This window comes from Undibacterium sp. GW821-FHT07F11 (assembly GCF_059418665.1).
In genome coordinates, this window is the sequence record NZ_JBWKQH010000009.1 from 230,687 (window position 1) to 288,357 (window position 57,671).

General features: G+C 50.2%; 40 protein-coding genes (2 of these 40 running past the window's edge). 11 read left to right on the forward strand and 29 right to left on the reverse strand.

Annotated elements, in window-relative coordinates; genetic code table 11:
* The 4 genes from AC07OI_RS22435 to AC07OI_RS22450 all read left to right on the forward strand — a co-directional run.
* Positions 1-557, forward strand: the 3' portion of a protein-coding gene (locus AC07OI_RS22435) for a quinone oxidoreductase family protein (protein ID WP_495258752.1). The gene continues 436 nt to the left of window position 1, outside the view; the window shows 557 of its 993 coding nt (coding positions 437-993); its start codon lies beyond the left edge, outside the window; its stop codon occupies positions 555-557.
* A 1-nt stretch (position 558) separates the two neighbouring features.
* Positions 559-1,089: a lipocalin-like domain-containing protein gene (locus tag AC07OI_RS22440; RefSeq protein WP_495258753.1), complete on the forward strand. Its 531-nt coding sequence runs from the start codon at positions 559-561 to the stop codon at positions 1,087-1,089.
* 152 nt (positions 1,090-1,241) lie between these two features.
* Positions 1,242-2,324 carry a YjgN family protein gene (locus AC07OI_RS22445; RefSeq protein ID WP_495258754.1) on the forward strand — a complete coding sequence of 361 codons (1,083 nt, stop codon included), beginning with the start codon at positions 1,242-1,244 and terminating at the stop codon, positions 2,322-2,324.
* Positions 2,321-3,328, forward strand: a complete 1,008-nt coding sequence (locus AC07OI_RS22450; RefSeq protein WP_495258755.1) for a M48 family metallopeptidase — start codon at positions 2,321-2,323, stop codon at positions 3,326-3,328. Before AC07OI_RS22445 ends, AC07OI_RS22450 begins: the two co-directional genes overlap by 4 nt.
* Before the next feature lie 104 nt (positions 3,329-3,432).
* Here the strand turns inward: AC07OI_RS22450 and AC07OI_RS22455 are convergent, their stop codons facing one another.
* Together AC07OI_RS22455 and murB are read right to left on the reverse strand one after the other, a co-directional pair.
* Positions 3,433-5,004 (reverse strand): C13 family peptidase, encoded by a 1,572-nt coding sequence (locus AC07OI_RS22455; protein ID WP_495258756.1) that lies wholly within the window; start codon positions 5,002-5,004, stop codon positions 3,433-3,435.
* A 76-nt stretch (positions 5,005-5,080) separates the two neighbouring features.
* Positions 5,081-6,109, reverse strand: a complete 1,029-nt coding sequence (gene murB, locus AC07OI_RS22460) for a UDP-N-acetylmuramate dehydrogenase (RefSeq protein ID WP_495258757.1) — start codon at positions 6,107-6,109, stop codon at positions 5,081-5,083.
* Positions 6,110-6,197: 88 nt separating this feature from the next.
* On the opposite strand from murB, the gene AC07OI_RS22465 reads away from it, so the two are divergent.
* Positions 6,198-6,683: a YajQ family cyclic di-GMP-binding protein gene (locus AC07OI_RS22465; RefSeq protein ID WP_492708221.1), complete on the forward strand. Its 486-nt coding sequence runs from the start codon at positions 6,198-6,200 to the stop codon at positions 6,681-6,683.
* Positions 6,684-6,695: 12 nt separating this feature from the next.
* Positions 6,696-7,340, forward strand: coding sequence for a retropepsin-like aspartic protease family protein (locus AC07OI_RS22470; RefSeq protein WP_495258758.1), 645 nt, complete (start codon positions 6,696-6,698; stop codon positions 7,338-7,340).
* Positions 7,341-7,447: 107 nt separating this feature from the next.
* Here the strand turns inward: AC07OI_RS22470 and aroG are convergent, their stop codons facing one another.
* The 12 genes from aroG to AC07OI_RS22530 form a co-directional block, all read right to left on the reverse strand.
* Positions 7,448-8,509, reverse strand: coding sequence for a 3-deoxy-7-phosphoheptulonate synthase AroG (gene aroG, locus AC07OI_RS22475; protein WP_495258759.1), 1,062 nt, complete (start codon positions 8,507-8,509; stop codon positions 7,448-7,450).
* Between the two features lie 433 nt (positions 8,510-8,942).
* Entirely contained in the window at positions 8,943-9,365 is a 423-nt protein-coding gene (locus tag AC07OI_RS22480) for a tetratricopeptide repeat protein (RefSeq protein WP_495258760.1), read from the reverse strand.
* 47 nt (positions 9,366-9,412) lie between these two features.
* On the reverse strand, positions 9,413-14,158 hold the full coding sequence (locus tag AC07OI_RS22485) for a cellulose synthase subunit BcsC-related outer membrane protein (RefSeq protein WP_495258761.1): 4,746 nt from the start codon (positions 14,156-14,158) through the stop codon (positions 9,413-9,415).
* A 224-nt stretch (positions 14,159-14,382) separates the two neighbouring features.
* The gene (locus tag AC07OI_RS22490) at positions 14,383-18,918 is read right to left on the reverse strand and encodes a cellulose synthase subunit BcsC-related outer membrane protein (protein WP_495258762.1); all 4,536 of its coding nucleotides are present in this window, start codon (positions 18,916-18,918) and stop codon (positions 14,383-14,385) included.
* Positions 18,919-19,075: 157 nt separating this feature from the next.
* Positions 19,076-23,620 (reverse strand): UDP-forming cellulose synthase catalytic subunit, encoded by a 4,545-nt coding sequence (bcsA, locus tag AC07OI_RS22495; RefSeq protein WP_492708797.1) that lies wholly within the window; start codon positions 23,618-23,620, stop codon positions 19,076-19,078.
* Positions 23,620-24,387 (reverse strand): cellulose biosynthesis protein BcsQ, encoded by a 768-nt coding sequence (bcsQ, locus tag AC07OI_RS22500; RefSeq protein ID WP_495258763.1) that lies wholly within the window; start codon positions 24,385-24,387, stop codon positions 23,620-23,622. Before bcsQ (AC07OI_RS22500) ends, bcsA begins: the two co-directional genes overlap by 1 nt.
* Positions 24,384-25,193: a cellulose biosynthesis protein BcsP gene (gene bcsP, locus AC07OI_RS22505; protein ID WP_492708801.1), complete on the reverse strand. Its 810-nt coding sequence runs from the start codon at positions 25,191-25,193 to the stop codon at positions 24,384-24,386. The genes bcsQ (AC07OI_RS22500) and bcsP overlap by 4 nt, the downstream gene beginning before the upstream one ends.
* 41 nt (positions 25,194-25,234) lie before the next feature.
* Complete coding sequence (gene bcsD / locus AC07OI_RS22510; RefSeq protein WP_423012812.1) at positions 25,235-25,726, reverse strand: cellulose biosynthesis protein BcsD; 492 nt, start codon at positions 25,724-25,726, stop codon at positions 25,235-25,237.
* A 336-nt stretch (positions 25,727-26,062) separates the two neighbouring features.
* Positions 26,063-26,830, reverse strand: coding sequence for a cellulose biosynthesis protein BcsQ (bcsQ, locus tag AC07OI_RS22515; RefSeq protein WP_492708804.1), 768 nt, complete (start codon positions 26,828-26,830; stop codon positions 26,063-26,065).
* A gap of 43 nt (positions 26,831-26,873) precedes the next feature.
* Positions 26,874-28,334, reverse strand: a complete 1,461-nt coding sequence (tldD, locus tag AC07OI_RS22520) for a metalloprotease TldD (RefSeq protein ID WP_492708806.1) — start codon at positions 28,332-28,334, stop codon at positions 26,874-26,876.
* Between the two features lie 150 nt (positions 28,335-28,484).
* Positions 28,485-29,279 (reverse strand): carbon-nitrogen hydrolase family protein, encoded by a 795-nt coding sequence (locus AC07OI_RS22525; protein WP_495258764.1) that lies wholly within the window; start codon positions 29,277-29,279, stop codon positions 28,485-28,487.
* Between the two features lie 43 nt (positions 29,280-29,322).
* Positions 29,323-33,504 carry a YhdP family protein gene (locus AC07OI_RS22530; protein WP_495258765.1) on the reverse strand — a complete coding sequence of 1,394 codons (4,182 nt, stop codon included), beginning with the start codon at positions 33,502-33,504 and terminating at the stop codon, positions 29,323-29,325.
* Positions 33,505-33,857: 353 nt separating this feature from the next.
* Here AC07OI_RS22530 and glnE point away from each other — a divergent pair, with 353 nt between their 5' ends.
* The gene (glnE, locus tag AC07OI_RS22535) at positions 33,858-36,587 is read left to right on the forward strand and encodes a bifunctional [glutamate--ammonia ligase]-adenylyl-L-tyrosine phosphorylase/[glutamate--ammonia-ligase] adenylyltransferase (RefSeq protein ID WP_495258766.1); all 2,730 of its coding nucleotides are present in this window, start codon (positions 33,858-33,860) and stop codon (positions 36,585-36,587) included.
* A gap of 94 nt (positions 36,588-36,681) precedes the next feature.
* On the opposite strand, the gene AC07OI_RS22540 is transcribed toward glnE, so the two are convergent.
* From AC07OI_RS22540 to AC07OI_RS22560, 5 genes are all read right to left on the reverse strand, one after another.
* On the reverse strand, positions 36,682-37,824 hold the full coding sequence (locus AC07OI_RS22540; protein WP_495258767.1) for an OmpA family protein: 1,143 nt from the start codon (positions 37,822-37,824) through the stop codon (positions 36,682-36,684).
* 85 nt (positions 37,825-37,909) lie between these two features.
* Positions 37,910-40,681: a beta strand repeat-containing protein gene (locus tag AC07OI_RS22545; protein WP_495258768.1), complete on the reverse strand. Its 2,772-nt coding sequence runs from the start codon at positions 40,679-40,681 to the stop codon at positions 37,910-37,912.
* Positions 40,682-41,370: 689 nt separating this feature from the next.
* Positions 41,371-42,417 carry a D-alanyl-D-alanine endopeptidase gene (gene pbpG, locus AC07OI_RS22550; RefSeq protein WP_492708817.1) on the reverse strand — a complete coding sequence of 349 codons (1,047 nt, stop codon included), beginning with the start codon at positions 42,415-42,417 and terminating at the stop codon, positions 41,371-41,373.
* A 183-nt stretch (positions 42,418-42,600) separates the two neighbouring features.
* Positions 42,601-43,293 (reverse strand): nitroreductase, encoded by a 693-nt coding sequence (locus tag AC07OI_RS22555; protein ID WP_492708819.1) that lies wholly within the window; start codon positions 43,291-43,293, stop codon positions 42,601-42,603.
* Between the two features lie 5 nt (positions 43,294-43,298).
* A complete protein-coding gene (locus tag AC07OI_RS22560) occupies positions 43,299-43,730 on the reverse strand; it encodes an acyl-CoA thioesterase (protein WP_495258769.1) in 432 nt (143 codons plus the stop codon).
* A gap of 358 nt (positions 43,731-44,088) precedes the next feature.
* On the opposite strand from AC07OI_RS22560, the gene AC07OI_RS22565 reads away from it, so the two are divergent.
* A complete protein-coding gene (locus AC07OI_RS22565; RefSeq protein ID WP_492708823.1) occupies positions 44,089-44,646 on the forward strand; it encodes a phasin family protein in 558 nt (185 codons plus the stop codon).
* 88 nt (positions 44,647-44,734) lie between these two features.
* On the opposite strand, the gene AC07OI_RS22570 is transcribed toward AC07OI_RS22565, so the two are convergent.
* The 7 genes from AC07OI_RS22570 to AC07OI_RS22600 all read right to left on the reverse strand — a co-directional run bounded on the left by AC07OI_RS22570 (position 44,735) and on the right by AC07OI_RS22600 (position 51,976).
* Positions 44,735-46,183, reverse strand: a complete 1,449-nt coding sequence (locus AC07OI_RS22570; protein WP_495258770.1) for an alpha/beta hydrolase — start codon at positions 46,181-46,183, stop codon at positions 44,735-44,737.
* A 218-nt stretch (positions 46,184-46,401) separates the two neighbouring features.
* The gene (locus tag AC07OI_RS22575; protein ID WP_492708827.1) at positions 46,402-47,127 is read right to left on the reverse strand and encodes an ABC transporter ATP-binding protein; all 726 of its coding nucleotides are present in this window, start codon (positions 47,125-47,127) and stop codon (positions 46,402-46,404) included.
* Positions 47,127-47,897 carry an ABC transporter ATP-binding protein gene (locus tag AC07OI_RS22580; RefSeq protein ID WP_423011988.1) on the reverse strand — a complete coding sequence of 257 codons (771 nt, stop codon included), beginning with the start codon at positions 47,895-47,897 and terminating at the stop codon, positions 47,127-47,129. The genes AC07OI_RS22575 and AC07OI_RS22580 overlap by 1 nt, the downstream gene beginning before the upstream one ends.
* Positions 47,898-47,908: 11 nt before the next feature.
* On the reverse strand, positions 47,909-49,099 hold the full coding sequence (locus AC07OI_RS22585; protein ID WP_492708829.1) for an ABC transporter permease subunit: 1,191 nt from the start codon (positions 49,097-49,099) through the stop codon (positions 47,909-47,911).
* 11 nt (positions 49,100-49,110) lie between these two features.
* A complete protein-coding gene (locus AC07OI_RS22590) occupies positions 49,111-50,040 on the reverse strand; it encodes a branched-chain amino acid ABC transporter permease (RefSeq protein WP_492708831.1) in 930 nt (309 codons plus the stop codon).
* 532 nt (positions 50,041-50,572) lie between these two features.
* Positions 50,573-51,511: a 4-hydroxy-3-methylbut-2-enyl diphosphate reductase gene (ispH, locus tag AC07OI_RS22595; protein WP_492708833.1), complete on the reverse strand. Its 939-nt coding sequence runs from the start codon at positions 51,509-51,511 to the stop codon at positions 50,573-50,575.
* Between the two features lie 9 nt (positions 51,512-51,520).
* Positions 51,521-51,976: an FKBP-type peptidyl-prolyl cis-trans isomerase gene (locus AC07OI_RS22600; RefSeq protein ID WP_492708835.1), complete on the reverse strand. Its 456-nt coding sequence runs from the start codon at positions 51,974-51,976 to the stop codon at positions 51,521-51,523.
* A 96-nt stretch (positions 51,977-52,072) separates the two neighbouring features.
* On the opposite strand from AC07OI_RS22600, the gene radC reads away from it, so the two are divergent.
* The 3 genes from radC (at position 52,073) to rpmG (ending at position 53,416) form a co-directional block, all read left to right on the forward strand.
* Positions 52,073-52,747, forward strand: coding sequence for a RadC family protein (gene radC / locus AC07OI_RS22605; RefSeq protein WP_495258771.1), 675 nt, complete (start codon positions 52,073-52,075; stop codon positions 52,745-52,747).
* Positions 52,748-52,986: 239 nt separating this feature from the next.
* Positions 52,987-53,223 (forward strand): 50S ribosomal protein L28, encoded by a 237-nt coding sequence (gene rpmB / locus AC07OI_RS22610; protein ID WP_110257749.1) that lies wholly within the window; start codon positions 52,987-52,989, stop codon positions 53,221-53,223.
* A gap of 25 nt (positions 53,224-53,248) precedes the next feature.
* Positions 53,249-53,416, forward strand: coding sequence for a 50S ribosomal protein L33 (gene rpmG, locus AC07OI_RS22615; protein ID WP_110257750.1), 168 nt, complete (start codon positions 53,249-53,251; stop codon positions 53,414-53,416).
* A 356-nt stretch (positions 53,417-53,772) separates the two neighbouring features.
* Here the strand turns inward: rpmG and AC07OI_RS22620 are convergent, their stop codons facing one another.
* From AC07OI_RS22620 to AC07OI_RS22630, 3 genes are all read right to left on the reverse strand, one after another.
* The gene (locus AC07OI_RS22620; RefSeq protein ID WP_492708840.1) at positions 53,773-54,975 is read right to left on the reverse strand and encodes a DesA family fatty acid desaturase; all 1,203 of its coding nucleotides are present in this window, start codon (positions 54,973-54,975) and stop codon (positions 53,773-53,775) included.
* Positions 54,976-55,121: 146 nt separating this feature from the next.
* Complete coding sequence (locus AC07OI_RS22625; protein ID WP_495258772.1) at positions 55,122-56,420, reverse strand: mechanosensitive ion channel family protein; 1,299 nt, start codon at positions 56,418-56,420, stop codon at positions 55,122-55,124.
* 53 nt (positions 56,421-56,473) lie between these two features.
* Positions 56,474-57,671, reverse strand: the 3' portion of a protein-coding gene (locus AC07OI_RS22630; RefSeq protein WP_495258773.1) for an RsmB/NOP family class I SAM-dependent RNA methyltransferase. 110 nt of this gene lie beyond the right edge of the window; only the last 1,198 of its 1,308 coding nucleotides appear in the window; its start codon lies beyond the right edge, outside the window; the stop codon is at positions 56,474-56,476.

Genomic DNA, 57,671 nt, shown 5'->3' on the forward strand with positions numbered 1-57,671 from the left:
GCGTCGGCTTGTTGCTGACCCAGGTCTTGAAACACAAAGGAGCAACTGTCATCAGTACCGTCTCCAATCCAGAAAAAGCAGCCTTGGCGACAGCTGCCGGGGCCGACCATGTGGTTTTGTATACGGAAACGGACTTCGTCACCGCCACCAGGGATTTGACACAGCAAAAAGGCGTGCACGTCGTCTATGACTCCGTCGGCTTGAACACCTATCTTGGCAGCATGGCCGTACTGCGCCCACTGGGCAGCCTGGTCTTGTTTGGGCAGTCCAGCGGTAACGTGCCGCCTGTCGATCCCATGCATTTATGCCGTCAGGGTTCACTGTTTTTTACCCGCCCCACACTCGCCCATCACATCGCAGATGCCGACAGCATCAAATACCGTAGTCAACGCGTTTTGGGCTGGTTACGAGAAGGCATATTGCGTTTGCGCATACATCAGGTCTATGCGCTGGAGCAAGCCGCACAAGCACATGCTGATCTCGAATCGCGTCATACCACAGGCAAATTGCTGCTGGCTGTCAGTGCTACTGCAAAAGCTGGATTAACCGGGAACTAATATGAATAAAATATTCAAGAATACCGCCAGTCTGATTGGCCTTGTTGCCATGAGTTTGCCAGCCTGCGCTTTCACGGAACAAGATATAGACAGAAATGAACAGGCGCAAAAATACCTGACGGGTACCTGGTCATTGATAGCCGCACCTGAAATCCGTGCCGATGGCAGCCGTGGCGAAACCTTTGGCCCAAATCCACAAGGTATGCTTATCATAGACGGCACTGGCCGTTACTCCTTGCAGATATACAAGGCAGAACGCAGCAAGTTTGCCGCAGGTGATAAACGCAAGGGCACAGAGTCAGAATACCGTGCAGCAGCCCTGGATACCAGTTCACACTATGGTCGCTGCTATATCGACACCGAGAGAAATGTACTTGTCTTCAGGATAGAGCATGCCTCCTTCCCGAATTGGGACGGCAGTGAACAGGCAAGGCAATTTGAGTTAAGGGCTGACGTACTTAGCTACCGGGTGCCAGCCAGCGCCAGTGGCAATGGCACTACTGCTATTTCCACCTGGAAAAAGATACATTAGCAAAGTTTTTAAATGCTTAATACTTCAACTGCGGCTTGTGTTGAAACAGCCGCAGCCGGGCTGTCTTCAACGCTAATGCACTTGACTTAATACCAACCCCATGCGATCGTCCATGCTCTAAAAAAATTAAAGTACATGGGGAAAACACTCGCATGGATAGCTTTCAAAGCAATGACTTCTCAACAAGTCAACAGACGCCATCTGGCACATTGCAACTTGAATTCAAGGGGAGCGGCAGCGAATATTTCCGCATCTGGATAGTCAATTTATTGCTGAGTATCATCACCCTGGGCATTTACTCAGCCTGGGCTAAAGTACGCCGCAACCGCTATATGTATTCCAGTACTCATCTTGGCGGCAGCAGTTTTGAATATCATGGCAATGCCATCGCCATACTCAAAGGTCGTATAGTCGCCTTTGTATTTTTCTTTGGCTATCAGCTGGCATTCAAATTCTCTATTGGTCTTGGCTTTGCCATGCTGTTGATGATGATCGTCATCGTGCCCTGGCTGGTCTGGAAAAGTTTGCAGTTCAAGCTGTATAACTCCAGCTACCGTGGCATACGTTTTGGTTTTCGTGGCAGTGCTGAACAGGCGTATACCACTTTTTTGCTTTGGCCCTTCCTGGCTGGTATCACTTTGTATTTGCTGGCACCTTTCTTCCACCAGCGATTGAAAAAATTCCAGCACAATGAAAGTCGTTTCGGTAGCACGCATTTTTCTTTTGATGCAAGAGTTGGTCAGTTTTACTGGGCCTATCTGGTCGGCATAGGCATTATGCTGGCGGGCATCATTGTTATTTGCGTAGGTTTTGGCAGCACTCTGCTTGCACTGAGTACTGGCATGCGTGGAGATAAATTCGATATTGGCATAGCATCTTCATTTGGTCTGTTCATCTCTGCACTGTATTTCTGGATGTTCGCCATCTACCCCATCTTTTTGACTTTACTGCAAAACCTGATCTGGAATCACACCAAGCTGGGCGACCATCAGTTTAAAAATAATCTGAAATGGGGTCGCATGACTTTCATCGCCATTACCAATGTACTTGGCATTGTATGCACGCTTGGTTTGTTTATTCCGTTTGCACAGATTCGTTCCTTGCGCTACCGTGTTGAAAGCCTGGAGCTGGAAGTCAATGGCAGCCTGGACGATTTCATCGCCGAAACACAAGAGCAGGTCAATGCAACTGGTGAAGGCATGGCTGATTTGCTGGATTTTGATTTATCTCTATGAACAAAGTTACCGCCATCTATTTTGATGGCAAAACCTCGCGCCTGCGTCATGTAGAATTTTCGGTGCAGGGCGACGTAGCCCATGTGCGCGAAATCACCAATGATTTGAATGAAGGTGTCACCCGCAGTTGCCCACTGGCAGAACTGCGGGTATCAGAACGTACCCGTCATGCTCCGCGAAAAGTCACGTTCAGCGATGATGCTTATCTGGAAATTACGGATCATGCTACCTTCAATGCGATGCTGGAAAGTACAGGTTATCAGGATTCTGCCGTTGTTCAACTCCAGCAAAGCTGGACAGGTACACTGGCAGCGTTGGCCGCTGTCATCATCACACTGACCCTGGGTTATGTCTATGGTTTGCCCGCCGCGTCACGTGCCGTGGCATTTTCCGTTCCGGTATCGGTAGAACGCAAGCTGGGTGATGGTGTGCTGGAGTTTTTGGACAAGCATATATTCCAGCCGTCAAAACTGCCTGCAGCAAGGCAAGCTGAACTGCGTACTCGTTTCCAGAGCCTGCGGCCACCACGCGATGGCAGCCCCACATATCAACTGGTGTTCCGCAAAAGTGCTATAGGCCCGAATGCCTTTGCCCTGCCATCTGGTGACATCATCATTACCGACGAAATCATTGCGTTGATGAAAGATGATGATGCAGTGATGGGCGTGCTGGCACATGAACTGGGACATTTACACGAACGTCACCTGACACGCCGTATCATACAAAGCTCGGCCGTGGGTGCCATTGCGACCCTGCTGTTTGGTGATGTCTCGGCAGTAATTGCCAATATTCCGACCGTGATGCTGGATATGAAATATTCGCGCGATGCCGAAACTGAGGCGGATGATTACGCCATGCAAATGCTGGATGCCAATGGCATCGCCCGTGAACATCTGGCGGTAGCGTTTGAAAAGCTGGAAGCCCTGGCACCTGGCGTGTCACCCTATATGTCCAGCCACCCTTCAGGCAGCGAGCGTGTCATGCGCATACGCGGCAATAACTGAGCCACGATCAAGTCTGGCATTAATCGCGGATCTTTGTCATTTACCGCAAGCGACATCGCTGACACTAAATAATCAGCACCTGTGACCACGGCGCTGATTATCATTTATGGTGTACTCTTGACGACAGCAATACGATCAGGCTTCACAGGTTTTTGTATCTGCAAACGCTGCTCCAGCAATTTCAAACGCCCGCGAATCTCTTCACCGACAGCAATTTGTGGATTGGAATAACCGTCGCTCTTGCCTGCTTCTTCTTCGCGCTGCTTGATGATGGGCCTTGCCGCTGCATGCGCTGCTTCAAAAGACAGGGTCTTGTTGCGCAATTGCTCGTCATACATCGCACGGCCAAAGAAGGTGAGATCGGATTTGCTACCACAACCGTAAGAAGTATGGTCGGCATCTGACGCCGTCATGACCAGAGAATTCGCATCCGACAAAGGTGCCACCCAGTTACCCGCATAACAGGCTGAAATTGAGATAACGCGGTATTTGATACCTGCCTCATCCAGCCAGCCTTTCAAGTCTTCTGGTGTGACCGATTTAACGCTGAGCGGCCACATCCCGGCAGACAACTCACCGTCACTGGCACCATGCGAAGACATGTGCAGGAACAGGATATCTTCATTGACATCCATACGTTTGGCCACGTGCTGTATGGCACGCTGCAAATTCAGTGGAGTAGCCCATGGCAGGCTGTCTACGGTACCCGGATTATTCGCCAGTTGCAAGCTGCGTCCTTCAGCGTCAAAACGGTTTGCCATCACTTGCGTGACCATGCTGGTTTCATTCAGGAAGACATTCTCTTCGCCATAAGGCGCAAAACTGAGGCTGTACAAGTCTATGATGCCTGGTCTGTGTGGTTCCAGTGCCTCGAGTTTTTGGTTCAGCAAAAGCGCTTGCTCCTCGAATATTTCCTGAGTAATTTCGGGGGACTTGATCTCTGTATCTTCCTCATTTTTTTCTGTCTTTTCCTGGACCGGATACCAGAATTGTGTTGCATTGGTGCTGATACCCAAAGCACCAGCCGCTGCCATGGCGATGATGACAGACAGCATGGCAAGTACGCGCCTGTCACTGGCGCGCCAGAAGAACAAGCACTGAATAAACAAAACTACGACAGGTGGCACAAGATAGACCAGCCATTGCATGCGCACGGATAATTTTGACAGATCATACCAACCCACATGTATGAGTAAGGCGCCGATAGTGCAGATGACAACATTCAATACCAACATTTGAGCAAGTGCCAGCACAAAAAAATGCGCCGCATCCGGTGCCCTGCTGTCAGAAGTTGCAACGTTTCCCTGCGTTTGTATAAGCACTGGCCGCAAGCAGTAACATCCCCAGGCAAGAGCAGCGAATTCCAACCAGCCTGAAGCCAGAACTTGCCAATAAAACCGGGCAGCGCCAACGAACATGAGGCGCTGCAGGCCTATATGGCAGCTCAAGTAAAAGAACATCAATAGCGCGATCAGCCAGGGTGATGCTGGCAGTCCCTGCCACCTCGGTTTTAAGCAAATACTCACGCGCATGGCCTCTACCAGCAAACGACGCAGGGAGGTAGTATGATTGTCGCCAGGGTCCTGCGTGTCTGTTGTGGCTGGTGCCAGGGGCAACACTTTACCCTCTGGTTCAGAGCTGTGTGCCGCACTATTTGCTGTTAAAAATTCCGTCATTCAATTACCTGTTAAAAAATACTCGAAGATGATATTCACAGCCGTGCAGTAAAACCTGTAGCGACGAATAAACGCCTCAGAAAAACACCGGTTCAACTTCCAATAACACGCCAAACTTGCCCATCACATCCGCCTGCACTGCCTGCGCCAACGCTCTTACTTCTGCCCCGCTGGCACCGCCATGATTAACCAGTACCAGTGCCTGTTTTTCATAGACGCCTGCCTTGCCCATCTGCCTGCCCTTCCAGCCGCACTGATCGATCAGCCAGCCAGCTGCCAGCTTGTAGTCACCACTATCTTGCTGATAGCTGACCAGTCCGGGATAGGCAGCCAGCAAGCTGTTGCGCAAACTCGCGGGCACGATAGGGTTTTTGAAAAAACTACCCGCATTGCCTATCCTGGCTGGATCTGGTAATTTTGCCTGGCGTATGGCAACGACAGCCTCACTGATATCTCTGGCGCTGGGATTGGCAATCCGGTGCTGGCTTAAATACTGCGAGACATCGGCATAACCCAACCTTGCCTGCCAGCGCTTGGGCAAGGCAAAGCGCACACTGAGTATGACCATGCGGTCTTTATATTCCTGCTTGAAAATACTGTCGCGATAGGCAAAGCGGCATGCAGCCTTGTCGATTTCCACCAACTGGCCAGTGACAAAATCAAAGGCGCTCAGACTGCTGAAGACTTCCTGGATTTCTATTCCATAGGCACCAATATTCTGTATGGGTGCAGCACCTACGGTGCCAGGTATCAGGGACAGATTTTCCAGCCCGCCCAGCCCTTGTTCCAGTGTCCACAATACAAATTCGTGCCAGTTCTCGCCTGCTGCGGCTTGTACATAAACATAATCCTCATCTTCACCAAGGATTTGCCTGCCTTTCAAGCCCATTTGCAAGACCAGGGCATCCAGTTGATCAGACAAAACAAGATTGCTGCCACCACCCAATATCAGACGTGGCAGGGCTTTGAGCTGTGCATCCGCAAAGATGGCTTGCAGTTGCGCTAGTTGCTCTATACGCAAAAACTGGCGGGCGCGGGCCGCGATGCCAAAGGTATTGAGGTTTTGCAGAGAGTAATCTGCTGAAAATGTGAGTAAATTCGTCATAAGACCCAAATTATAGCCTTTGCTCTCTCATGCCTGTCTGCATTTGCTAAAATGGCGCTTAATTCATTATTTTACGCAAGGAAGCAAGATGCCCTCATTTGATACCGTCTCCGAAGCCAATATGGTTGATGTCAAGAATGCCATTGATCAGACCAATAAAGTAGTCACCAACCGTTTTGACCTGAAAGGCAGCAGCGCCAAAGTCGAACAAAAAGACCGTGAATTGACGATCTATGGTGATTCCGAGTTCCATCTCGACCAGGTTCGTACAGAATTGACTATGACGCTGGCCAAACGCAATGTTGATGTGCGCTTCCTGGACATGGGCAAGATAGAAAAAATTGGTGGTGACAAAGTCAAGCAAGGCATCAAGGTTAAAAACGGTATAGAAACCGAAGATGCCAAGAAAATTGTTAAAGCCATCAAGGATAGCAAACTGAAAGTGCAAGGCAGCATACAAGGTGATGCTGTGCGTGTGACAGGTGCCAAGCGCGATGACCTGCAAGCAGCGATGGCCATGCTGCGTAAGGAAATCAAGGACCTGCCTTTGGAATTCAATAACTTCCGCGACTGAACCGGTATGCGCGTGCCTTTGAAGAATCTGAAATTCCTGAGTATGCTGGGTCTGCTGGGCTGTACTGCACTGACCCACGCTACTGATATAGGTGTGGTCGGTTTATTCCCGGGCAAAGCTATCCTGGTGGTAGATGGTGCGCCACCGAAAACCTATACCGTTGGCAGCAATGTCAGTGGCGACACCAAGCTCATTGATGCCGACCGCGAATCAGCGACGGTCATGATCAATGGCAAGCGCAAAGTGCTAACCATGGGACAAACCGTACATCGGTCTGCACCAAGCAGCGGTAACAGCGTTGTGTTGAAGGCAGGTGAGCGCGGCCATTTTACGGCACCGGCCATGATCAATGGTATCAGTATCAATATGCTGGTGGATACTGGTGCGAGTCTGATCGCTTTGCCAGCTGCAGATGCAATCAGGCTAGGTATTAATTACAGGCAAGGCAGGCCAGGCAGCGCCAGTACCGCAGGCGGCGTAGTCCCCACTTATCTCGTCAAACTGGATACGGTAAAAATCGGTGATGTTGAATTGCATCAGGTCGAAGCCTCTATCATCGAACAAGGTCTCAACGTTCCCTTGCTGGGGATGTCCTTCCTGAACCGCATGGAAATGCGCCGTGAAGGGGATCAGATGACCCTGACGAAGCGGTATTAAAGTAACTACGCGCAAATCCATTACCTTCTGTGGTTGTGGTCCTCCATCAATTTCAAATCATCTCGATATGTTCGCCAGCAGTCACAATAACTGCTGGCTCACCTGCTTTAATAAGCCTGTTTCAAACGCCTTTGTTTGACAGATTCAGCCAGGCCTTCAAGCACCTTGATACTCGACTCCCAATCGATGCAGCCGTCAGTCACTGATTGCCCATAAACCAGTTCTTTGCCGGGCACCAGGTCCTGGCGACCTGCGACCAGATGGGATTCAATCATGACACCAACAATACGGGTGTCACCGTCGGCGATTTGTTTGCCAATATCTGCGCAAACCGGGATTTGGTTGGCAGGATTTTTTGAGCTGTTGGCGTGCGACGCATCTATCATCAGACGTGATGCCAGGCCACTGCTGGCGATGTCCTTGCAGGCAGCACCAACACTGACGGCATCATAGTTAGGCGTTTTACCACCACGCAGGATGATGTGGCAATCTTCATTGCCGTTGGTAGAAACGATGGCAGAATGGCCGCCCTTGGTGACTGATAAAAAATGATGTGGCTGCGATGCAGCCTTGATCGCATCAACGGCAATTTTTACATTGCCGTCTGTCCCATTTTTGAATCCCACCGGGCAAGAAAGGCCGGATGCGAGCTCCCTGTGAACCTGGGACTCCGTAGTGCGGGCACCAATTGCACCCCAGCTGATCAGGTCAGCGATGTATTGCGGGCTGATCACATCAAGATACTCAGTGCCAGCAGGCAGGCCCAGTTCATTGATATTCAGTAACAATTCACGGGCAATGCGCAGACCATCATTGATGCGGAAGCTGTTATCGAGGTAAGGATCATTGATAAGCCCTTTCCAGCCGACTGTGGTGCGTGGTTTTTCAAAGTACACGCGCATGATGATTTCCAGTTCACCGGCAAAACGTGGCCGCTCTGCTGCCAGACGCTGTGCATATTCCATCGCTGCCTTGGTGTCGTGGATGGAGCATGGGCCTATGACTACCATCAATCTGTCGTCCTGACCATGCAGGATGCGATGCAGGGAGGTACGGGCATTGGCTGCGGTTTCCGACGCTTTTTCGGAACAGGCAAACTCACGTATCAAGTGTGAGGGTGGAACCAGTTCCTTCATTTCGCGTATGCGTAAATCATCGGTGCGTTGCATGTTTTCTCCTGAGAATTTCTTAAAAAATAATATATGTAAATGTAGTCAAAATTCTGATTGGTAAAGCTAATTACTATTCAATTTCTATTCTGGCCTGATTGCAATTTACTGGTAATAAGTGCAAGGGCAAAAAAAAACCGCCTGATCGGGCGGTTTTTTAGAATTTTGGTTTAACTCTTTTTCTTCGAGTGCTTACCGTCTTTCCACCGCCCTTGGCTTGGAATAGCTAAAATAAAAGAAGAAAAAGAAAGCAATGTGTTTCATATCAATATTTGCGTATGTATTCGGCTCAATGATTATTTTTGCATGGTTTTACTCGCCAAAACGAGTATTTCAAAACTATAGTGCCTCAGAATTCAGCAATTTGCAAGAATGTTCCCGAAATAAGCTTATTCATTTTTTGACGCTTATACGCACTTATACTCGTTCTTACTCATTTTTTCCACAATGGGGGTGGCTCTGGTGGAATATCGCCCTGATTTGGATAAGCACCAGGCACAGGGGCTTTTCTTTGCACGGCAGCCACTTGTGGCGTATTACGGTTCATCCAGTTACGCAATTCATTCAGGTTGGCAGCAATATCAGCACGATTTGGTGCCAGGCGGTTTGCTCTTTCCAGCAAATTCAGGGCTTTTTCATTGTCGCCTTGCGCAGCAAGAGCAACCGCCTGGTTATTCAAGGCGGAAGCATCAAATGGATTGATCTTGGCAGCCTCAGCAAATTTCTTGCTGGCTGCACTATTATTTCCTTCCGCGAGGAAGTTGCGCCCTTCTGCATTCGGGTCTTGCGCATGCGCATTTGTAAAGGTACTCAGTACCAGCAAACTGGTGCCAAGAATTTGAATAATTGATTTCATGACGTTCACGATTTCTTGCTTTCTAAAAATTCCTTAATTACCCTGACTCAGTTACCCTGGTAGTAAGCCTTGGGAGCAACAGGCGGGAATGTCACCGGGGGCTTGCGTGGCTCAAAGCTGTAACGCAGGTAAAGCGCTGCTGAGGTGTCGTTGAAATCCCCTGAGTTGTCTGCACTGATCTTGCCGCCCAGGAATAGGTGTGGCGTCAGCTGGTATTCTGCTGCTCCTCCCACTTTAAACGCAAACGCTGTCCTGGTCTGGCCAGGGTAGCTGGTCTGGATGTTGATGGTGGGATTGGCTGCGGCAAATTGTTCGAGCTCGGCCTGGTCTGCCGCTGAATTCGGATAATACAAAGCCGACAATTCGCGGAAGTGTTGTACACCGAGCGAGGTGGCGAGCTGGTAGGAGAATTTGCCTTTGCGTCCTGCTATTTCCAGCGGAATACCAAGTGCTACATAGGATTTGGGGCTGAAGTAGCCGCCATGCCCATAAGTGAAGTAGCGCAGGTTTTTGTTGTAGAAGAAGGAGGTGAGTCCTAGCCCTGTGGTAAAACTGAAATCGTTGGTTTTGTAGGCGCGCCAGTAGGCACCGACACCGACTTCTGCTTCGGTATTCTTGGCGACGTTTTTACCTGTGAGTCCGTAATAGCCTAAGGTAGCATAGACGCCACCATCTTCGCCATCGTAGGAGGTGTCGATCTTGACGCCGGTACGGGTGATGCCACCCCAGGTGAGTCCGTAGAGGCTGTCTTTGGCACCGGCATAGGAGAGGTAGCTGTCGGTGACGGAGCGTCTGGCGATTTCTATGCCTAAGCTGGCTCCATCATCGCTGCCACTCCAGCGCAAGCCACCAACAACATTCTGGACGGGGAAACCTATGGGGCTGGAGCCTATGTCTGCCCTGACACCGGCAATTTCGTAGCTGAGGTTGAGGGCGACGCCTTTGGCTTCTTCGTCGAGTGTGGCGACGTTGGACAGACCTTGCTGGCGGGCGATGGTGGTGAACGGGACTTTGCCGTATCTGGCGCGCTCTACCACGATGGCATTGCGGCCAAACTGGCCTGAAATAGCGGGATCATTCAGATACAGGGTTCCTGCATCCACGACAACGGGGATGATTTTGAGACCAAACTGGCCCAGACCAAGGGTGTTGATGCGGGCTTCTATCGGGATTTCTATATCTGTCAACGCGGACAGGCCTTTTTCTCCGCTGCGCGTCCTGGTCGCCACTTCTACTGATACTTCTGTGCGCTTGAGTTCGTTGATGGCGTCTATTTCTTTCAGCAAGGCCGCTTCTTCTGCGCTCACATTTGCGGCCTTGACTGGCCTCGCTTTATTCGACGCTATATTAGCTGGTGCAGCAGAATAAGTAGTGCTGCTTCCAGTCGCAGCGTATTGCTGCGGCACTGGCACGGGTGCGGCTGAATAACTGGCTTTGGGTGGTACATAAGGTGTCACCAATACTGGTACATTAGCAGCGCTGCCGGCTTCATAATTATTTTTGGGTACAGCCTGATTTTGCAATGGATTAGCTTGTACTGGTGTAGCTTGTGTCAACGGGCTGCGAGTCAGGTTCGCTGGTGGAATCTGATATACAGTAGCAGCTCCTGTCGCACTACTGACATTACCGCTGGAACCGCCCTGCACTGCCGCAGGCACTGCATTGCCTGCATAAGCTTGTTGAGGCAAAGGTGCAGGTGCGGACGCTCTATTATTAAATGCGCTGGCAGGGAGTTGCGGAATACTCGCCATAGCTGCTGGCGCAACTGCCACCGGATTCGTTACACGTGTTTGCGCAGCCGCCATGGTTGTGGCTGGCAATTGCGGTATCACGTACTGCGGTGAAGGCTGTATTGGTTGAGGTGCCTGCGCGTATTGTGGTTGTGAGTATTGCGGTTGTGCATACTGCGGCTGCATGTATTGTGGCTGCGCAGTCTGCAATGGCACACCTACCGGAGCAAAAATGGCGCTCCTGGAATTAGGAGTCACCGCCTGCGGTGCGGGTGATGCATAGGATGCGACAGCTGTTTGTGTTCTGCCACTGCGGTCAGCAAAGGGATTGACGCTGAACTCATTGACTGGCTGCGCCTGTGCGACCAGTCGTATGCCATTCGCCCCCATATCAGTACCTGGCCTTTGTGCCTGTTCCAGCGCCAATGCCTGTCTGAAATACTCCAAAGCTTTACCGGTATTGCCACGCGCACGCGCCAGGTTACCGGCCAAAGAAATAAATCTTGGATTGCCCGGTTGTAATTGCATCAGCGTTGCCAGGTGCTGCTCGGCGGTGTCAAAATCCTTGACCTGTATGGCGGCATACACCAGGCCTTGCAAGACTTCAGGATTATCTGGTTCCGACTGCAAGACGCGTTGATATAAATCCTTGGCAGAATCGGTATCCCCTGATGACGAATAGATGCGTGCCAAAGCCAGCAATAATAAATTGTCTTCAGGGTCAGCCATCAACATGGGCTGGATAAAATTAAAGGCGCTGGCATAGTCACCTGCTTCACGTGCGCGCTCGGAATAACGCATGGAGACTATGCGTTGCAAGTCTTTGTAATCAGTAACTTCTTCTGCCGTCAACTTGGACATATCAGCAACCTTGCGCATGACGGCCAGCACTTCTGCTTCCTGATTTGCCCGCAACAAGGCCATGCCATATTGCAGCAACAAGCCCGCCTGAGGATTAGGTGTGCTTTCTACTGCACGCTTGACCAATGCCAAACCATGCGCAGGATCCCCTACCTTCATGTGAAAGGCAGCAATAATGCCGACGAATTCTGCATTATTGCCCGCTGTATTTTCTATGATGCCCAGCAGTTCGCGTGCTCTTGCAGTATCACCGCGATTGACAAACACATTCAGCCTATCCACCTGTACCCTGGTCCAGAGACGCTTTTGCAGCTCGAACATTTCCGGTTTTCTGGCAGCGGCAGGCAAGCGTTCCAGCGTCATCAGGCCTTCCCACCATAATTGCTGCATGGCGCTCAGCAAGGCGCTGGCATACAGGGCTTCGGCCTGGGGATTTTCTACATTGGCAATCGCATCCATCAGGGCGCGTGCGGCACCAGGAGCATTCTGACCCAGATAAATTTTTGCCAAAGCCATACGCAACCAGGGGTTGTCAGGCGTCATCAATACTGCATCCTCCAGATTGGCCTGGGCAGTGGCGATATCACCCGCTGCTTCAGCCGCCTTGGCTTTGTCCCATAACTGTGTCGCCTTCAACTCAGACAGCACGGTCATCTGGCGTGGCGACATATAGGCGCTCAATTCTTCCAGATCCTTGATACGTTTTTGCAAAGCCAGAAGACCGATCAGGCTATCGAGTGCTCCCAGGTTTTTTTTATCGTCGCGCAATACCAAGCGGAAATTTGCTTCGGCACCAGCCACATCATTTTCTGCCAGCAAGGCATCACCCAGTTGCAATATGCCGACCGCCTCCTTGGGATCCATTTCCACAGCCTTGCGCAGCAAAGCGATGCCTTTGCTGCTATTGCTGTCTTCAAATGCAGTGCGCGCGTCGGCAATCAAGCCCCAGTAATTGGCACGGTCGAAGGCTGGTTTCCATTGTTCCTTACGATTTGCCGGAGACAACTCCACCGCTTTTTGCAAGAGCGTGCGCGACTCGACAAATTCATCCTGGCGCATTTTTACCAGTCCCATGCCACCGTAACCGGCAGAGTCTCTGGGATGCGATTTGATCAAGGCCTGAAAAGCCGCTTCTGCTGTTTTCAGATCATTATCGTCAAGTGCCTTGAACGCAGCAATGCGTGCTTTTTCAGGTGCCTCACTCCCTGATTTTGCCTGTGTCTCTCCCTTATTGCTGTTTTTTGATTCTGCCTTGGATTCCGGCCTGGATTCGGCCTTGGCAACAACTTCCGGTTTCGGTGCAGCTTCTATTTTTTGTTTGCTTTCGGCTGCGGCCTGGACTGCCGTACTTTGCTTGGCCGCCGCCATGACCTTGGCGGGATTGGATTTTTCTTCCGGCACTATTGGTGCTGCCGGATGACTTAAACTTGCAAGACGCTCGCTGATGACCTGGTCATTCGGGAATTTATCGAGATAACGACGGAAGTGTTTGGCGTTTTCATTCTTTACGCCCATCCAGCTCAAGGCCTGGCGCCAGGAGTCACTGGCTTGCTTGCCCACATCGGCTTTGACCGTCAGTTGCTCCAGTGCGGCCATTCCTTCAATGCGCGTTGGCTCACGGTAAGTCAGTACCTGGGCATAAGCCAGTGCATAGCGGGTATTGCCAGGATTTTCTTTCAATAGTTTTTCCAGGCCACGTTTGGCATCGGGATAGCCAGCTTTGGTACCTGCCAATACCTGGAAATATTCAAATGCAGCGTCCCCTTTGAGTTTGGATGGGTCACCCATTTGCTTGTAGGCTTCCACTGCGCTGTCAGAATCACCCTGCTTTGCCAGCTTGCGCGCTTCTTCCAGTTGCCCGCCGCTACCACTGCCACCCTGCAAGACAACATTTTCTGCCGTGCGCAGTTGCGTAATAGTGGCTTGCGAGCCCCGCAGTTTGGAATAATAGGATTTTGCCTGTGCTGTATTACCGGCTTTGGCTTCAAATAAAACCAGTGCCAGCAAGGCATCTACATTGGATGGTTCTATTTTTAATACTTTGCGCCAGGCATCTGCCGCATTTTCATCCTTGCCACGTTGCGCCCAGAATTGCGCCTGTTCTTTCAATTGTTGCGTCAAAGGGGAATTAGCGAGTGCCGCCCCGCTTTCCAGATATGCCGTCAAAAGCGCCAGTACCAGCGCTTTCTTCTTAAAAGTCATTCATGTCCCCTTTTCACTTCTTGGCTGGTGAGCATATTGTCTAATAATGTCTTATAAACAAACCACTCACTTCACCAGCATTTTGAAGTAAGCGAAGCCAAATAGGAAGTGTATGTGTGGCAGGAATTGTAAATCTATTGTAAATCCAATAAAAAAACCGCTCAATCCTGCAGGATTTGAACGGTTTTTTTTGCATTGCCGACTTTAAGCCTGGTTACCCTGACTCAGTTACCCTGGTAGTAAGCCTTGGGAGCAACAGGCGGGAATGTCACCGGGGGCTTGCGTGGCTCAAAGCTGTAACGCAGGTAAAGCGCTGCTGAGGTGTCGTTGAAATCCCCTGAGTTGTCTGCACTGATCTTGCCGCCCAGGAATAGGTGTGGCGTCAGCTGGTATTCTGCTGCTCCTCCCACTTTAAACGCAAACGCTGTCCTGGTCTGGCCAGGGTAGCTGGTCTGGATGTTGATGGTGGGATTGGCTGCGGCAAATTGTTCGAGCTCGGCCTGGTCTGCCGCTGAATTCGGATAATACAAAGCCGACAATTCGCGGAAGTGTTGTACACCGAGCGAGGTGGCGAGCTGGTAGGAGAATTTGCCTTTGCGTCCTGCTATTTCCAGCGGAATACCAAGTGCTACATAGGATTTGGGGCTGAAGTAGCCGCCATGCCCATAAGTGAAGTAGCGCAGGTTTTTGTTGTAGAAGAAGGAGGTGAGTCCTAGCCCTGTGGTAAAACTGAAATCGTTGGTTTTGTAGGCGCGCCAGTAGGCACCGACACCGACTTCTGCTTCGGTATTCTTGGCGACGTTTTTACCTGTGAGTCCGTAATAGCCTAAGGTAGCATAGACGCCACCATCTTCGCCATCGTAGGAGGTGTCGATCTTGACGCCGGTACGGGTGATGCCACCCCAGGTGAGTCCGTAGAGGCTGTCTTTGGCACCGGCATAGGAGAGGTAGCTGTCGGTGACGGAGCGTCTGGCGATTTCTATGCCTAAGCTGGCTCCATCATCGCTGCCACTCCAGCGCAAGCCACCAACAACATTCTGGACGGGGAAACCTATGGGGCTGGAGCCTATGTCTGCCCTGACACCGGCAATTTCGTAGCTGAGGTTGAGGGCGACGCCTTTGGCTTCTTCGTCGAGTGTGGCGACGTTGGACAGACCTTGCTGGCGGGCGATGGTGGTGAACGGGACTTTGCCGTATCTGGCGCGCTCTACCACGATGGCATTGCGGCCAAACTGGCCTGAAATAGCGGGATCATTCAGATACAGGGTTCCTGCATCCACGACAACGGGGATGATTTTGAGACCAAACTGGCCCAGACCAAGGGTGTTGATGCGGGCTTCTATCGGGATTTCTATATCTGTCAACGCGGACAGGCCTTTTTCTCCGCTGCGCGTCCTGGTCGCCACTTCTACTGATACTTCTGTGCGCTTGAGTTCGTTGATGGCGTCTATTTCTTTCAGCAAGGCCGCTTCTTCTGCGCTCACATTTGCGGCCTTGACTGACCTCGCTTTGCTATTACTTACCGCATATTGCTGAGGCACCGGCACGGGCGCCGCGTAGCTGGCTTTGGGCGGTACATATGGCGTAGCTGGGGTGTATTGTGCCAGCATGGTTTGCCCTTCAGGATAAGGGCTTTGCATGGTCGCGCCATTGCTGTATGTATCTGGCCTGCCACGGTTTGGCTCTGGTGGTGCACCCACCGCCGTTGGCATCTTGGGCTGTAAAGGATTTGCAGGTGGCGGTGTCGAACCCGCTGGCGTGCTGGCCGGGGCAGGCTGAATTTTGGGGGCAACGGGCAGACTTGGAATAGCCTTGGGCACCGCACTACCGGGCGTTACATTATTAAGTGGTGCTGCGCCTGATGCAGGTGGTGCTGTCAGTGGTTTGCCGACAGGTGCAAATATGCCACCGGTAAAATTACTGGCTGGTGCCTCCTTCAGGACTGGCCCTGGCGTTGTACTTGGTGCTACCGTTTTTAACTGGGGTTGTTGTCCCTGTACCGGCCCTTGTCCCTGAGCTGCGCCACCAGCTTTGCGGTCCGCAAAAGGATTCACCTTGAAATCGTTTACCGTACTGGCTGGTGCAGTATCCACCAGACGCAAACCATTCGGGCCTGAGCCGACCACAGTTTTTTGTGCCTGTTCGAGTGCCAGCGCTTTTTTGAAATAATTGAGGGCGCGGCTATTATTTCCCTGTGCCCTGGCGACATTGCCTGCCAGTGCCAGGTAACGCGGATTATCAGGTTCCTGGCGCAGCAATACACTCAAGTATTTTTCTGCATTGTTGAGATCACGTGCTTCCATTGCGGCATAGACCAGGCCTTGCAAGACTTCAGGGTTTTCTGGATCGCTTTGCAATACCTTGACATACAATTCCCGCGCTGACGCGCTATCGCCTGACGCCGTATAAATACGGGCCAGCGTCAGCAGCAGCATCTCGTCATCAGGCGTGGCAATCAGCATGGGCTGTATGTAAGCATAGGCCGTTGCATAATCGCCTGCTTCACGCGCACGCTCGGCATAGCGCATGGCCAATACCCTTTGCAGTTGGGTGAAGGCGGTAATTTCTGCCTCTTGCAGATTGGGCATGGCGGCTACCCGGCGCATGACGGCTTCGAGCTCACCTTCCTGGTTTGCCTGCATCAGGGTGCCAGCATATTGCAAGAGCAAACCTGCCGCCGGTTTGGGCGTATTTTGCACAGCCTCGCGCAACATGGCGTAACCACGTTCCTTGTTGCCCAACTGTATATACAGATTCGCCATGGTGCCGGTGAATTCCATATCGTTGCCGGCGACCTGTTCTACCTGTGTCAATATGTCACTCGCCAAGCTGGTATTGCCGCGCCTGGCCAGCAAGGTGATGCGGTCTATCTGTACTCTGATCCACAGGCGTTTTTGCAGATCCACCATTTCCTTCTTACGCGAAGCTGTGGGTACTCTTTCCAGCGTATTCAAGGCTTCCCACCAGAGTTGCTGCATTTCACTGAGCAAGGCACTGACATAGAGTGCTTCTGGATCCGCTGCCTCAACATTGGTCATGGCCTCTATCAGGGCTCTTGCCTGGCCTGGCATATCACGCTTCAGATAAATTCTGGCCAACGCCATGCGCAGCCAGGCATTGTCAGGCTTGATCATGATGGCATCTTCCAGCATTTTTTGTGCTGTGTTGATGTCACCTGCAGCCTCAGCAGCTTTGGCCTTATTCCACAAATCTTCTGACTTCAGGTTGGCGATGATGGCCAGATGACGCGGCAACATGATGCTGCTCAGCGCTTCCAGATCAGTAATGCGTTTTTGCAAAACCAATACGCCAATCACACCATCCAGCGCGCGAATATTGGTTTTATCTGCATCAAGCACGCGGCGGTAATTTTCCTCTGCACCTTTTAAATCGTTCTCTGCCTGCAAGGCATCAGCGAGTTGCAGAATACCGGCAGGTTCCTTGCTATTCAGGGCGATGGCCTTGCGCAGGAAATCAATGCCCTTGGTGCTGTCACCGTCTTCAAAGGCATTCCTGGCTTCTGCCACGGTTGCCCAGTAGCTGGCATCGTCAGAGGCTTGCTTCCATTGGTCCTTGGACTGTGCAGGTGAATACTCAACCGCCTTATGTAAAAAGCCACGCGCCTCTATGAATTCTTCCTGACGCATCTTGACCAGTCCCATGCCGCCATAGCCTATGGGATTTTTGGGATAGTTTTTGATCAGGCCCTGGAACTCGGTTTCTGCAGCCTCAATGTCATTGTCTTCCAGCGCCTTGAAACCGGCGATGCGGCTTTTCTCTATAGGATTTTCTGTGACCGGCTTGGGTTTTGGAGCGGCTTTCTCAGCCTTCTCAGCCTTCTCAGTCTTATCGCTCTTCTCAACCTTCACAGGTTTGTCGGTCTTCTCAACCTTCACAGGCTTGTCTGCGAGTTTTATCTCTGCTGGCTTTGCAATTTGTGCAGTTTGCACTACTGGTGGCGTGACTGCCGCAGGTTTGCTCAAACCTGCCATCCTGTCCCGGATGAGCTGGTCATCCGGATGTTTTTCGAGGTAATGGTTGAAGTATTTGGCATTTTCCGGCTTCATGCCCATCCAACTCAGTGACTGACGCCAGGATTCTGTCGCTTGTTTGCCGACATCGGGCCTGCTGCTCAGACCTTCGAGCAAGGCCATGCCCTCTACCCTGCTGGGCTCACGGTAAGTCAGTACCTGGGCATAGGCGAGTGCATACTTGCTGTTGCCTGGATTTTCCTTGCTAAGCTTTTCCAATCCCTTGCGGGCTTCGGCATGGCCATTCTTGGTGCCGCCCAATACCTGAAAATATTCGAACGCGGCGTCGCCTTTGAGTTTGGATGGGTCACCTATCTGTTTGTAGGCATCAACGGCTGCCTCAGTATCGCCTTGCCTGGCAAGCATGCGGGCATTTTCCAGCTGACCTGCACCACCATTGCTACCCTGGCGCAATGCCTGTTCAACGTTACGTATTTGGGCTGAACTTGCCTGCGTACCACGCAGGCGCGAAAAATAGGTTTTGGCCTGCTCAGGATTACCTGCCTTGGCTTCGAGTATGGACAATGCCATCAAGGCATCGATATTATTGGCATCAACCTTCAGCAACTTGCGCCAGATATCTGCCGCATTGTCATCGCGACCACGTTGTTGCCAGAATTGCGCCTGTTCTTTCAATTGCTGTGTCAAAGCTGATTGCGCGAACGCAGTTTCGCTCTCAAAAAAAACCGTCAAAAGCGCAAATACTATCGCTTTCTTCTTGAAGACCATTTACTTCCCCTAATGATCGCTTTTTTCTGTGAGTCAGCTTCTTTATCGTCACCTCAGAAAATCAGCACTGTGTCAGGTTTTAAATCAAGGAAATGGGCAGCGCTATCTACATATTTTACTCTTCAGATAGCACGCTGCCCCTCTCAATCCATTTCAATTATTTCTTTTTATCTTCCAGCGCCAGGCGGGATGCCGCCTTTTTACGCAAGAAACGGAACAGCATGGTCGCAGCAATCAGCGAGGCCAGCATCAGGAAAATAATCATGATGAAAGGCTGGGTAGACAAATGCCATTTGAGCCATGTCCACCAAGGCAAGCTACCGGAATAATAGGTTTCACCTATCTGTGCATTGGCGATACGGTCGCCCTTGATAAGCACCAGATCACCCTGGAATTTGCTACGCAAATCAGCCTTGTTCAAACCCGTCGTCAGGTCAGCCAGACTGGTCGAGTCGCCAGAGGTCATGACAATCACGCTATGGCCGCTGGACAAAGGTGATTCAAACTGCATCATGGCACCAAAGGCATTACCAGTCTTGGCCAGCATTTCACCTGCGTGGCGTTCCATGGTGTCGAGATCACGGCCAGCCCAGCGTGTAACGAGACGCAGGAAACCTGTAGGCAGTTGCAGGCGGTTGCCGTTTTCATCCATGCTCATGGGCATGTATTTTGACCATTGCTTGAGCAAAGGCAGGTTGCCGCTGGTACCAATCAGCAGGAAATCTTTATCGCTATGTTTTTCAACATCAGCACCACGGATCAGACTGCTATTAAGTACTGGGTAACCGGTGGACTCACCCATACGGCCCATGACATTCAGGAACAATTCCATCTCTTGTGTATTTGGCCTGTCCGGCATGACGATGGCGGTTTGCGCCAGATCTGCCATACGGGTGAACGGGAAACCGGCATTTGCCATATACGCCAGATTAGGCATCGCTGCATAGTGCGGCATATTCGAGAAATCGATGGTTGAATCCGGGTCTATCGCAGAGCGCACATTGTCCAGGTAGACATCTTTACACGCGCCTTGTTTTGGGTAATCGTAAAAGAAGTGGAACTGCAACTGGTTTTCTGCACCGATGCGGAAAGTCGGCACCTGGATTTCATCCTGGGCATAACGCTGACCATCCTTGAAGAACAGCATGACCGATTCCTTGATCTTGCCTTTTTCTACTTGGGTACCAGACAAAGGCAGGGAGCGCACGAATTCATCATTGATACCGATGTTCAGCGTTGATTTGTCTACCGTAGGACGTGGTGTGAAGCGATAACGGAGATCGATAGGCACACCTTCTTTTTGCCAGGTGAACAAGTCAGGTGCAACGCGCAGGTTGACGCGGATCAGGTCAGGGGTCAAGCCATTGACTTTCAGGGCTGGTGGCGCAGCCAGCTCACCAAATTTGACTGGCCTGTCGGTAGGCAGCCACTTTGGCGCATCATAAGCTTTGCGTGGGTCGATTTCTTTAAGGTTCTTGATCAGGGCAGACTCACCAGACATGGCCATCTGGCCCATGGTCAGCGCCTGCACGGCAATCTTGAGTTCATTGACGTCACGTCCCAGCACCAGCAACAATTTGGCCTTAGGATTGGCCGGGTTAGCCATGATAGCCAGGGTTGGCCCTGCAATCGCTGGCAAGGTCACACCTGCCGGTGCTTCGTTGGCAGTGGCAAACAAGACAGCATTACCACGTGGCAGTGTATTCGCTTCAATAGGAAAACGCGCACCACGGTAAGAAGACAGATGACCAAACCAGGAGGCAACCACACCAGCATTGCGCAAGACTTCCAGTGATGGTGTGGCTGGCAGGATGAAAGGCAGTTCCAGCAATTTGTTGTCGCGCCTGTCAAAGAATGGTGCCGGCAACATGCCCAGGTCATTCGCCAGGGTCAGAGGGGAAACTGTCAATTCCAGATTGGTCGTGTGGCTGAGCTTGGCCCACAGGCTGGAGTGATAAGGGTCTTCACAATCCCTGGTGTAATGGCCGATGAGCTTGAAGCTGAGTTGGTTGAAGTCAGCAAAAAAACGTGGATCGATGACATCTTCACGCACGATGCCTTTGGAGGTTTCTTTAGGTAGGGCTACGACGCTGACCAGTTCATTATTGACCAGCACCTGTATATGGGACAGGTCAGGCAATAATGCCGGTGAATAGGCAATGCCATATTTGACCTTGGCAGCAGTGATCACTTCGTCGCTGCGTACTGTGAAGGGGAAGGAGCGCTCCCCTTCCGTACCGCGCAGTTCAACGCTGGAGCTGACGCCTATCATGTCCTTCAGGCTGATGTTATAAGTCTTTTGACCACCGATCACCGAAGTCGGCTGCAAGTCTTCCAAAGCCACTTTTTCAGTTGCGACAGCCTGTGCACTGGCAGAGGCGCTGGCATGCTTGGATTTGGCCATCACGTCATCATGATGTACTACACTCGTCAGGCCGCAAAGGATGGCCAGGGCCGTGCTACTGCCTTTACGCGATAATTTTGCCCGAACATTTGTCACTATGGTTTTCACGATGGACGCCTCATTTATTTTATTCATATGCCCTGTTCTTTCCGCTACGTATTGCCTGATACTGGTACCAAACCTGCTGAAGCCGCGCATGCTGTGGTATGCGATTTCTTTCAAACCATTCAGTGGGTGGTCGATATCCCTGTCATTTGACCAGCTGAGCCAGACGTCGGCTCGGCCTATGGTGCAATTGATCAAATCCATTTCTTGCTGCAAATCGAGCGGCATGAATTGCACGCTGAGCAGATTATCCTTGAAGAACACGGTCTTGGCCGGGAATACTGATTCACCGTTGGTGCCGTACAGGGAGACCATCAAGTCTTCTTCCTTGTGCATCTGAAAACCTTCAGGTACGCGGAAAGACATGCCACCCATGGAAAAATCCTCAGTACGGCAGACTATAGAATGTCCATTATTCAAACGCAGGGTGGCATTCAATACTGCCCTGACCCTGTGGGTACGCCTGACCTGCTTGGACTCCGTGGCCACAGCCAGTGTTGCACCTAGGATGACCAGGTTATAAATCGTCCACAGCATATTGAGGATAACGGTATCCATCTCGTAGGTATTCCACCACACTGCCCGGCCTATGCCGACAAAGAAACCCAATATATTCATGCCCAACATGATCAGATAGGGCTTGGAGATAGACCAGTCAAAATGCTCTTGCTCAACCAGACCACCTTTGGCAGTCACGTTGAACTTACCCAGTTTGGGGTTGATCAGCGCCACCAGCGTGGGGCGGAAGATATACCAGGCCAGCGTTGCCTCATACACCTCGGCCCAGAAAGAATGCCGGTGCGCACCCTGTATGCGGGAGTTGGTCAGATTGGCATGCAGGAGATGCGGCAAGGAATATGCCGCAATCGACAGGGCCGAGGCCTTGATGATATGCACTTCAAAGAACAGGTACGACAACGGCGCCAGCAAAAACACCATGCGCGGCAAGCCATAAAAGAAATGGAGCATGGCATTGCTATAACAAAGCCGCTGGCCAAAACTGAGCCCCTTGCCAAGCAAGGGATTATCAGTACGGAAAATCTGCGCCATACCACGAGCCCAGCGTATACGCTGACCGACGTGGGCAGACAAACTTTCGGTCGCCAAACCTGCAGCCTGTGGCAGCGCCAGATAGGCGGTGTTGTAGCCAAGACGCTGCATTTTCAACGCAGTGTGGGCATCTTCAGTCACGGTTTCAACCGCAATGCCACCAACTTCTTCTAGGTAGGTGCGGCGCAGAATGGCGCAGGAACCACAGAAGAAAGTCGCATTCCACAAATCATTACCATCCTGTATCAGGCCGTAAAACAGCTCGCCTTCATTCGGCACATTGCGGAAGGTTTGCAAATTGCGCTCAAACGGGTCTGGCGACAGGAAATGATGGGGGGTCTGTACCATGGCCAGCTTGGGATCAACCAGAAACCAGCCCATCGTATATTGCAAAAACGAGCGCGTCGGCATGTGATCGCAATCGAAGATGGCGACGAAATCGCCCGTAGTGCGCTTCAGTGCAGCATTGATATTACCGGCCTTCGCATGATTATTATCGGCACGGGTAAAACACTGGACACCCACAGATTTTGCAAATTCGGCAAAAGCAGGACGGCGTCCATCATCCAGGATAATGATATTGAGCTTGTCTTTGGGCCAGTCTATGCCCATCGCCGCCAGCACAGTAGGCTTGACCACACTCAGGTCTTCGTTATAGCTGGGGATGAACAGATCGATGGTAGGCCAGGTCGATGTGTCTGGTGGCATCATTACAGGCTTGCGCTTTAATGGCCAGGCGGTTTGCAAATAGCCCAACAGCAGCACCAGCCAGGCATACACCTCAGCCATGATCAGTACCAGCGCAAAAAACAGGTCGATCAGATTGTCTGTGCCTATGGTGTATGTGATACGCCAATAGATATAGCGACTGGTAGCACTGATGGAAAACATCACCATCACCAGTGAAATCAACGTACCGGTATACCGGCGCAGATACAGCGCAGTACTGAAAATGATGATGGAAAACAGTGTTTGCAGCGGCAAATCCAGCGGGATGCTGATACTGGTCCAGTACAAAAAAATTGCCACCATCAAAGCCAGAAAGCGTGGCGTCTTGCGCTCCCAGCCTGGCCAGTTGACCATGGCACGCCCCAGGTCGTTGAGGCGACCGTAGAGATATCGGGAGTTAAGTATCGAGCGCATTAGTCAACCAATCTGAAATTCGTTTGCAGCCAGGCCGTCAGCTCTTGCATATCATGGGTGGCAGAACAATGCTGGGAGTAATATGACACCGGCGTCTGGCAAGCCAGTGCTTCACTGACTGCTTCATCTTTATGAATGGTGACCGGTATAAAGCGTTTACCCAGACTGCTGCGCAACATGCCAAAAACATCGCGGCTCAATTGTTTTGCTGCATCCATCTGATTCAACAAGTAGCAATAACCCAGAAATTCCTTGCGGTCGGCACAGTAATATTCAATCAGTGATTCTATGGATGGAATCGTTGAATAAGAAGCTGCATCCGGCTTTAACACCACCAGCGCATAATTGGCAGCATGCAGTACCTGTTGTAAATAAATACTGGGGCCAGGTGGCGTGTCGATCAGGACTACACTGTTTTCTGCCAGTTTCAGAGAAGCAAGCCGTTTTGCCAGCCACTTGGGATTGGCCTTGATTTCTTGCTCAAAAACTGCGCGCTGAGCTTCATCCACACTGCCATAAGGCAGAAAATCAACACCATAAGCGCTTTCAAACAAAACATCTGTCCAGCCACTGTCCATCGTTTCTTGCTGCGCAATACCGCTGGCATCATCATGTGCCATACCAAAATGCAATCTGAGTGCATTTTGTGGGTCCAGGTCCAGTATGGTGATACGAGGACCAAGACGGGCCAGGGATGTCGCCAGATTGGCGGTGACGGTAGTTTTACCTACCCCACCCTTGGGAGAAATGACGGCAACTACCCTCATGGTTTAAATATTTTTTTAAAAAATGAATTGGTACCTGTATCGGCTGGCTTGGCTTCTTCCTGCTTGCCAGCCAGACGACCAAAGACTGCGCTGACAGGCTGGTCTTTGGCGGCGGATTTGGTCTTCACGCTTTGATTACGTGACTCTTCAACATGCTCATGTGCTTGTTTCACCGGCATCGCGTGCGCTGCAGGTATGTTATGTATGAAGGTAGCTGCAGGAGCGACGCTCACAGGTTTGCGTACACTGGAAATCGGAGCAATACCGGGCGCAACATGCGCTGGCGCTTCAACTTCACGGGCCGGTGCAGGTACTGATGCTGCTTGTGCCCTGCTGGAAAACAAGCCACTGCTCACAGATTCTTTTTGATTCGCCGCACTTTGCTTTGATGCTGCGGGCAAAATTCTTGATAAAAATGGTGATGCTGCTTCTGCCGCAGGCTCTTGCTCTTCGGCTGCAGTTTTTTGCATCAACATTTGCTTTAAGGGCAATTGTGAATTGTGCTTGATATTTGCGTGAACCTCAGGTGCAGCTTGTACGGGGCTGGCTTTGACTGCCGCTGATCTGCTCGTTGCAGTTTTCGCAGCAGCGGGGCGAAATGGACTGTCATTCAACTGCACTGGCGCAGCTTGTTCCTCTTCACGATGTTGTACACGGACAGGAGCTGGCCCCGCATGCAGATGCACGTCGCGCAACAAGGGCCAGCGTTGTCTCGCCAGTTCGCTATCTGCATCACGATTAATTTCGCGATAAGCATCTGTCGATTGTCCAAATTTCTGAAAAAGATTTTTTACGTCATCATCCATAATGTCCACCAGCTCCGGTTACTTGCAGCGTCACGATCAAATTAACGACGTGTAAAATAAGACGGTTCTTCTGACTGCTTCTTCAAATCAAATACAAATAACTGCCCATCTTCGAAAACCCCGGCACGCTGCGTCAGGCGCAAGGACTTATCCATGCCCAGGCCATCGAACCACTGTGCATAAACACCTTCCAGCAAAGCTGGCGACCAGTCCAGAGCATTTTCGCCGAACGCTACTTTCAGTGGCGAAGCATGATGGGCAACCACCAGAGCATCGGCTTCTTCCACCAGCTCGACCCAGCCCCAGTTCATTTCGGACCAGACCTGATTCATGCACGCTTCCAGCGCTTGCAGACTACTGCCATCATTCACATGAAAACCTGCTGCCATGGTGCGGCCCAACTGGTGCATGAATGCACGCAAATCTCCGGGTTCGCCCTTGGAGGCGAATTCAGCAGAAAATGCTCCCAGGAAAGATCTCCACTGGACTGAGCACTGCTGCTCTTCGTAATAACGAATAGTATTTGTCGACATGCTTATTGCACCTTTGCGTTAACTTTTTCTCTATGGCTACTATCGTGACACGCAAATCATAGAGAGTGTTGATTCGTTGCGACTTTACCACTCGCCTTTATTGCTAGTCCAGCCTATATGAATGGTGAAATGTCAACAATTAATAATAAGACCAAGCATTTATAAAAATTTAATTATTTTGCAAACCATTTTCACAATTGTTGAGCTAAAACGCGCAATTTATTGGTTTTTGCACTAAGCAACACACACTTACCAATGTAGGCAAGCGTGTCCACAAAAAACAGTAATATGGTGATAGAACCTGAAGAATTTCAGCATGCTCACGCAATTGAAATCTCAGCGTCCACCCGTCAACCCGGCCAGCAACCAGTCTATGATTTTTTGTATGCTTAAAGACGCAGGATTGTCCGGCTTGTATTCGAGTACCGGACGCTCATAAGCGAGCGCTTCCTCGACTTGCGGACTTTCCTGGACGATGAAGGGAACCATGCGTTCACCCAACCTGTCGGCAATCAGGGCAACGACATCTTGTGCCAGTTGCCGTTGCGAGCCCTGGTTGACAATATAGGCTGAACCAACGTCAGCCTGACTTCTGTGGCCATAGGTAGAAATCAACTCTTCCATCTCTGGCAAAGTGGAATACGAAGCAGCATCTGCCAGCACCACCACCAGCAAAAAATCTGCCGCATGAATGGCCTGTTTCAGATAGACAGAAGGGCCCGGTGGAGTATCAAGCAAAACGATGGCATTGGCTGGCAATTTTGCCGCCTGCAGTTTCTTGCGCAGCCATGGCTCTTGCTGCTCCAGCATGTCTTCAAAGCGCATGCGCTGTTTTTCGCCGCCATTACCAAAAGGGATGAAGTTCAATCCAAATTGGCTGGTGTAGCAGGCATCCATCAGTTTGGCACGCGCTGCAGTCAATAGGCTGATGCCATTTGTCTCGCCCTGCTCCAGACCACCGAGATGCCATTGCATGGCATTTTGCGGATCGAGATCAATAACGGTGACAGGAAAACCACGCTGCGCCATACCTACACCCAGATTGGCAGTGATCGTGGTCTTGCCAACCCCGCCTTTCGCAGAGACGATGGCAATCACGATCATGCGTGCAACCCCGGCTTGTCAATACATGGCTTGACAGAGGCCATCAGGCAGTTCCCCCAACGGTCAAACCTTCTATGCGCAGACTGGGCTGGCCCACACCTACCGGCAAACTTTGACCTTCCTTACCGCAGACGCCGATCCCGGAATCAAGGCGCAGGTCATTACCTATCATGCTGACATGATTCAAGACTTCAGGGCCATTGCCAATCAGGGTAGCCCCCTTGACCGGATAGGTGAGCTTGCCGTTTTCTATCATATAGGCTTCACTGGCTGAAAATACGAACTTGCCATTCGTTATATCGACCTGGCCACCGCCAAAGTTGACGGCGTAGAGGCCATTTTTTACAGACGCCAGGATTTCTTCAGGGTCCTTGTCACCGGCCAGCATGTAAGTATTCGTCATGCGGGGCATAGGCAGGTGTGCAAAGGATTCACGTCGCGCATTGCCCGTCACCGGCATGTTCATCAGGCGTGCATTCATGGTGTCCTGCATGTAGCCTTTCAGGATACCGTCTTCAATCAATGTCGTGCACTGGGTAGGGTTGCCTTCGTCATCCATATTCAGAGAACCGCGACGATTCAACATCGTGCCATCATCAACAACCGTCACACCTTTGGCAGCCACACGCTGACCTATGCGGCCAGAGAATGTGCTTGAGCCTTTGCGGTTGAAATCCCCTTCCAGGCCATGACCTATCGCTTCATGCAGCAGTACGCCCGGCCAGCCTGGGCCAAGTACCACGGTCATAGGGCCTGCCGGAGCAGGACGTGCTTCCAGATTCACCAGGGCAGACTTCACGGCTTCATCTGCATATTGCTCGAGCAACGCATCAGTGAAATACGAATAATCATAACGGCCACCACCACCGCTGGTGCCCATTTCACGGCGGCCATTTTGTTCTGCGATGACAGTCAGCGAGACACGCACCAAAGGACGGATATCGGCAGCTATTACACCATCACTGCGGGCCACCAGCACCACATCATATTCACCTGCCATGCCCGCCATGACTTGTACTATGCGTGGGTCCTTGGCTCTGGCGATTTTTTCCAATTTTTCCAGCAACTGGACTTTTTGATTGGCGTCCATGGAATGCAATGGGTCATCACGCAAATACAAAGAGCGGCTATCCAGACCTTGCAGGCTGGATGCGACCTGGATTTTGCCAGAACCCTGACGGGCAATAGTACGGGTTGCCTTGGCTGCATCAAACAAGGCTTGCTCGGATATTTCATCAGAGTAAGAGAATGCGGTTTTATCACCAGAGACAGCGCGCACACCTACACCCTGATCGATAGAAAAACTACCTGTCTTGACTATTCCTTCTTCCAGACTCCAGCCTTCATTGCGCGTGAACTGGAAGTACAGATCGGCATAATCCACCTTGTGAGTGAACATACTGGCCAGCACCTTGCTGAGTTTGGCTTCGTCCAGGCCAAAAGGGGTCAGCAAAATATCACGTGCAACAGCGAGGTGGTTTAAAGCGGGTTCAAATGGTGTCATAGAATAAATTATTTATACAGCGAATCAACAGCGCACTTTGGTAGCAAAATTTGTTATCAAAAACAGGCGCACACACTTACATTGTAGAGCATCTGCAGCAATCGCTGGGTTGCATACTCAGGATGCTGTCAGCTTAGGTCTTGCCATCCTTCATAACTTGCGGTGGCGCAATGCTGGCAAACTTTCGCGTATGCTGGCAATCAGGCTTTCATCGATGTCACCGATGACGATGCCCTCACCTTCTTCCAGTACATTGACGACTTTACCCCAGGGATCAATCAGCATGCTATGACCCCAGGTACGGCGACCATTGACATGCTTGCCGCCCTGGCCGCAAGCCAGTACATAGCACTGGTTTTCTATGGCGCGGGCACGCAAGAGTATTTCCCAGTGTGCCTGGCCTGTCGTGTAGGTAAAGGCTGCAGGCACGACGATCAAAGAACTGGTTCCGAGCGCGCGGAACAGTTCAGGGAAGCGCAAGTCATAGCAAATAGAGAGGGCAACCTTACCAAAACCGGCATCAAAGCTGCTGACCTGGTTACCAGCCACAATGGTGCGCGCCTCTTCATACGACTCTTCACCTTTGCTGAATCCAAACAAATGAATCTTGTCATAGCGCGCAATCTGCTCTCCCTGAGGGTTATAGACGAGCGTAGTATTCAAGACCTTGCCTGGCTCATCCGCCTGCAAGGGTATGGTGCCGCCGATGAGCCAGACGCCCAGGCTGCTGGCCATATCGGCCATAAAGGTCTGCAGCGGACCGTCACCGGCTACTTCTGCAATATCTACTTTGTCTGTCTCCTGCAAGCCCATCAAGGGCCAATATTCAGGCAGTAGCAATAATTTCGCGCCAGATGCAGCAGCTTCTTGCAACAAACGTCTGGCAGTTGCTATATTTTCCACCGGACCTGGCGTGGATATCATTTGTATTGCTGCGATCTTCATATCAATCCCCCTATCTTTTATGGTGATGGCATCGTCGAAAGATTCAAGGCCTGCTTGCAGCCTTGATTGCTGACGGGCTGTCACGATTTTCAATTTTAGTCACCGTCGGTTCTTTCCATGAACCGCTGACTTTGTATTCAAAAGTAAATGCCCTGCTCAAAGGTTCCTTTAAAAACAACTGAGCAAGAAAAGTGCCAAGACCGATCACTGGATTCACAGCCAGACCATAGACGACTGAAGCCGTACCTACGTTGACGACAGGTATAACGGTTACATGCAGGTCTTGCGCTTCCCGGACGATATCAGCATTTCCTTCCAGCAGCACAGTCGCATTCACGCCCAGCATCTTCAGGTTATCGGTTTTTGCCACACCCTGCTGTATCTGGGCAATACCTGCTATTGAATCAAAGGCAAAGCCATCAGAAAACACATCACGGAAATCCAGCGTCAGACGACGTGGCAAAGATTGCAGACTGAGTACGCCCAACAGTTTCGCTGCACCTGGGTCCACTTTCAAAAATTGTCCGCTGGCAAGCACCATCTTGACCTGACCACTCATGCTCGGTATATCCATGGCAAAAGGCAGACCATTCCATTGCACTTCCCCTTCCAGCTTACCTTTGCCGCCGCGCAAGACATCGGCAAAACCAAGGCGCTCAAGCAGCTTGCCTGAATTGACTATATCCAGCACATAGTTGAGTTGGGTACGTCCATCGCCACCTTGACTCGCCCATTTACCGGTAGCAGTAAAGTCTGCATCAGGATTTTTCAGCAGCAGCTTATTGATCTGCCATTCGCGGCCGCCGTTCCCTTGGCTGATGATTTGATTCACCGCCTGTAATTCCAGATGGCCCAGCTTTTTATTAAACAATTCAAAGTTTTCAGCAACAATGTCCAGGCCAGGTATCTGGGTCGTGGTATTTTTCCCTTCCAGCAATTCACTGACATCGGCAGCTGCTGACTGCGGGATAATGAGATTACTCAGGCGCGCAGTGACGCTGCCCAAGCCTTGTCCGCCCGTACCATCGCTCCAGCTCAGGTAACCAGCCACCTGATTTGAATGTATGTTGGCCTGCCAGACTTTATTCTGGCGAGAGACACCGACAACGACATTCTCCAGTTGCTTGCCCATGATATGCAATTGCGGCGTTCTGGCCGCCATGGTAGTCGGCTCCAGATAGGGTGCCAGGTCGACTTCTGCACTGTCCCTTTCTACACCTGTTGCATTTGCCTGAGGTACTGCAGCCGTCGTTGACATCAGACGACGCCACTCGTCGATATTCAGGGACTTGAATTCTATATTGGCATTCAAGCCACTATCAGGTTCAGGTGCAGGTGCGTTCACGCCTATGCCGCCGCGCAATACCTGCCAGGGTCCGTTGCCCTGTTTTTGCCGGGAATATCTGGTATTGATAGAACTGCCAAGGCTGACGCGTATTTCATCGCGCAAGGTCTGTGCATCCTGGGCTGCCTGCGGCATCAGCTCAAAGTGCAAAGGCATGGATTCTGCCGTATTCTTTTTCAAAGGAGCAGGGAAACTCAAGGACATGCCTGACAGCGTTGAATCGATAATGATCTCTGGCTGGCGCTTTTTCACATGAATGCTTGCGGTATAACGGCTGGCACCATTGATGCGGTCAGCTACTTTATCTATCATGCTGACGGGTATGATCTTGCGTATACCTTCGGCTGTAACCATGCCATCAAGTTTGACTTTGACGCTATTATCTTTTTGTGAGCCGCCAGTGATCTGTACCGGGCCACCAAGTACCATGCCTTTGAGCATACCCAGATTAACACCCGTTTCATTGAATTCCAGTTTGCCGTTCAAGCCTGCTACCTGTGGGATACCAGGCTGCAAAATCACGTCATTATTGGCGAATTGCAAAATACCAAGAACTTTAGACTCAATCAAATGCTGGAGTGGTAATTGCAGTTTCAATTGCAAGGCAGCCGGCGCTGAGGTTTTGGCTTCTTTCAAAAAATGTCCCAGCCAGCCACTGACCGGGCTGGCACCAACATAGGCCAGCATGTTTTGCAAACTGCCGCTGACCGCACCATCAATATTCAAAATGGCGCCATGCTGGGATAAATCAGGGATAATGGCTTTGACTTTTTTGAGATCCACACCCAGAGTTCTGGCAGTGTCCCCCGTAATTTCCATCCTGGCCTTGTCAAAGACAAAGCCACCCTTGATATCTTCAATGACTGGCCATAGAGGTTTGCCTTCTTCATTCAGGGCTCCGGCAGAAAAATCGAGTTTGGCACCAGCCAGATTGCCTTTGATCAGGAATTCACCCTTATGGGCTTTTTTACCATCCGTGTTATGAAACGGAAAGTAAGCCAAGTCACCGCGCACACGCACACTGACATCATTGGCCTTGCCACCCAGGATGGAATTCAGCAGCCAATGCCGTAAATGCTCTTCTGCACCAGCAGGGATGTAGCGATCCAGTTGCTTCAGGTCAAAGCCGGAAATACTGCCCGTCAAATCAACTTCACCAGGCTGGGCATCAACACCATAACGCATGGACATGATGTGCTTGCCGGACAAAACAGCACGCATACCCTCTTGCTGGGCTTCCATTTTATGTATCTGGAAAACCAGCTTGTCCTGCTCGACAAACTGCCATTGTGCATGCATGTTCAGCCGCGAGAATGGCATAACAGGATCAACAAAATAGCTGGACAGGCGTAAAGACAGGTCTTTTGAATCCAGTATGAAACTGCCACCCTTGTCATTTGCCTCCAGGCTGCCCGACAGGTTTTCAAATCCCGGTATGGCAGGCACGGCAGCTTTTGCAGGTGAAGTTGCCGTCTTTGCCCTGGCCAGTTGTGCTGGCTGCGCCGTCATGGACAAATCGATGAATTGTCCTTTGACGCTATACGATGAGACATCTGGATAAGTCCCCTGCCATCTGGCAGTGAAGTCTTTGAGTTGTCCTTTGGGCGCAAAATCCAGCATCATCTGGCGCTGGTCAGCAGGTAAAGGCAGATGCTCGGCAAAATTTGCCAGGGTCTGCAAATCCAGGGTTTTGGCGTATAACTCTACCTTTTCAGGCTGTCCCTTTTCGCCCGGTGTAAATGTTTCCTTGATAGTGGTCACCGGTAATTGCTGTCCATCGCGGGTGCGCATGGAAAAATTGATGAGCGAGACACTGTGACCAGCCTTCCCCATCAACGCTGCCAAAAATTTGCGTGTTGCCGATTGCGTTTCGCTGGCGACCAGGCGACCACTGACCAGGGCCATGTCCAGTTCCGGTAAATCGGCGCGAAACTTACCTAGCACATCTGCCAGACTCAAGTCTGCAGTCAAGTCAGCCAGCCTGCCCTTGTCAAGATGCAGCCAGGCACGTACCGAGCCATAGGCTTTTTTGACATCTGCCGGGTAATCTATAAAGGCTTTCAGTGCTGCAAGATCAGTACGGCGCAGGTCGGCATAGAGATCGCCAGTCCACAATGAAAAATCTGAAATCTTTTTGGCAAAAACTGGATGCTGGAAATCACCGCGGATATCCAATGGTGCAGACAGGCTGATATCAGGTGTGGCTTTAAGCGCAAACCTGTGGCGGCGCCACTGGTTTTGCAAAAGAAAATCGACATCCGGCAATTTCAGCTCAGTTGCATTGCGCATTTTATCTGTCCAGCGCACAGAACCGTTGCGTATCAATACCTCGTGCTGGGCCAGCACCCAATCCAATCCCTGTCCCTTGCTTTCAGCAGTTGGGTCAATATGAAAACCACCCACATAAATTTTGCCGTCTGCATCCCTTTGTATATCCAGAGCAGGCTTATTGATAACAATACGTTCAAAACGCAAATCCGCGACTGCCAGTGTCCACCAGGACATGGTTGCAGAAACTTCAGGCAATACCAGCGCCTGTCCGCCTTGCTTGTCATGCAGCACGACATTTTCCAGCATTAATTGCGGATTGAGTCCTTGCCAGGATGCATGCAAATTGGCAATCTGTAATTGCCTCCCCAGTGAACTTGAAATTGCCTGCTCTATCTCTGGTTTGTACTTATCGACATTGGGCAACAGTACGTAGCGCAATACCAGCACCAGTATGCAAAACAGGAAATACAATGCAAGTATCAGCCTGAACGTGAAACGCAGGCTCTTGTCGCAGGTCCGCCAGGTAAAGCGACAAAGCCGCCAGAAATGCCCCGGCTTGTTGTCCTCGGCTGCGTTGTTAGCAATGTGTTCTTGATCTGCTTGTGTCATTGCTAATGTTCAATTTATTTGTAAGTAAGACTTGCGCAAAAACCATGCGTTGCAAATAAGCAAGCTTCATTGCTCTTGCGCAAATCCTCACATGCTGGGAAGCATAAGCACAAAACCCCGAAATTTCAAACATACTAACAACTCAATGCACCATCTTCGACTATTTTTTTATTAATTTAGCAATCGTCACATCGATCAGGTATAAGTCCATTGTTTTTAACCGTAATGATTTTTATACTCCCAAGGAGTATAAATTTATTTCCCGTCTGTTGCCTAGCCCTGGCGGCCAATACCACTCTGCCCGCCGCTTATAGCTTAAAATCAATCACAACACTGACCAGAACAGCCCCATTATGACTGCAAGCATCACCATGAACGCCGAAATTCTTCAGGCTTCCCGCTTTTTCAATCATTGCATGGAGGCAGATGCCAGCCGAAATGAGCAGTTGCAGCAAGTTTCTGAATTATCCTTGAGCCCGGCGCATTTTGCGCAGTTTTTACAAAAAGAAATATACGCAGGTGCATCTCTTAACAAAGCCATGCGCCGTTTGCGCAAACTGGTGGTATGCACTCTGATTAAACGCGACTTATGTGGTCAGGCCGATCTGAATGAAGTCATCACCACAATCAGCCTGTTTGCTGATTTTGTCGTACAGCAACATTTGCAAGCCCTGGATATCGAAATGCAGGCCATGCATGGCATCCCCATAGGAGAAGAAAGTGGCAAACAGCAAGCCATGATCGTGCTGGGCATGGGCAAACTGGGTGGCTATGAACTGAACGTTTCTTCTGATATCGATTTGATTTTTTGCTATGCCGAAGATGGCGAAACACAGACGACAGACTCCAGCCAGCGCAGCCTGTCAAATCATGAGTACTTCAGCCGCCTGGGTAAAAAACTCATCGCCGCCATCTCTGAAGTGACTGAAGACGGTTATAGCTTCCGCGTCGATATGGCATTGCGCCCGAATGGCGCATCTGGCCCTCTGGTGGCCAGCTTCAATATGATAGAAGAGTATTTCCTGATACAGGGGCGCGAATGGGAACGCTATGCCTGGGTCAAAGCCAGGGCAATGACAGGCAATGCCGATGATATCGCTGCGTTGGAAAAAATTATCCGCCCCTTCGTTTATCGCCGTTATCTCGATTATGGTGCGATTGATTCCCTGCGCTCCATGCATGCCCAGATCAGGGCTGAAGTAGTACGTCAGGAAACCAAGCATCCCGAGCGTAGCAATAATGTCAAACTGGGTCGGGGTGGTATACGTGAAGTAGAGTTTCTGGCGCAAGTCTTCCAGCTGATACGCGGTGGCCGCGATGCCAGCCTGCGTGAGCGCTCTACCCGCCAGACTTTGCAGACCCTGGCTGAAAAAGGCATCATGGATGCCTCCATCATAGAGAAACTGCTGGACTCCTATACCTTTTTGCGCAATCTGGAACATCGCCTGCAATATCTGGATGATGCCCAGACCCATACCTTCCCTGCCAGGGATGAAGATCAGCAAAGAATTGCACAAATGATGGGTTGTGCCAGCGTTAATGAACTCCTGGATCAGTTGCGCCCGCATCGTGAATTCATCGCCGAACAATTTGATGCCATCTTTCGCGACAAAGCCGAAAACAATAGCGAGAATGAACAGGGTATGCTGGCAGTCAGCCTGTCCAGCCCAGACAGTGACGAATTGATTGCCGCCCATCTGGCAGGGCTGGAATTTTCAGCACAGGATGCGGCGGCATTTAGTCAGAGGCTTGTGGCAACCTGGCAATCCCCCAAGGTGCAATCCTTGTCCGAGGCCAGCCGCATGAAGCTGGTGGCTTTGGTGAACAATGCCCTGAACATTATCGCCAGACAAAACAGCAATCAATTACTGGCCTGGAACCGCCTGCTTGATTTCATGGAGGCCATAGCCCGCCGTGCTGCCTATCTGGCACTGCTGACTGAATATCCACATGCACTGGCGCGGGTAATACGCATGATGGCGGCCTCTGACTGGGCAGCCAAATTCCTGACCCGCCACCCCCTGCTGCTAGATGAGCTGCTGGATGAATCCTCTCTCCATCAACGGCCGGACTGGTCAGTATTCCGCCTGGACTTGCAACAACATCTGGCGCAACACGCAGGCGACACCGAAAGGCAGATGGAAACCCTGCGTGAAATGCACCATGCCATGCAATTTCGCCTGCTGGCGCAAGATCTGGAAGGCCAGCTCAGCGTAGAGCACCTGGCTGATGAGCTCTCGCAACTGGCTGACATCATCGTCGCAGCAGTCTTGCAGTCTGCCTGGCTAACTATCGCCACCCGACACAAAGCGGAACCCAGCTTTGCCGTAATCGCCTATGGCAAACAAGGTGGCAAGGAACTGGGATATGCCTCCGACCTTGATGTGATTTTCCTGTACGAAGATGAAGACCAGGATGCACCTGCCAATTATGCCAAACTGGCGCAGCGCTTCATTACCTGGATGACCTGCCACACCCCTGCGGGTATTTTGTTTGATATTGATATCGCCCTGCGTCCTGACGGTGCCAGTGGCTTGCTGGTTTCTTCAGTCTCTTCCTTTGCCCGGTACCAGGAGAAATCTGCCTGGCTGTGGGAGCATCAGGCACTGACACGGGCCCGCTTTTGTGCAGGCGATACAAATATAGGTGCACAGTTTGAGCAGATACGCGAACAGGTCCTGCGCCAGCAAAGAGACATAGACAAGCTGCGCACTGAAGTTATCAGCATGCGTAAAAAAATGCATGACGCGAATATCAATCGCAGCGACCTGTTTGACCTCAAACAGGATGCGGGCGGCATGATAGATATAGAATTCATCGTGCAATTTCTGGTATTGAAATATGCAAACCAGTATCCGGAATTAACGGCCAACAAAGGCAATATCGCCTTATTAAGACGCTGCGGCGAGCTGGGTTTAATTGACTTGCATCTGGCCAATCAAACTTCAGATGCGTACAGACTATTCCGCAAATTGCAGCATGGAATACGGCTGCAAGGTGAAGACCGCGCCAGGGTGGAAAACGAAAGGGTCAGCAAAGAAGCGGATGCGACAAAAGCTCTATGGGATAGTCTGTTCGCTTAATCTAGCAGAACAAAAAATGACGCTCAGTTTATGTTCTGAACGTCATTTTTTTGCAGTTTTTATAAGAAGGATAAAGATACCTCCTTATTTTCCGCTAGCGACGTGAACCAACAACTTCCACAGTCACTCGACGGTTTTTTGAGCGCCCTTCGCTTGTTTTATTATCAGCGATAGGTTGCGTTTCGCCCTTACCTTCGGTATAGACGCGCGTAGTGTCAATACCTTTGCTCACCAGATAGGCTTTTACAGCTTCGGCACGACGGATAGACAATTTTTGATTATATTCATCACTGCCTACCGAATCAGTGTGACCGACGGTAATCATCACTTCGGTATTCATGCCCTGCAGCTTATTCAACAAATCATCCAGTGCTTGTTTGCCCAGTGGCTTGACAACTGATTTATCAAAGTCAAACAAAGCCTCGGCACTAAAGGTAATTTTTTCAGATACCGGTTGTGGCCTTGGCGGTGGAGGTGAATTTTGCGCGACAGTAACGGGGATGGGATCTTGTTGCATCACAGGTACTGGTGGTACTACATAAGCTACTGGTCTGGCATAGGCTGGCTTGCCAAACTTGTAGACGAGGCTGAAAGAATAAAAATCTACATCACCACGATTATGGACAGCATCGTTGACGCGATATCGTTCTGCTTCACCACGTATTGCCAATGCTTGCGTGAATTTATATTCAAGGCCAACACCGACTTTTGGGTTCAGTTTTTTCTCGGTAGGATTGGGATCTGTTATCGCGAACAGGCGATTGCCGCTGAAATGTGCATTAGCCCTGGTGTAATTTGCACCGACTCGTCCGAGCAAAGAGAAACGCTCAGACAATGGCAACTGCCCCACCAGATCCAGATTAAAACCGCGAAAACCAACTTCACCATTGATAGAGCCTGGTGGCGTGGTAGTTGCATTGAATCCAAACTTACCAAGATCAAAGTAGCCTGCTTCTATGGCAAAGTATCTATTCATTTGCTTGCCCATAAAAAGCTTGAAGGCAGTATCACGCTCGTTTGATCCGAATGTCACCGAACTTGCACCATTGTCCATCAGGCTGCGCACCAGTCTGTCTTTGTCAATACTGGTATTTGCACGACCAGCACCCGCACCTATATACCACGCACTGTCTGCCCAATCCTGATTGGTCCATGGTTCATCAGCTTGTGCCAGTTGACTGACAAGAAGTGCACAAGCGAACAAGTTAAGTGTTACTAATTTTTTTGGCAGCGCCATATTTTTCTCCTGATGAGTTTGCCTGAGTTTATTGAGACGTTTATTGAAAGAGCTCACCATGAACTCTTTCAAAATCCATACGTGTTTAACGAGCGATCACATTATTTTTTAATGTCACTGCACTACCCGACAATACCCGTCCGTTTTGCAGCGTCGCAGTATCACCCATCGTGATGGCTGCGGACTGCCCCATGATGTTCCCCTTGAACACACTGTTTGCACCAAGGGTTGTTGCTGATACAGGCACCCAGAACACGCTGGCTGCCGAAGCACCACCATTCAAAGCAACGATGGAATTCGCAGTCGTGTTTAAAGTAGAGCTACTACGGAACAGATACAGGCCAGGACCATTCATCGTGAAAGTACCGGTAATAGTGATGGCACCGGCATAGCAATACACACCAGGCGTAAAAGTTTGCCCGCCCAGATCAATGCCGCTGGCGGAATTGACAGTACAGGTGCGACTATTCGCATCAACAATGGCGACTTGCAGATCAGCCAATGCGGTGGTCAATATCGCACCAGATTTGTAGTTGCTAAAACCTGCTGTCTGTACCGGATCAACCGTCTGCGATGGCGCACCTACGTCGCCACTTACCAGGGTAATGCCACCAGAATTATTGGTAATCGATGCGCCTGCCAATACAGCAAAGCTGGCTGCACCACCAAGATTGATACTTGCCACTGGCGCTGCTGTTACGGTGAAACTGGTACTTGCTGTCTGCACACCTTGCGTTGCCGTGATATTTGTCACACCTGCAGCAATTGCCGTAGCCTGCCCACTGGACGAGATACTGGCTACACTACCAACACTTGAATTCCAGCTTACCGTGCTGCTGATGTTGTTTGTTGTACCGTTTGAATAAGTGCCGGTCGCCGTAAATTGCTGCAATGATCCAGCAGGTACTGAGCCATTGACTGGCGCAAGCGTAATGCCTGTCAGAGTGACGGCCGGCGTGACTGTTACGCTGGCACTACCCAGCTTGCCAGCAAAACTGGCGGTAATGGCAGCCGTACCGCCAGACAAACCATTGGCGACTCCCGTTGCTGATACCGAGGCAACTGCCGCATTGGCTGAAGCCCAGGTGACAGAATTGCTGATGTTAAGGCTGCTGCCATCTGCAAAGCTGCCCGTAGCGACCAGACTCTGTGCGCCATTGACAGCTATGCTAGGCGAGGCTGGCGTCACCGCGATGGAATTTAAAGTTGCAACCGGCAAAACATTGATCGTCACTGAAGCAGATTTAGTGCCGGATATCGCCACAACAGGTGTAGTTCCAGGAGAGACTGCAGTCACCAGCCCACTTCCATTCACCGTTGCAATCGTACTTGCACCAGAACTCCATGTGATGGAGTTTGTAATATTGGCGGTACTGCCATCCGAATAACTACCCGTTGCCACCAGATTCTGTGTTGCACCAACAAGCAAACTGGCTGGTGGTGCAGCAATAGATATTGAAGTCAAGGCCGGGCTGGATACGACTGTAAGTGTGGCTGTCGCCGATTTCGTATTCAGGCTCGCTGTGATGACTGATGTACCTGCCGTCACACCTGTAGCTACGCCAGTCGACAATATGCTTGCAACCGAACTGCTGCCAGAACTCCAGGTAACCAAATTCGTGACATTGACATTGCTGGCATCAGAGTAAGTACCAATCGCTACGAATGCCTGGGTAGAACCTATCGCCAGATTTGCAGTGACGGGGGTGATCACGATAGAGTTCAGGGTAACAGCAGGTACGACAGTCAATGCGGCAGAACCTGTTTTACCACCCAGCGTTGCTGTTATAAGCGCAGGGCCGGTAGCCACAGCAGTAGCAAGACCGTTTGGCAAGACAGTTGCAACCAGAGGTGAGCTTGTCGCCCAGGTCACGCCATTGCTGATGTTTGCTGTTGTTCCGTCAGAATAACCGCCACTGGCGACAAATTGCTGGGTACTGCCAACTGCAACATTAGCATTAGGTGGTATCACGGTAATAGTAAGCAACACGGCAGAACTGACGTTGATGGTCGTTGTCGTGCTCATGCCATTAAACGTCGCCGTAATGACAGAGGGGCCAGTAGCGATTGCAGTCACCAGACCATTGCTGGCTGCGACAGTCGAGACTGTTGCATTGGCAGGTGTGGCAGAACTGAAGCTGGTCGCCGCAGTCACATTCACGCTGCTGCCATCTGAATATTTAGCCGTAGAAGTCAGCTGTTGCGTCGTGCCTATTTGCATAGCCGGATTAGCGGGCGTCAAAGCAATGGAAAGCAAGCTTGCCGGTGTTACAGTCAGCAATGTTGTTGCCGTCCTTGCGCCAGACACTGCAGTAATGACCGACGATCCGATTGCTACACCTGTCGCCAATCCAGTGCTGCTGATCGTGGCCGATGCAGGCGTTGCCGACGTAAAGCTGGAGATCGCAGTAATGTCAATGGTGGTGCCATCAGAGTAAGTTCCCATCGCCGAGAATTGCTGCTTACCACCGATAGCTAAAGAAGGATTTGCCGGAAGCAGGCTGATCGATTGCAGAGATGCAGGCGACACTGTCACAGTAGCAGAAGCAAGTTTGCCACCGAAGCTAGCGGTGATAATCGCAGATCCACTCACCAGACCTTTGGCAACGCCGGTATCACTGACGACACTAGCTATTGCAGGGCTGCCAGAACTCCACACGGAAGCCGTTGTGACATCACGGGAAACACCATCGGCAAAGGTCGCTGTAGCGACAAATTGTTGCATACCGCCGCTTGCTACTGTGGCAGTTGCCGGACTGACGGTAAGAGTTGACAGAGTGGTCGACGGCAACCCCAAAATCGGATCACGGCCTTGATCACCACCGCCGCAACCGGCAACGAATGATGTGATGAGCATTGCAGAGACGCACGCAAGCGGCCTCAGGTAGCGCTGTAGGATATTCATTTTTGCCTTTTTTTTATCAGGTGAAACCGGTGCCGAGTAATTTCGGTGTGGCCGCAATACGGTGCTTCTTTCTTATTTCGGAAAGCGACCTGAAGTGAAATTGCTAACCAAGATAGGTTTCATTGGTTACGTTGGTTTCACATGTGGGAGGCAGTCTTTATCCGTCCGACTTTGACAGATTGACCAGGCAATTTCTGCTTGAGTAAGGTATCAAGCATCCCTTATCTCTCTTTTCTCCATGTGCGATCTGTGCGATAGCACACAAAAATCCAATTGAATTTTTAATTGTTTTTTAAACAACACATGCGAATGTTTTTACAAAAGGTAAATAGATGACCTGCAGCGATGGACTTGCCTGTGTACACTAATAACAAAACAGAATATTCATACTTATCAACAAAGCCTTCACGTGATGCCAAAAAAGTGAGCTGCGGAAAATCATGCTTGGCAGCTCGTTTGCGAGCATCAAAGCAAGCTGAAAATGTAGGTGCGCCCCGGCGAAGCTGAAATAAGCCTGCGGAAGGCTGCGGAAGTAAGGATGAGTATGGGCGAAAAAATACCCGCTTTTAGCGGGTATCTTAATGAAATCTAAAACGATGCCAGTTTTTACCTCTGGCTATACTTGTTCCTGAGCATGAATTTCATACATGGGGTTTGATTGTCTCCAGCCATTTTTTCATGCGGTCTGCGTCGGCCAGACGTGAATACTTGCCCTTGGAATCGAGGAAAACCATGACGATATTACGGCCTTCGATAATGGCTTGCATAACCAGGCAGCGGCCAGCTTCGGCAATATAACCAGTCTTTTGCAGGCCAATTTCCCATGCAGGGTTAATCACCAGTTTGTTGGAAGTACCGTATTCGAGATTTTTGCCGCCCGGTGCGACGACATATTTTGAATCAGTGGAATACTGTCTGATGACAGGATGCTGATAGGCAGCATTCACCAGTTTGACCAAATCCCGTGCGCTGGCGCGGTTCTGGCTGGAGAGTCCGCTGGAATCAACATAATGCGTGTCCGACATACCCAACTGTTTGGCTTTGGTATTCATGGCTGCGACAAATGCAGGCAAACCACCTGGATAATTGCGCCCCAATGCTGAAGCTGCGCGATTTTCTGAACTCATCAAAGCGATATGCAACATGTCAGAACGCGAGAGTTTGGCACCGATCTTCAACCGGGAACTGGTATTTTTTTCCTTGTCGATGTCATCATTCGTCACTTCTATCTGCTCATCCATGTCCTGGTGAGCCTCCACCACAACCAGGCTGGTCATGAGTTTGGTAATCGAAGCGATAGGCAGGGAAACGTCGGAATTTTTCTCAAACAAGACCTTGGAACTGTCCTGATCAACCACATAGGCCACATTCGATTTCAGATCCAAAGGATCTTGGGTATTTTTCAAGCCTGCACTATCGCCCATACTTGGCCTGTCCGGCACTTCACGCACCAGTGCAACACGTTCAGTAATCACTCTGCGCTTGCCATGTACAAGAACGGTACGCTTGACCACTGTGCCCGATGCGGTATGAATAACAATTTTTTTGTGAGAAGCCGCATGCGTCTTGCCGTGAGTCGCATGTTTTTTGGAAGAATTTTTGTGTGAGTTTGTGGCAGCCAGCACGCTAGCCATTGGCAAGAGCGCGATTAATGAGAAAACCACTGCACATCGGGCAAATTTCACCATTAATGACTCCAGATCAGATATGCCAAAAAGATAGTGCAGTGTAGCAAAATTCGGAAATTCCGCAAGGAAAATAAGGAGTTAGCGAAGCTTATTCATTAGTTGTATTAGACTAAGTTGCAAAAACATTCTGACTTTTAAACAAATTTCACAATTCAGTTTCCATAAAATATTCAATTATCTTTTCTAATCGATAAAACGAGCAAAATCTGATGGACTGGCTCTTTCAGTCACCAGAGTATTTTCAATCTTGCTATGATCCGCATAACCTAATGACATACCGCAGACCAGCATTTCATCTTCAGGCAATCGTAATTGCTGGAAGATAATTTTGTGATACTGGGTAAATGCTGCCTGCGGGCATGTATCAAGGCCACGACCACGTGCGGCGACCATGATACTTTGTAAAAACATGCCGTAGTCCAGCCAGGAGCCTTGCTCCATCACCCGGTCTATCGTGAAGATGAAACCAACAGGCGCATTAAAAAACGCGTAATTGCGGCCATGCTGTGCATGCATACCCATTTTGTTCTCGCGCCCCAGGCCCAGCAACGCATATAAGTCCCACCCCACTTTGCGGCGGCGCTCCAGGTAAGGCGTCACCCATTTGACGGGGTAATAGTTATATTCTTGCTCATGTCCGCCCTGCCCCTCGCTGTTATGCGCCGCCAGGATGGCATTTGACAATGCTTGCAGTTTTTCTCCGGTCAGTACATATACCTTCCATGGCTGGGTATTGCTGCCAGAAGGGGAACGTGCAGCCACTTCCAGTATTTGCTCAATATCTTCACGAGCCACCGGCGTCGGTAAAAACGCGCGAATGGAGCGACGCGACGTGATGGCTTCATCCACCACTTGCTGTGTTATTGAAGTGATCATAGGGGTTATGCCTCTATAGTTTGCAAAAGCTGGCGCATGGCAGCAGGGATGGCCGTTGGACGCCGATTTTCCCTGTCCACATACACATGAACGAAATGCCCCTGGGCAGCCGCACTATCTTCGCCATTCTTGAAAATACCTACTTCATAACGCACGCTGGAATTACCCAACTTGCTGACCGCAACCCCAGCCTCAATAACGTCAGGAAAAGCCACCGACGCCAGATAATTGCACTGGGTTTCTATGACCAGGCCAATGACAGGGCTGTTCTCTATGTCCAGCACCCCATTGGTGATCAGAAACTGATTCACGACCGTATCGAACCAGCTGTAATAAACAACATTATTAACATGCCCATACGCATCATTGTCCATCCAACGTGTGGTAATCGCATGGAAATGCTTAAAGTCTTTTCTGGTTTTTGCTTGTATCGCCATCGTCTGCCCACCCTACTATGATTAGAAAATGAATTGCCCGAGCGCAAGTCTCAGCACGAAAGTCTAACATAGGCAACACACTTCATTTTCTGGTCATAATTGCCATACATAATTGCCTCAGGAAAAATGTTTTCAATGTTTTCATTTTCCTGTTTGTATATTTATTAAAAAGTATTTCCAAATGAATAATTATTATATTGCGACGCACAAATTTATCTTGACTTCATTTTGTGAATCAATAGAATGTAACTTATTGCATCGCACAATTTCATGGTTTATTAATTAAGTCCGCGCTGCAACATTCCACTTAGCAATCGCCAGGTTTCTTGTATTCCACTTTCCTACTTAGGAGACGTCCATGTTTACTGCACCAGAACAAATTTCCGCAGCAACTAAAGCCAATTTCGATGCACAACTTGCTCTGTTCACTACATTGACAGGCAAAGCATTTGAAGGCGTAGAGAAATTCATCGAACTGAATTTGAATGCCGTCAAATCCTCTTTGGAAGAAAGCTCTGCCGCAACCAAGCAATTACTGGCTGCCAAAGACCCACAAGAATTTTTCAATCTGTCCGCAGCCCAGGCACAACCTACTGCTGAAAAAGTACTGGCTTACAGCCGTCACCTGGCAAATATCACTTCCAGCACACAGGCAGAATTTACACATGCTGCTGAAGCACAAATCGCAGAAACCAATCGCAAAGTTTTGTCTTTGATCGATGAAGTATCCAAAAATGCTCCCGCAGGTTCCGAGCAATTTGTTTCTTTCTTCAAAACATCGATAGACAATGCGAACGCCAGTTACGATCACATCAGCAAAACAACCAAGCAAGCTGTTGAAGCGCTCGAAGCTAATCTGAACAATGCGGTCTCGACTGCAACTAAAGCCGCCGCACCAAAAGCTGCAAAGAAATAAGCAAGTATTTTCATCCTTGCCATGCGCTTTTACAGCGCATAAAAACAAAACCCCGCACATATTGCGGGGTTTTTTATTTCATCCGAACTTAAGGTAATGACTGCATTTGTGCAGGAGAATTCTCCCAAGGCAAAGAACGGGTCAGCAAAACATTCAAGAGATTGTCTTGAAAATTGATGTTATTTGTCAGTTGCACATGGTTTTCACACAAGAAAAACCAGTAAGCAATCGGAATAAAACTATCCTCGCTTTGTTCAGCCGACGGATCCAGGGTTTCCCTTGCCAGCAAAGATGGCTTGGTAACCCGGCCATCTCCCGGCTCCAGCATCAGCTCTTCGTACCGCACACCAGCAACTGGTCTGCGTATATGGGCAGGATCCAGTCTGGTCAATAATTGCTCACCCTCTTTTTCCAGCATCAGGCGTGCTGGTGTCAAACTGCAATCGCCACCAAACAAGACATAGCGTATCGGTGTTTCGGGTTCTGGCGTAGACAAAGCCCACATGAAGCGACGGGCACGCTCCAACCGGTAAGCAAAGAAACGCTCCAGATCTTTCTGAGGCATGCCTGACATGGCGGTGTCCTGCCCCTGTATGCGTGCTTGTATTTCAGGATTAAAAAGACTCCAGCGATAACGTTGCCAGGTTGCCATATCGAACAGATTATCGCCAAGGACATTGCCATCCGCATCGATGAGCCAGGTCACCAGAGGATGAGGAAATAACTGGTAACCGCTGGGCATCGTGGCCAGCACCTCAGGCGGAATACGTCCCAGGCCTATCGGCTCTCCACTCAGGAAGGCATGCAAGGAAGAAGCGGAACCAAGATTAGGCGTCCCCAGCAACACCAGCTTGCGTACCCGTGTCGTACCGTATAGCGTTACTTGCTCATGTTCACCGCTGAGTACGTCAGCAATGCCATAGCGCAGATAATAGCGCGCAACCAGTCCCCCCATGCTGTGGGCAACCAGATCAACCCGCAATTGGGGATTGGCGTAATCGCGTCGGACCTGATTGATCAAAGCTTCCAACGCTACTGCATGACCACTGTTATCTTGCCTGAAGTCATAGGGAAACAGGTAATAGCGGCGTTCCCCCTTGCGAACAGGTGTACCTGGCACTCCTTTTACATAACCACCAAATTTTTCCAGGGTACTGATAATGGGGCCATAAATATCCTGACCGAGCACCTTGTCAGCGACATCAAAAGCTTCCAGATCATCAGGCAGTACCTGTAGAGTTAGCGGGTCAAATTTCAAGGCCAGTTGACGATAGTCACCAAACAACACGTCCGTCGCAGATCCGGGCCAGACTTCTTTGCCTGTTCGGCGATTGCGCAACTTTGAGCCAAACAACCCCGGGATGAGAATGACAGGCGTGTTATCGGCAGCCCGGTCACTCAATCTGTAGAGGCGTGATAAATCAGGTCTGGGAGCAGATGCGCAGGACAATAATAAACCACACAATAACAGGCAGTTAAAAATGGGGAAGCATGGGGAGAAACATAAACTAAACAAGCGCTTGAGCTGATTTGACATCTGCTTACTCCTCGCTGGAATCATGCACCCTGTGATGTGACTTTCACTTGCCTTTCCGATTGTAAATGACATCTGCCGCTGCGAGATCGACGAATGATGCTGAGTGAGAAAAAATAGACAAAAAAAATACCTGCAATTACTTGCAGGTATTTGAAATGCCCTGGCACGGCAATGCCATGCAGCGGGCTTACCTTACTTCGTAAATCGCTTAGCTCGTACTAGCCTTCACCCAGGTAAGCTGCCTGGACCTTAGGATCATTCAGCATATCCTTGGCGTTGCCACTCATGGTAATGGCGCCAGAATCCATGACGTAACCACGGTGGGCTGCCTGCAAGGCCAGTTTGGCGTTTTGCTCAACCAGCAGGATGGTGATACCCTGGGCCGACACATTACGCACGACTTCAAAAATCTTCTCCACCATGATAGGTGACAAACCCATGGATGGCTCATCCAGCAACAGCAGGTTGGGGTGGCTCATCAGTGCGCGTGCCATGGCCAGCATCTGTTGCTCACCACCGGACAAGGTACCTGCCAATTGGGCAGCACGTTCTTTCAGTCGTGGGAAAACCGTAAACCATTTTTCCACATCGGCATTGATACCCGCTTTATCGTTACGGATATACGCACCCATCATCAGGTTTTCCAGAATCGTCATGCGAGTAAACACACCACGGCCTTCTGGCACCATGGCCAGATGGTTTTTCACCATCTCGAAGGAATTGACGTTACGGATGGAAGCACCAAGATAAATGATCTCGCCTTCCACTTTGCAAGCGGGCAGCGTGCCGGTGATGGCTTTCAGTGTGGTGGTCTTGCCCGCACCATTGGCGCCAATCAGGGTAATCAATTCGCCCTTGTTGACTTCCAGGTCTATCCCTTTAACGGCCTTGATGCCGCCGTAAGCAACCTTCAGATTGCTTATCTTTAATACGTTCTCAGCCATTAGTGACCACCTCCCAAATACGCTTCAATAACTGCCGGATTTTTCTGTATGTCTGCTGGCAAACCTTCTGCAATTGGCTTGCCGTAATCCAGAACAGTCATCCTGTCACATAATCCCATCATCAATTTGACGTCATGCTCGATCAGCAAAATCGTCTTGCCTTCTGCCTTGATCTTGACCAGCAACTCACGCAGGGCGAGTTTTTCAGTCGCATTCATACCGGCGGCTGGTTCATCCAGCGCCAGCAGTTTTGGATCAGTTGCCAGTGCACGGGCAATTTCCAGGCGGCGTTGATCACCATAAGACAGGAACTTTGACGTGCGGCTGGCAAACTGGCCTATGCCGACGAAATCCAGCAATTCTTGTGCACGCTTACGAATATCCAGTTCCTCTTTGCGCGCAGCAGGATGGCGGAATACCGCACCAAACACGCCCTGATGAGTACGGATGTGGCGGCCTACCATGACGTTTTCCAGAGCAGTCATTTCACCAAACAGGCGGATGTTCTGGAAAGTCCTGGCAATACCAGCCTTGGCCACTTCATGCGGAGCTGATGGCGAGTATGGTTTGCCATCAAGTTCAAAAGTGCCAGTATCAGGCTGGTACAAACCAGTAATGACATTGAAAAAAGTTGTTTTACCTGCGCCGTTCGGGCCTATCAGGCCATAAATCTGGCCTTTCTTGATATTAATGCCGACATTCGACAGCGCCTGCAAGCCGCCAAAACGCTTATTGGCACCTTCGATTTTTAAGATAGTCTGTTCAGTCATCTTGATCTTCCTTAAGCTGCCGCTTCGTTAGTCTTTGCCATACGATCTTCATGCTTCGGTGCAGGCCACAAGCCGGCAGGACGATTAAGCATGATGGCAACCATGGCGAAGCCGTACAACAATTGACGCAATACTTCGGCTTCGATCCAGACTTTACCGAAAATCAGGTTTTGCACTGGTTCAACCACGTGACGCAATACTTCTGGCAAAGCCGCCAGCAATACCGCACCGAGAATAACCCCTGGAATATGACCAATACCGCCCAAGACCACCATTGCCAGAATCACGATGGATTCCATCAGGGAGAAAGACTCTGGTGACACGAAGCCCTGGAAGCTGGCAAACATCGCACCGGAAACACCACCAAAAGAAGCGCCCATGGAGAAGGCCAGCAATTTGACGTTACGGGTATTGATACCCATGGCCTTTGCCGCAATCTCATCTTCACGTATCGCCACCCAGGCACGGCCCAGACGGGAATCTTGCAAACGCAGCGAGACGATAACAATCGCGATACACAGGAACAGGAACAGGAAGTAATACGCATTTACTGAAGGCATGCTCATGCCCAGGAAACGTACTGTCGCATTCGAGCCTTCTTCACCACCCAGCGATACACCAAAGATACGGATAGGATCGATCATGTTGATCCCTTGTGGGCCGTTCGTGAAATTGATCGGTGCATTCATGTTGTTCATGAAAATACGGATAATTTCACCAAAACCCAGGGTCACGATCGCCAGATAATCACCACGCAGTTTCAAGGTTGGCGCACCAAGCAAGGCACCAAACATGCCTGCAATCGCCGCCGCAAATGGCACGATGATCCAGACTGACAAGTGAATACCGTTTTTGGTAATTTCCGGCCCGCACACAGCAACCAGGAACTCACCCACTACCGGGTAATTATTGACGAAAGACTCAAGAATGGTCGCGAACTGCTGCGAGCCAAAAATCGCAGCCAGATAAGCACCAACGGCATAAAAAGCGATATAACCCAGATCCAGCAGACCGGCAAAACCGACCACGATATTCAGTCCCAGCGCCAGCATGATATACAACAGCGCGAAGTCAATAATCCTGACCCAGGAATTACCAAAATTGGCGGCCACGAATGGGAACAAGACCATGACCACGCCCAGCACAGCAAAGCTGGCGTAAGCCTTGGTTGGATTAGCTTTTACATCAAATATGGTTGACATTGATTTTCTCCTTACGCACGGTCAGCAACACGCTCACCCATGATGCCGGATGGACGCAAGGTCAGTACGATGATCAAAACGACGAAAGCAAAAATATCCTGATAGTGACTACCTAACACACCACCAGTCAGGTCACCGATATAACCGGCACCCAGACTTTCAATCAGACCCAGCACGATACCACCTACCATCGCGCCATAAATATTCCCGATACCACCCAGTACCGCTGCCGAGAAGGCTTTCAGGCCAGGTACAAAGCCCATGGCAAACTGTGCGGATGAATAGTTCGCTGCCCACATCACACCAGCAATCGCAGCCAGTGCAGCACCGATGGCGAAGGTAGCAACAATCACCTTGTTGGAATCGACCCCCATCAAACCGGCGACGCGTGGGTTTTCAGCAGTAGCACGCATGGCACGACCCATTTTGGTTTTTTCAACCAGCAAGACCAGGCCAACCATCGCCAGCGTTGCCAGCACCAGCAAGACGATCTGGGTTTGGGAGATCACGGCGCCACCGATTTGTACGGGGATGAAGGACATCACGGATGGGAAAGAGATAGGGCTGCGGCCCCAGATCATCATGGCGAAAGTTTGCACCAGGATGGACACACCGATCGCCGTGATCAGAGGAGCCAGGCGTGGTGCATTCCGTAATCGTCGGTAGGCGACGCGTTCTATCAATAGATTGACTGCGATACAGACCGGAATGGCACCCAGAATCGCGATGATAAGCTTGATGATGCCAGGCAGGTCAGGCGCAACCACTTGCAATACTTTGATGATACTCAGGCCTGCCATCGCACCAACCATCAGTACGTCGCCATGCGCAAAGTTAATCAGATTGAGTACACCATAGACCATGGTGTAACCGAGTGCGACCAGGGCATACATGCTGCCCAGCACCAGACCGTTAATAATTTGTTGGATAAAGGTATCCATATTTTGCTTCTCACTTTAAGAACGAAACGAATTTCTGAAAAAACCAGGAGATGAACTGCTTGCCATCTTGCCACTTGAAAGAATCAAGTAACAACGAACAGGTTTCAGCAAAAATCATTCCTGATAAGGAAAGCGGCACCCTGTCTGGGTGCCGCCGGAATTCGAACGCGCGTTAGCCAAACAGGCGCGTCATCAAAGTAGAAGCAGTAATGGCGTAATTGATACACATAGTAGAACTCTCCTCAGCAACTTTTGGTAAAAGTTTTTGTAATATATTTTGACTTAAAGGTTATCCCAGTAAAGTCGGCGGGATTATACATAGTTTGTCTCTTCTTCCAGTGGTAAAAAAGCCACCGCAAGCTACGTACTTTCCACAAGTGCCGAATACCAGCATACACGTTTTGCCAAATCCGGCAAATACCGAACTTGATTGTGCCGCAATCTTAAACACGTATTTGCAAAATAAAATATCGAAAACAACAGCCAAAACAAATTTTTTATCAAATTCACTTACTTAAGAGAGTTACAAGCATCATATCTTTGCTGCAGATAATCCTTTAGGCATGGGGAAAGTCACTGCCTCTTCAACACCGTCGAGCGCACGCACACTGCGTGCGCCCAGCTGACGCAAACTGGCTATTACTTCCTGCACCAGTACTTCTGGCGCAGAAGCACCGGCTGTCACACCGATACGCAAACTGTTTTCCAGCCATTCAGGTTTGATCTGGCTGGCATTGTCGACCATATAGGCAGTCACACCTTTTTTCTCAGCGACTTCACGCAAACGGTTTGAGTTGGAACTGTTCGGGCTACCAACCACCAATACCAGGTCCACTTGCGGTGCCATGAATTTCACGGCTTCCTGACGATTGGTAGTGGCGTAGCAAATATCGCCCTTTTTTGGTTCGCTGATCAAAGGAAAGCGCTTTTTCAAAGCATCTATAATTTCTGCCGTGTCGTCAACAGACAAAGTCGTTTGCGACACAAAGGCCAGCATTTCCTCATTCCTCACTTGCAATTTCGCGACATCTTCCACGGTTTCAACCAGATACATGCCTGCTTCGGATTGTCCCATCGTCCCCTCAACTTCAGGGTGACCATGGTGACCTATCATGATGATCTCACGTCCTTCCTTGCGCATCTTGGCCACTTCTATATGTACCTTGGTCACCAATGGGCAGGTCGCATCAAAAATGGTCAATCCTCTGGACTCTGCTTCCTGGCGCACGCTTTGTGAAACACCATGCGCAGAAAATATCAGGGTATTACCGGCTGGGACATCATCCAGTTCTTCGATGAAGATAGCACCTTTCTGCTTGAGGTCATTGACGACATAAGCGTTATGCACAATTTCATGCCTGACATAAATCGGCGCACCGAATTGCAGCAAGGCACGCTCGACAATTTCGATGGCGCGGTCAACACCGGCACAAAATCCGCGCGGCTGAGCTAGTAAAATTTCTTTGTCCATAAACTTTGATTAAAGAATCCCGATAATTTTTGTTTCAAACAGCACGGTTTGCCCGGCGAGGGGATGATTAAAATCAAATAATGCCCCCTCGTCATCCAGTGCACGCAGGATACCGGCAAACTTGCCGCCGGCAGGTGCCGCAAATTCAACCAGGTCACCAATCACATATTGCTCGCCAAAAGCGGAGTTTTCTTTTAGTGTAGCCAGCGACACTCTTTGTATCAAATCAGGATTGCGCGGGCCAAAGGCTTTTTCTGGTGCCAGTTCCTGGGTGGTATGAGAACCTTCTTCCAGCCCAAGCAAAGATGCCTCCAGTTCAGGAGCCAGTTGTCCTGTACCTAATTGCAGGGTTGCAGGGCGTTCGTTGAAGGTGCTGAGTATATCTTCACCATCCAGCGTCGCGAGGCGATAATGCAGGGTCAGGTAGGCGTCGGGGGTCACGGTAGGGATAGCATTTGCAGACATGGTATGAAGCTAAAGATAATAGGCTGAGAATTTGATATTGTAAGCCAGCTTTAACTTATTAAGAGGTAAGGACCGCATTCTATGGAGAAAACTTAGATGGCAATCAATGAATGGCCAGAAGACCAGCGCCCGCGGGAGCGGTTGATCAAGCATGGAGCCAGTGCTTTATCGGACGCAGAATTACTGGCTGTATTTCTCCGGGTTGGCGTCAAGGGCAAAAGCGCAGTTGACCTGGGGCGTGACATGATCAAGCACTTTGGCTCACTTTCTGGCCTGTTTGCTGCCAGCATGAAGGATTTTTCTTCCATACATGGGCTGGGCGCAGCCAAGTATGCGCAATTGCAAGCCGTGCTGGAACTGGCCAAACGGGCAATTTCTGAGCAATTGGAGGAGAATGCTTCGCTCTCCTCCCCTCAGGCAGTGAAGAATTACCTGCAACTGATGATAGGTAATAAACCGCATGAGTCTTTTGCCATCCTCTATCTGGATGTCAAAAACCGCCTGATCAAGGCAGAGGAGTTGTTTCGCGGCACATTGAACCACGCGAGCGTTTATCCGCGTGAGGTGGTCAAATCAGCCTTGCATCAGAATGCTGCCGCCATCATCCTGGCCCACAACCACCCTTCTGGTTCGTGCGAACCCAGTCAGGCAGATATCAGCCTCACGCAAACCCTTAAGCAGGCTCTGGCTTTGGTAGATGTGCGCGTACTGGACCATTTCATCGTTGCAAATCCGAATGTATATTCCTTCGCAGAGCATGGTTTGATTTGAGTGTTTTTTCATTTCCCCTCGGATATTTTGCAACACAGGGCACATTGACGGCACGGGTATCTGATATGCCAGAACAAGCAGTTTACGTATGCATTTACCAGTGGAGAAAACCTTAAAATCGAATTGTTAAATCAATTTTTTAAATAAGACACACTTGTTTTCTGCAAGTCGTTGATATTTCATGAGATTTTGTTTATACTTGCGTTTTTCCAATTTCGGAATCGTCTAAGGAGTTAAACATGGCACGTGTCTGCCAAGTGACTGGGAAGGGGCCAATGGTTGGCAACAATGTATCCCACGCTAACAACAAAACAAAACGCCGCTTTTTGCCTAATCTGCAAAATCGTCGCTTTTTCGTAGAATCAGAAAACCGTTGGGTTTCTCTGCGTTTGTCCAATGCTGGTCTGCGCGTCATTGACAAAATCGGCATCGATGCCGTTTTGACTGACATGCGTGCTCGCGGCGAAAAAGTTTAAGCTAAACTATTGTTAGGAAAATATCATGGCTAAATCTGGTCGCGACAAAATCAAGCTGGAATCGACTGCTGGTACAGGTCACTTCTATACAACCTCCAAAAACAAGCGCACTATGCCTGAAAAAATGGAGATCATGAAGTTCGATCCTAAAGCACGTAAGCACGTCATCTACAAAGAAACCAAAATCAAGTAATTCTGGTAAGTTTTGTAGAAATAAAAAACCCTGCACTGCAGGGTTTTTTCATGCGTGTCTATTTTTGTGCACAAGCACTGTCAGTAAATTAGACACCCTATTTTCCCCCATCCTTTCCCCCAACTTCAATCTTCGACGCGTGCTTGAACGCAGCTTGTTCTGAACGTTCAACTGTCAGGCGTTCAAACTAAAACTACTTGCCATAGTGCTTGTGGAATGGGTTCGATTAATTAATACAGTACTTCTTCATACAACCAAACATCGCACAGCCTGGAGATGAAGGAGATGACATAAAAATGTCGCGCAAAAACAAAAACGGCGCATCAGCGCCGTTTTTGAAGAAGCAGACAAGCTTTTTAAGCGTAAGTGCGCAATCTCAGGGAGAATTCACGCAGAGTCTGGATACCAGATGCTTCTGCACGCACACACCAGTCCTGCAATTGCTGTACCAGTTGTTCACGGCTGACAGTAGAACGTTCCCAGATCAAGCCCAGTTCCACGCGCATGTCATGCATGGTCTTCAGGGCACGGCTATGTGCCAGTACCTCAGACAATTGCTGCTGCTGAGGCGCTTCGAGCTTGGTAGGTTCACGTTGCAACAATTTCTTGGTCGATTTAAGCATGTGCGCTTCGAACATGGCTTTCTCGCGCAAGCTTGCCACTTCTTCACTCCAGGCACGACGCAAGGACTTGGTATATTTCGCCATGACGTCATAACGATTGGTGATCACGGCTTGCAGAGTTTCCAGATCAACGACGGTCTTGATTTCCTTGAACTTGGGTTCGGGGGCGACTTTCTTGACCTTGGCCAGACCAACAATTTCCATGCTGCGAATATATAACCAGCCGATATCAAACTCATACCATTTGGACGACAGTTTTGCTGAAGTGCCGAAAGTATGGTGGTTGTTATGCAGCTCTTCTCCACCAATCAGGATACCGAAAGGTACGATGTTACGCGAAGCATCGGTGCAATCGTAATTGCGATAGCCCCAGTAGTGACCAATACCATTGATGATGCCTGCAGCAGTTACAGGTATCCACAACATTTGTACAGCCCATACCGTAATGCCAGCAACACCAAACAAGATGAAGTCGATAATCAGCATCAGAGCCACGCCCTGCCAGCTAAAACGGGTGTAGATGTTACGCTCCATCCAGTCGTCAGGAGTGCCATGACCATACTTTTCCATGGTTTCTGTGTTTTTGCATTCTGCGCGATACAGCTCTGCGCCTTCGAGCAAGACTTTTTTGATACCACGTGTCACTGGGCTATGCGGATCTTCTTCCGTCTCGCATTTGGCATGGTGTTTGCGGTGAATCGCTGCCCATTCCTTGGTGACCTGGCCAGTCGTCAGCCACAACCAGAAACGGAAGAAATGGCTGGGGATAGCATGCAATTCCAATGCACGATGCGCTTGGCAGCGGTGCAGGAATATCGTCACGCTGGCAATCGTGATATGCGTCACGACCATGGTGAAAATAAATACCTGCCAACCCGTTGCACGAGTCAGTCCATTGGACAGAAAATCAACTACTGTATCGATAAAAGTGCTCAAAATGACATGTACTCCATTGTTATTGACGGCATCTTGGTTGATTTCGCAAAAACGCCATCAACTTTTTTCATTATAGACATCGGACGGCATTGTACGCGGTTTTAGAGGAATCCCCCCAATTTTAGAACTAATATTATTGCCTGGCTTCAAGTTTCTTTGACTGGACTGTTAATTAAAGTCACAACCCTCTGACCATAGGGTAAATTCACCTTATGCTCTTGCAAAATCTGCCACAAAGCCAGGTTAACCGCAGACATGACACTGGAGCGGCCATTTTCAGGGTCGGCAATCCAGAAGCCTACCCGCAGCTCAAAACCATCCGCACCAAACTTCAGCAAATATGCTGAAGGTGCGGGGTCCTTACAAACCCGCTCCACGGTAGCAGCAGCCTCTCCAAGTATGGGCATTATCTTGTCGAGATCAGTTTCATAGCCCACCGTCATATCGGTCCACATTGCTACAGTTCTGTCGCTCAGGGAGTAATTTTGCACAGGTGTGGACACCAGCATTTCATTCGGTATCACTGCCTCTCCACCATCCTGCCCTTGCAACACGGTGTAGCGGGTGTTGATTTGGGTTACCCGTCCGCTGAATTTATCGACCGTGATCATATCGCCTATGGACATACTACGGTCCAGCAAGATGATGAAACCGGAGACATAACTGCTGGTAATTTTTTGCAAACCAAAACCCAGACCTACGCCCAAGGCACCGCCAAAGACTGAAAGCACGGTCAGGTCTATGCCAACCAGAGTCAGGCTGATGAGTATGGCCAACAGGATAAATACTGCCCTGCCCACACGTGACAAAACGACTTTCAAAGAAGTGTGCGCGTTCGGCAGCTTCATCAAACGTGTTTCCAGCGCGGCACTGGCCCACATCGCAACGACGAGGGTAACCACGACTGAGGCTATCGCTTGCAGGATAGTCAGCAACGATACCTTGTTTTTACCTATAGGCAGGGAAACTTCGTCAAGGCCGGTAAACAACTCCTGCCCAAGGCCGGTGAAATGCAATACCACACCCAGCCAGACCAAGCCGGCAAACAATTTCTCAAATGCAGCAAGGAAGTTACCTATGGAACCGTCGCGGGCAAAGGTTTGCCGCACGACATAAAAGGCAAAGCGTATCAATGCCAATGAACCGATGATAGGGAATAATAAAGACAGCAAATGCGTATGCTGCCATTTGCCTAAAATCATTTTAGCAATCAGGATAAAAATCATCGCCAGGGCTGGCGAGAGTACACGGGTAAAACTTTCCACGCCCAGCTTCACTACGCCAGAATCAGTGTCTTTTGCAGTAAAGCTGCGCCTGAGTGCACGTGACAATAACCAGGCCAGGCTGAAACACAAGGCGACCGCCCCTACTTGCCAATAAAAATCAGGCTGGCCTAAATCTTTCGATAAGTCAGACAATAAACTGGCGAGTAAGGGTGTACTCATAATGTGCAGGAACGATGAATTGGATGATGGGATTACTTACAGTGACACCTGAATCAATCTTCTTCTGCTTCTGGAGCGACCTCTTCTGGCGCAACTTTGGCTGGTGCCTTTTTACGTTCCAGTATCGCGGCAAAGAAACCATCGGTCTGGTGCAGATGCGGGTAGAGCTTCAGGTAATCACCCATTTCCAGATTCACTTTTTGCTCAGCCAATACCTGAGAGGCTGGCACCAGTGCATAGTCAGCATGTTCAGCCAGGAAAGCCTGGACGATGCCTTCGTTTTCTTCATCCAGAATACTGCAGGTTGCGTACACCAGACGGCCACCTGGCTTCACCATGCGCGCAGCGCTGGCCAGGATGGAAGCCTGCTTGACATTCAACTCTGCCACACCCTCTGGCGTCTGACGCCATTTGACATCAGGATTGCGGCGCAAAGTACCCAGTCCACTGCAAGGTGCATCGACCAATACGCGATCCAGCTTGCCCGCCAGGCGTTTGATCTTGGCATCTTTTTCATGCGCGATGACGACAGGATGCACATTTGACAAACCACTGCGCGCCATGCGTGGCTTCAGTTTGGCCAGGCGCTTTTCAGAAATATCAAAGGCATACAGACGGCCTGTGTTACGCATCAATGCACCCAGTGCCAAAGTTTTGCCACCGGCACCAGCGCAAAAATCAGCAACCATTTCACCGCGTTTGGCACCGACCAGTTGAGCCAGCAACTGACTACCTTCATCCTGTACTTCTATCGTGCCGTCTTTAAACAAAGGCAGATTCTGGATGGATGGTTTTTTGCGTACGCGCAAACCCGTGCTTGAATAGGGAGTAGGCTCAGCGATGATAGGTGCCTGTGCCAGTGTGGTGATGACGGTGTCGCGATCACCCTTGATCGTGTTGACGCGCAAATCCAGCGGTGCCGGGGTGTTCAGCGACATGGCCAGCGCCAGTGCATCTTCTTCACCAAAGCGCTCCACCAGTTTTGTCCACAGCCATTCTGGCAAATTGGCTTTCATCATCAAAGGCAGGTGCGTGCGGTCAATTTCCATCACACGTTGCAGCCACGCTGTTTCATCTTCCGTCAAGCCACCAAGAGCATCGACACCAACTGCATCAGCCAGACCCAGCAGGCTCAGGCGGCGCATAGGTGAGCCTATACCAGACTCAGAAAAATTGGTGTACACCGCTTTATTACGCAGCAAGCCATAAACAGCCTCCGCAACTACACCGCGTTCGCGTGAACCCAGGCGT

Coding starts and splice junctions, on each gene's coding strand:
- AC07OI_RS22440 (WP_495258753.1), top strand. CDS start 559: ATGAATAAAATATTCAAGAATACCGCCAGTCTGATTGGCCTTGTTGCC.
- AC07OI_RS22445 (WP_495258754.1), top strand. CDS start 1,242: ATGGATAGCTTTCAAAGCAATGACTTCTCAACAAGTCAACAGACGCCA.
- AC07OI_RS22450 (WP_495258755.1), top strand. CDS start 2,321: ATGAACAAAGTTACCGCCATCTATTTTGATGGCAAAACCTCGCGCCTG.
- AC07OI_RS22455 (WP_495258756.1), bottom strand. CDS start 5,004: ATGACGGAATTTTTAACAGCAAATAGTGCGGCACACAGCTCTGAACCA.
- murB (WP_495258757.1), bottom strand. CDS start 6,109: ATGACGAATTTACTCACATTTTCAGCAGATTACTCTCTGCAAAACCTC.
- AC07OI_RS22465 (WP_492708221.1), top strand. CDS start 6,198: ATGCCCTCATTTGATACCGTCTCCGAAGCCAATATGGTTGATGTCAAG.
- aroG (WP_495258759.1), bottom strand. CDS start 8,509: ATGCAACGCACCGATGATTTACGCATACGCGAAATGAAGGAACTGGTT.
- AC07OI_RS22480 (WP_495258760.1), bottom strand. CDS start 9,365: ATGAAATCAATTATTCAAATTCTTGGCACCAGTTTGCTGGTACTGAGT.
- AC07OI_RS22485 (WP_495258761.1), bottom strand. CDS start 14,158: ATGACTTTTAAGAAGAAAGCGCTGGTACTGGCGCTTTTGACGGCATAT.
- AC07OI_RS22490 (WP_495258762.1), bottom strand. CDS start 18,918: ATGGTCTTCAAGAAGAAAGCGATAGTATTTGCGCTTTTGACGGTTTTT.
- bcsA (WP_492708797.1), bottom strand. CDS start 23,620: ATGCGCTCGATACTTAACTCCCGATATCTCTACGGTCGCCTCAACGAC.
- bcsQ (WP_495258763.1), bottom strand. CDS start 24,387: ATGAGGGTAGTTGCCGTCATTTCTCCCAAGGGTGGGGTAGGTAAAACT.
- bcsP (WP_492708801.1), bottom strand. CDS start 25,193: ATGGATGATGACGTAAAAAATCTTTTTCAGAAATTTGGACAATCGACA.
- bcsD (WP_423012812.1), bottom strand. CDS start 25,726: ATGTCGACAAATACTATTCGTTATTACGAAGAGCAGCAGTGCTCAGTC.
- bcsQ (WP_492708804.1), bottom strand. CDS start 26,830: ATGATCGTGATTGCCATCGTCTCTGCGAAAGGCGGGGTTGGCAAGACC.
- tldD (WP_492708806.1), bottom strand. CDS start 28,334: ATGACACCATTTGAACCCGCTTTAAACCACCTCGCTGTTGCACGTGAT.
- AC07OI_RS22525 (WP_495258764.1), bottom strand. CDS start 29,279: ATGAAGATCGCAGCAATACAAATGATATCCACGCCAGGTCCGGTGGAA.
- AC07OI_RS22530 (WP_495258765.1), bottom strand. CDS start 33,504: ATGACACAAGCAGATCAAGAACACATTGCTAACAACGCAGCCGAGGAC.
- glnE (WP_495258766.1), top strand. CDS start 33,858: ATGACTGCAAGCATCACCATGAACGCCGAAATTCTTCAGGCTTCCCGC.
- AC07OI_RS22540 (WP_495258767.1), bottom strand. CDS start 37,824: ATGGCGCTGCCAAAAAAATTAGTAACACTTAACTTGTTCGCTTGTGCA.
- AC07OI_RS22545 (WP_495258768.1), bottom strand. CDS start 40,681: ATGCTCATCACATCATTCGTTGCCGGTTGCGGCGGTGGTGATCAAGGC.
- pbpG (WP_492708817.1), bottom strand. CDS start 42,417: ATGGTGAAATTTGCCCGATGTGCAGTGGTTTTCTCATTAATCGCGCTC.
- AC07OI_RS22555 (WP_492708819.1), bottom strand. CDS start 43,293: ATGATCACTTCAATAACACAGCAAGTGGTGGATGAAGCCATCACGTCG.
- AC07OI_RS22560 (WP_495258769.1), bottom strand. CDS start 43,730: ATGGCGATACAAGCAAAAACCAGAAAAGACTTTAAGCATTTCCATGCG.
- AC07OI_RS22565 (WP_492708823.1), top strand. CDS start 44,089: ATGTTTACTGCACCAGAACAAATTTCCGCAGCAACTAAAGCCAATTTC.
- AC07OI_RS22570 (WP_495258770.1), bottom strand. CDS start 46,183: ATGTCAAATCAGCTCAAGCGCTTGTTTAGTTTATGTTTCTCCCCATGC.
- AC07OI_RS22575 (WP_492708827.1), bottom strand. CDS start 47,127: ATGGCTGAGAACGTATTAAAGATAAGCAATCTGAAGGTTGCTTACGGC.
- AC07OI_RS22580 (WP_423011988.1), bottom strand. CDS start 47,897: ATGACTGAACAGACTATCTTAAAAATCGAAGGTGCCAATAAGCGTTTT.
- AC07OI_RS22585 (WP_492708829.1), bottom strand. CDS start 49,099: ATGTCAACCATATTTGATGTAAAAGCTAATCCAACCAAGGCTTACGCC.
- AC07OI_RS22590 (WP_492708831.1), bottom strand. CDS start 50,040: ATGGATACCTTTATCCAACAAATTATTAACGGTCTGGTGCTGGGCAGC.
- ispH (WP_492708833.1), bottom strand. CDS start 51,511: ATGGACAAAGAAATTTTACTAGCTCAGCCGCGCGGATTTTGTGCCGGT.
- AC07OI_RS22600 (WP_492708835.1), bottom strand. CDS start 51,976: ATGTCTGCAAATGCTATCCCTACCGTGACCCCCGACGCCTACCTGACC.
- radC (WP_495258771.1), top strand. CDS start 52,073: ATGGCAATCAATGAATGGCCAGAAGACCAGCGCCCGCGGGAGCGGTTG.
- rpmB (WP_110257749.1), top strand. CDS start 52,987: ATGGCACGTGTCTGCCAAGTGACTGGGAAGGGGCCAATGGTTGGCAAC.
- rpmG (WP_110257750.1), top strand. CDS start 53,249: ATGGCTAAATCTGGTCGCGACAAAATCAAGCTGGAATCGACTGCTGGT.
- AC07OI_RS22625 (WP_495258772.1), bottom strand. CDS start 56,420: ATGAGTACACCCTTACTCGCCAGTTTATTGTCTGACTTATCGAAAGAT.